This window comes from Pseudodesulfovibrio sp. 5S69 (assembly GCF_037094465.1).
In the GTDB taxonomy this organism is placed as follows: Bacteria; Desulfobacterota; Desulfovibrionia; order Desulfovibrionales; family Desulfovibrionaceae; genus Pseudodesulfovibrio; species Pseudodesulfovibrio methanolicus.
In genome coordinates, this window is the sequence record NZ_CP146609.1 from 2,900,789 (window position 1) to 2,957,144 (window position 56,356).

Here is a 56,356-nt window from a genome sequence, read left to right on the forward strand (position 1 = left end):
GCGCGCCGCCGTCCAGGTGGCCGGACTGCCCCTGGGCGGCCTGGTCGAATTCAAGTGCGTCGCCGTCATCGACTGATCGCCCCGAACGCGTCACAAAACTCTACTTGACAGCCTCGGCGCAAAACAAGTATTTCCATTTCATGCATAGCAACACCGCCCGTTTCTTTTTCTTTTTTAGCTTTATCAGGAACGCCTGCGGTCTTGGTGTGCGCTAGTCTTTAAACAAAGAAAAACCAACCAAGAGGCCGCGGGCATAGTCCGCGGCCTCTTTCTTTTTGGCCGCGCCGCAGCCGCCAGACACAAGGAGCACCGTCATGCATCTCGGAAAAGCCATTCGGATGGAACGCATCATGAACCGCAACAACGGCCGGACCATCGTGGTCCCCCTGGACCACGGCGTGACCGTGGGCCCCATTTACGGCATCGTGGACCTGCGCGATACCGTTGACCAGGTGGCCGAGGGCGGCGCCAACGCCGTGCTCATGCACAAGGGCATCCCCCGCTGTTCCCACCGCGCGGGCGGCAAGGACATCGGCCTGATCATCCACCTGTCCGCGTCCACCTCCCTGTCCCCCTACCCCAATGCCAAGACCATGGTCGGCACGATCACCGACGCCATCAAGCTCGGAGCGGACGCCGTGTCCATCCACGTCAACCTCGGCGACGAGACCGAACCGCAGATGCTCTCCGACCTCGGCGCGCTCTGCTCCGAAGCCAATGAATGGGGCATGCCCGTGCTGGCCATGATGTACGCCCGCGGCCCCAAGATCAAAGACGAGTACGCCCCGGAGGTCGTGGCCCACTGCGCCCGCGTGGGCGTGGAGCTCGGCGCGGACATCGTCAAGGTCAACTACACCGGTGACCCCGAATCCTTCGCGCGCGTGGTCGAGGGCTGCTGTGTGCCCGTGGTCATCGCGGGCGGCCCCAAGCTCGACTCCGACCGCGACCTCGTCCAGATGGTCCACGACTCCATCCAGGCGGGCGGCAGCGGCCTGTCCGTGGGCCGGAACATCTTCCAGCACGCCAGCCCGGCCAAGATCGTGGCCGCCCTGAACAAGGTCGTCCACGAAGACTGGACCGTCGACGCGGCCATGGAGCTGCTCTAAGAAGGCCTCCGGCGGCCGGAGAAGGGGAGAGGGACAACCCTTTGGGAAGGGTTGTCCCTCTCCCCTATCGCTGCTGTTGCCATCTCCAAGGCTTGAAGACTCACCAAGTAGCTGCCGCTCCCCCGGACTCCCCCCCTCCCCCTTCCACAATTTTTTGTACGCTTTACGAGTGTGGGGCGTAATATAGGTTCCAGCCCCTTTACCTCGCGATGCCGAGGTGGAATGATGGCCTGAATGAAACAGGGCCGAGCGTAGACGCACGGCCCTGCGGCAGGCATTCGTAACCGGGGGTCGCTCCGGCGAGGAGGCGTGTATTCTTCTATCCGTCCAATTCGACCCGGACGGTGTCGAGATAGCGGGCCAGGGAGTCCACGTGCTGCTCCAGGGCTTCGGGGTCGCGATTCAGGGCGGCCAGTTCGATCTCGTGGCCGATCCGGCCCATGCCCTTGAACCCGTACCCGCTACCGGTGCCGCGCGCCGTATGGCCCAGGCGGACCAGGGTCTCAAAATCCCGTACGTGCAAGGCATTGCGCATCCGGTCGAGGTCCTGTCGGGAAACGGCAAAAAAACGATCAAGCAATTCTTCCAGATCGGACGGTATCCGCTCGACCTCCGGGTATTCGGGCATGGGTATATCCTTGGTGCAGGCCAGTGCACTTGGTTGAACATGTGAAAATTAGAACGTATGATTCAGGCGGACATTAAGGATCGATAACATGCTGTCAAACAAAATATTCATTACAAAGATATGACACGAACCATCATTCTCCTGATGCTGGCCTGTCTGATGGGCTCCTGTTCTCGGTACGACGCCGTGCGCATCGCCCGTGCGGCGGCCACCGGCAATCCGGCGGCCGCGGCCGAGGCCCTGGCCCGGGACAAGGCCATCGGCTACGCAACCAACCCGGCGGCCATCGGCAATGACCTGAAAAACTTCAAGAAAATTCTGGAAGCATTTGCCAAGGCCGTGACCGGGGTATGGGGCAAGGACGATGCGCGCATGCCCGCGCCCAAGCAGTACGTCAAATACACGGACAACTACCTCTCTCGGGCCAGCGTGGACTTCGACACCGGGATGATCACGGTCGAGACCGTGGCCGAAAAGGAACCGCTGAAGAGCCTGCGCAACGCCATCGTGACCACCCTGCTCACCCCCGGCGACCCGCGCGCCGTGGACCTCTATTCGGCCAAGACCGTCAAGCTCGGGGATACGCCGTTCCTGCTCGGCGAGGTCAAGGACGCGGACGGCCACGACATCCGCTGGGAGTGGCGCGCCGGGCGGTACGCTGACCATCTCCTGACCAACGATCTCAAGACCCGCACGGTCCGAGGCAAGACCGCGCGCTCCGTGACCTTCGAGATGGTCAAGGACCACCTCAACGTGCGCGCGGCCAAGTACCGCGAGCTGGTCCAGGCGACGGCCGAACGGTTCGAGATCAGCCGAAACCTGGTCTACGCCATCATGAAGGTGGAGTCGGACTTCAACCCGTTCGCGGTCAGCGCCGCCTCGGCCGTGGGGCTGATGCAGGTGGTGCCGTCCACGGCGGGCAGCGACGTGTACAGGTTCCTGCACGGCAAGACGGGGCAACCCTCGCGCAAGGACCTGTTCGAGCCGCCGGCCAACATCGCTTACGGGACGGCCTACCTGCACCTGCTCGACTCCCGGTTCCTGCGCGCCATCAAGAACCCGGTTTCCAGGGAGTACTGCGTCATCGCCGGATACAACGGCGGCGCGGGCGGCGTGCTCAAGACATTCGACAACGACAGGGACCGCGCGGCCCGGAAGATCAACACCATGCCGCCCGCCGAGGTCTATGACACGTTGCGCAAGGGACTCCCCTTTGCCGAAACCCGGCGTTATCTTGGCAAGGTTCTTGAAGCCAAGAAGCAGTTCGTCAACTTCTAGTCACCGCGCGCAATGAACCTGCAGGAACTGATCTCGTCCGCCTGGGCCCAATTCGACCGCCTCACCGCCCTCCTCTTCCCCGGGGTCTCCCCGGAGCAACTCAGGACGGCGGGCGCCGTCCTGCTCGGGCTGGCGGCGCTCGTCCTGCTCCTCGTCGGACTCAGGCTGTTGCGCCGCCGCCCCAGGCAGCACAACTCCCGGTCCACGCGCATCGGCATCCCGCGCGTCCTGCAACAGAAGGGTGTGGTGGTGGACGTGCTGGCCGGGCCTGACGACGAGTCCGTGGTCGTTCGTTGCGTGATCACCGCCGCGAAATCCAACAAAATCCAATGCGAGATCATCGAACGGCTGGACGTCATCCGCACCCGGCCCGGCAACGAGCTGGTCTGCGTGTTCGCGCCCATGAAGACGCGCAACGGCCGGGTCAATTCCTTCACGGCCACCCTGGTGGAGTCGGACCGCGACGGGCGCAAGACCGACCGGCTGGTCCTGGCCGGGCCCAACGACTACGCGCTCATCCCGCGCCGCAAGCACCAGCGCAAGCGCGTCGCCGACCAGCAGTTCATCCGGGTCAAGCTGTGGACCGCCTCGCCCAGGACCTCGGAGCTGGCCTTCCAGGACGCGGCCCCGCAGATCGGGGTCAACTCGTTCGCCTCGGACGGCCCGGACCAGAGCGCCAACGCGGTCATCAATATCTCGGGCGGCGGGCTCGGCCTGTCCGTGCTCAACCGGCTCATTCCCGAGAGCTGCAACGTATCCACGCCGGTGGTCATCAACCTGTTCATGTTCAATTTTCGGGAAAAGACCTTCAAACCGTACTGGTACGCGGGCGAAGTGCGCACGCTCGAAGAGGGCCGCCCCGGTTTCACCCGCATGGGCATCGAATTCACGGCCACGGCCAGCACGGACCGGAACTCCGGCCGCCTCCACTGGATCAATCTGTAGACGGGGAAAGACGGGTCAGCCGCCGACGACCTCGTCGCGCACCCAGCGCTCGAACTCGTCGATCTTCTTCGGCAGGCTGAAGGAGGTCCGGCAGGCCGTCAGGCTCGCCTCCTTGAGTTCGTCGAGACGCGCCCGGTCCATGCCCAGCAGCTCGCCCAGAATGTCCCGGACGGCCTCGGCGCCGCTCTCGCCGGGCAGCATCAGCCCGGCCAGGGAGTCGGGCCATATCTCGCGCACGCCGCCGATGTCGCGGGCCACGGGGATGAGCCCGGCGGCCATGGCTTCGAGCAGGGCGTTGGGCATGCCCTCACTGTAGGACGGGAGCAGGAACACGTCGGACTCGGCCAGATGCCCGGCCACGTCCGTGGAAAAGCCGTGCCAGATCAGGTCGCCCCGCTCGGCCATAGCCCGATGCCGCTCCCGCAGGGTCTCCATGTGGTTGCCCGTGCCGACGATGTCGTAACGGAAGGAACCGGCCGGAAAGCTTTCCAGGGCCTCCAGGACGACCTCGTGCCCCTTGTCCAGGTTCACCTGGCTGGTGGAAACCAGCCTGAGCGGACCGGGCCGGACCGGGGTGATGCGCTCGACCGGGCGCTTGGCATTGTGGATGACCTTGATGCGCGTCTCGGGAAAATACGGCATGTAGCGCCGAATGCCCTCGGCCACGCTGTGGCTCGGACAGAGCACCCACGGCCGGATGGTCTTGAGCAGGAAGGCCACGCCCCGGTCGTCCTCCATGTCGCGCGGCATGCCCACCCGCTGGATCACGGGTATGCCCAACAGCTTTGCGGCCATGCCGCCGATATTCATGTCTTTCTTGATGTTGCACACGACCACGTCGGGCCGGTCCTTCCGGAATGCCGCCATGAGGCGGAGGATGGACACGGGATTGAAGTCGAAACCGAACCCCGCCCGGCGGGCGTCCGCCCCCGCTTCCAGCAGCCGTTCGCGGAACACGTCCTGCCGGACATGGGCGCTGACCCGGTGTCCGCGGGCCATGAGCTCCACGGCGTAATCCATGGTCCAGGTCTTGACCCCGCCCCATTTGCGGGTGGAATTGACGAAGGCGATGTGCATGCGGGTGTCCGTTGTCCGTCCTATCTAACGGGGCCCAGGGCTCCGGCGGCCGCAAAAAGGCCAACAGTGCCATCGCCCAAATCCGCTGCGGAGTCAAATGGTTCGTCCGAAAGCGGTCCGACGGCACAAAAAAACCCCGGCTGTACGGCCGGGGCTTTGCTGTCGTCTTTCGGAGAAGATCAGCCCTTCTTGTTGATAAACCGCTCCTTGGCCAGCCGGGGCATGTTTCCCGCCCCGTAGCTGTAGCCGGCGATGCGTCGGTTCTGGCGCTTCATGCTGGTCAGGTCCTGCTTCAGGGACTGCTTGAGCTTCCGGGCTTCACCGGTGATCTCGTCGTGCAGGGATTTCATCTCCACGAGCTTGTCGGCCAGCAGTTTGAGGCTGTCCGGGGACAGGCCGTTCACGGCCTCGTCGAGAATCCGCTCGCGGGATTGGGCCAGCCGTTCGGCCTCGTACACATCCCCGGCCACCAGGAAATCGAGTTCCCGACGGCCAATGGTGATGGCCTCGTCGAGCATGCGGCTGCGCCGGGCCATGTCTATTTCTTCACCTTGCGGATGTCGTCCCGCAGGGATTTGATAACTTTTTTCCATCTTTCCACCGCAGGCAGGAATTCATATTCAAGCAGGTCGGCCAAAAGAATCCAGTCCTCGTTCTCGAGTACGGCGCTCATCTCGGTGAACATGGTGTTCAGCTCCTCGGCGCTCTCCAGATAGGACTGGTGGTCCTTGAGGGAGTATTCGTCGCGCAGGATGCCGATCATGTTCAGGAAGTTGCGGATCACGTCGATAAGGTCCTGGTAGGTCTCCAGGGCCTCGGCGTCATCGGCCTGGCGGAACAGGGCCGCCACACGCTTGCCGCCCTCGCTCATAAGGTTGACGACCTTGTAGAGCTCCAGGGTGATCTCCACGGCCATGTCCTCGGTGGCCATGGTCACGATCTCCACGGACTCGACCTCGGACATGTCTATATCCTCGGCCTGGTGGGGGTAGATCTCGGTGAACGGCTCCTGGTTGATCATGACGTCGGTCACGATGCGGTCCTCCAGGTGGCCGTCCTCGACAACCTTGGTAAAGACCTGCTCCAGGTTTTCAAAATTCTGGGCCCCGATATCATATTGTTTTCCATCGATGATGATCATGCTGACCTTCTCCTCCGTGAGTAGATAAAATTTGCCGAATTTTCCGGTGCAATCCGGATAATTCAAGATTCATGCCGATCAGGCCAGGTCATCCGACAACGCGGTCAGGAGGCCCAGATAACGCTCGGCCACGGACAGCAGCGAGGCGAGGTCTTCGCCCTGACGCTGGCTTTCGAACATCCACAACAATGCTAATATATTCAAATAATTGTTTGAAGACAAGATATTCTGCACACGCTGCCAGGAGGCCAGAAACTTGGCCTTGGCCTGGGGCCGGGGGTTCACGCGCAGAAGCGCGCCCTGCTGGGAGAGCAGGAAGAGCATGTCCCGCGCGCTCGTCAAAGTTTTGGACAATTCCTCCCGCATGGCCGGGCCCAGCCGCGCGCCCAGACCGGTGGGCGCCGCGCCGATGCCGCCGTCCAGGAAGGCGGCGAAGTGCGCTCGCTGCAACGCGATCCACACGGCCCGGTCCGAGCCGTCATGCCCGGACAGGGACTGAAGCTCCATGAATCCGTCCGCCCCGGTCCTGGTCCGCCAGATGCGCGGGCCGGGCACAACTTCGGGATCAACGCCCCGCAACAGGGCGACGGCGCAGGCATACAGGGCCTCCGGGGTCACGGCCCGGCGGCAGGCCTCGTCATGGGGGCAGTTGTTGCCGAAGGCGCACGGGTGGCAGTCCATGTCCGGCTCCAGGCAGATGTTGCCCGCGCGGTACGGCCCGGTGTCCCACGGCTGGGCCGTGGCCAGGAAGACCGCGCACAGGGGCACGTTCAGGCCCGCGGCCAGGTGCATGGTCCCGGTGTCGTTGGTCAGCAGCACCCGGCAGCGGCTGAGTACGGCGGCAAGTTCGGTCAGAGAGGTCTTCCCGATGCAGTCGATGAACGGAAAATCCGCGCCCTCGGCGAATCGCGCGCCCAGCCCGGCCTCGCTCCCGGTCCCGAGCAGGACCGGCACCAGGCCGTCGCGCGCAAAGAGCTTGCGGGCGGTCTCGCGGAAATAGGCCACAGGCCAACGGCGGCGCTCCTCGCTGGCCCCAAGCTGTAAAGCCGCGAAGCCCTTCCCCGCACCGCCCTGTGCGGCCAACAATTCGTCGGCGCGCGCCAAGGCCGCCTCGTCCGGAGCGGCCAGGGCCGGTCCGTTGCCCTCGCGGCCCAGCCCGGCGGCCTTGCGGAAGAGATCGCAGATATTGAACGGGCTGGCCCCCCGGTTGGCCCCGGCCAATTGCAGGAACGCGGCCCAGGTGGAGGTGTCCGCATTGAAGCCGAATTCGTCCACGGTGAAGCCCACGGCCCTCCCGCCCTCCGGGGTCAGCCCGTAGGCCAGGAGCCGGGAGGAGACCGAAGGGGTCAGGTTCACGATCTCATCGGGCAAGAAATCGTCGAACACGGCCTGCCGGAATCCGCTCAGGTCGCGCACGGCCAGCCGCCAGTCCCTGTCCAGGCCGGAGAGCAGTCCCGCGCCGGGAAAGGCAAAGACCCGGTCCACGCCCCTGAGCAGACCGACCGCGGAAGCGAAGTTGGACAGGCAGACCAGCCCCACCCGATGCCCCCGGCTCTTGAAACCGGCGATCACGGGTTGAGTCTGTATGAGGTCGCCGAAGCGGGTCAGATTGATGATCAGGACGTTCACGAACCAAATCCTTATATATGGAAAAATACGCCGTCGGAAAACCGCCGGACCGCAGGATCATTGCAAAAAGGAAGCCGAATCAGAGGCCGGAACCGGCCTGGACCAACCGGACGAGCTTTTCCACCGCGTGGATGGCCGCCTTGAGCCGGAGCCGCTCGCCCTGGTCCAGGGCCGCCGGATTGACGTAGTTGTGGGGCGGCAGCCCGGTGCGGTCGCATTCCAGGCCAATGTCCAGTCGCTTGCGCTGCAGATATTCCCAGCCGTCGAGCAGGGATCGGGCGTGGTGCTCGGAGACGTGCCCGGCCTCGCCCAAGGCGCGGAGGCGGTCGCAGGTGTTGTGCGGATGCACCCCATATTTAAGCGCCAGGATGCGCGCGCTGTTGGTCAGATGGGCCAGGACCGATTTCTTGATGTTCAAAAATCCATGCCACACCCCCTCGCGCTCGGTGACGAACGCCCCGAACAGGGTCAGGGGCAGCCGGTAGTCGGTCAGCTCCCGGACCAACAGGGACAGGGCGATAGGCTTGGTGCGCACATACTCCCACAACCGCTCGCGCATGCGCCGGACCTCGTCCCCGGCCCCGAACACGGCCTGGAAGTCGAGGATCAGCCCGGACTGCCACGGCCCCTTTTCCGCGGGGTTGGACAGCCAGCCGGTCAGCCGGGCCAGCCACGTGTCGAAATCCCCGCGCCACTCCGCGTTGCTGACCATGACCCCGCCCTCGCACAGGGAGAGCCCCGCGCCGTCCAGGGCGATGACGATGGACTGGGTGCAGTCGTCCACCTCATCCTCGTCCACCTTGACCGGGATAAGCAGCCCGTTGTCCTGGTCCGACCCCGGAACCATCTCTTCGCGGCCGCCGGACCCGAACTCCATGAATGTGCACTGCGAGAGCCACGGATACTCCACGGCATGGGCTTCGAGCACGGCGGTGACCACGTCGCGGTTGAACCGGGTCAGCCGCTTGCACGCCCGCTCGGCGGACGCCCCCTGGTCGAGCCACTCCTGGACCAGGTCGAGCCGGGTGCGACGGATGCCCGCCAGCTTGCCCTCGCGGGCCATGACCCGCAATTCGTCCAAAAGGCCGTCCGGGACGCCTGTCATACCGTTCACGGGCCGTTCGCCGTTCAAGTCCATGCCCAACTCCACGTTCCGTGGCCGAAAGTCCAACCGTTGACCGGGGGAAACCGCCCGTTCGCCGCCGAGGCGTCAAGGTCCAAACCCGCGACCGCCCGGCTTCGACCGCTTACCTGAAAACGGATGCTCCCTTTGATTTCCCTACTGTAAAAGGGCTTCAACGGCAAACTTTCAACCGTACTGGGGGTAAAAAATGGACAACATCGAAAGGATTCGCAAACGGCAGCTCAGCATCGCGCTCGGCGTGGGCATTCCCTATTTCGCCTTTGTCATCGGCATCTTCCTGCTCGTCTACCTGGCAGGGGCATGGGTAGCCGGGACCAGCATCCTGGGATTCCCCCTGCACTACTGGCTGGTGGCCATCGCCATCTACCCGATCACTTGGGGACTTTTCATCTGGTACGTGGGCAAGGCCAACGAGATAGAGGATGAAATCGCTGAAACCGCCGAAACCGGCGAAAACCCGGAGCCCATGGACGCCATGGATGCCCGGGAAGGAGCGTAAACATGGAACTCGGATATCAGATACCGGTCACGGCCCTGCTGCTCATCGGGGCCATGCTGACCTTTACCGTGGTCACCACCTTCATGTTCCGCAGCCAGAAAACCTCCGCCGACTATTATCTGGCCGGACGCAAGGTCAACTCCTTCATCAACGCCTCGGCCATCTCCTCGGACTACCTGTCCGCCGCCTCGTTCCTCGGCGTGGCCGGCGTGGCCTTCCTGTTCGGCTTCGACGGCATCATCTACGCCCTGGGGTTCTTCGTGGGCTACATCGCCCTGCTGCTCTTCCTGGCCAGCCCCCTGCGCAAGTTCGGACGCTACACCGTGCCCGACTTCGTCTCGGAACGCTTCCACTCCAAGACGGCGCGCGTCCTCGGCGTGATCGGCGTGCTCTTCATCTCCCTCTTCTACATGGCCCCGCAGATGCTCGGCGCGGGCAAAGTCATGGGGCTGCTGCTCAACCTCGATTATTCCACGTCCATCATCATCATCGCCTGCATCATCACCTTCTACGTCACCGTGGGCGGCATGAAGGCCACCACCGTCAACCAGTTGGTCCAGTTCTGGATCCTGTTCGGCGCCATGTTCCTGCTGGCCTTCATTCCCTTCATGCTCAAGGGGCTGACCTACACCGACGTGGTCAAGTTCCTGTCCGAATTCAAGGGCAGCACGCCCATCACGGGCAAGGAGTTCGACGGGGCCGCCTACACCAGCCCGGCCTACTGGCTGACTAGCCTCAAGGACACCCTGTCCCTGCTGCTCGCGCTCATGTTCGGCACCGCCGGGCTGCCGCACATCCTGGTGCGCTTCTACACCGCCCCGGACGGCAAGGCCGCGCGCAGGACCGTCATCTACGTGCTCTTCCTCATCGGCATGTTCTACATCCTGAGCCCCTACGTGGGTCACGTCATCCGCTACGTCTTCCTGCAGGGAGAATCCCTGGGCGTCTCCCCGCACCTGATGCAGTGGCTGGCCGACAACGGCAAGAACCTGGCCGTGCCCGTGGCGGGCTCCTACTTCGGCGGGCAGATCCTGCTCGGCATCGTGGTGGCCGGGGCCTTCGCCGCCATCCTGTCCACCGTGGCCGGGCTGATCATCGCCTCGGCCGGGGCCATCGGCCACGACCTGGTGGTCAACGTCTTCAACCCGAACATGCCCGAACGCTCCCGCGTCAAGGTCGCCCGCGTGGCCTCCATCGCCGTGGGGCTGCTCGGCATCCCGCTGGGCTTCTGGGCCGAATCGATGCAGATCGCCATCCTCGTGGGCCTGGCCTTCGCCATCGCCGCGTCCACTTTCTTCCCGGTCCTGGTCATGGGCGTGTGGTGGCCCAAGATGACCAAGGGCGGCGCCTGCGCCGGGCTGGTCACCGGCATCGTCGGCTCGTTCTTCATGATCCTGGGTAAGGGCATGCTGCCGCACTTCCTGCAGTATAACAATCCCGGCGGATTCGTGATGATTCTCTCCTTCATCGCCATCTACACGGTGTCCAAGATGGAATACGCCGCCAAGGGCGAAACGGCCCTGCCCCACGACACCATGGAAGTCATGGCCCTGCTCCACGGCCCCGAACAAGCGTAACACCCACACACCCCTCTCCCCATAAAGGGCGGCGCCGTGACTCTCGGCGCCGCCCAGCATTATCGGGGATGCCTCCGGCGGGGCCTCGCCGGCCGGGCGTCTCCGACGGCTTAAGAACCTCTTGAAAGAGGTTCTTAAGAATCTCCAGAACTTTTTGTCGCCGCTTCGCGGGGGCCGTGCGGACGCGATCTGCCGTGCCTCTTTTCTCCCGCATAACCACATCCGCACCAATCACGGTCCAAGGCACGCCTTCCCTCCCCTTCCCCCGGCCGCCGGAGGTGTCCTCACGGCTTTTCTTGACACGACCGAGGGGGATACCTACTTAAGGACGCACCACAACTTTCAAGGAGAGCACCATGAGTTATGATATTAGGCTGGTCAAACTGGTCAGCGGCGAGATGGTTGTCGGCAACTACGTCGGCAGCGACATCGAGGAACCCGCCATCCTGCAGGCCATGCCCACCCAGCAGGGCACCCAGATGGTCCTGCTGCCCTACGGATACCCCTTTGACCAGGAAATGCAGGGCAAGATCGCCCAGAGCCACGTGCTGTTCGAATACAAGAACTGCCCGGAAGAGCTGAAGACCAAATACATCGAAGCCAAGACCAACATCTCTCTGTCCAGCGGCGGGCTCGACCTGTCCGGCATGGGCGGCGGCATGGGCGGCGGCGCAGGCGGCGGCCTGGATCTCGGCTAGCCGTTCCACGCGAAACCTGCTACTTCGGACGGGGCTGGCTCATGCGAGCCAACCCCGTTTTTTCCCGTCCCCCGAACCATTCGAGATCATGAAAGAACTGCTGCCCATTCTCCCCCGTCCCTCGCGCTACATCGGCAGCGAATGGGGCGCCGTGTTCAAGGACCCGTCCACCGTCACCGTGCGGTGCGCCCTGGCCTTCCCCGACATGTACGAGGTGGGCATGTCCTATCTCGGCCAGAAAATATTGTCCGAAGCCCTGAACGCGCACCCGAATTTCTGGGCCGAGCGGGTCTTTACGCCCGACGAGGAGGCCGGCAACATCCTGCGCGAGCACGATGTTCCCCTGGCCACCCTGGAGTCCGACACGCCCCTGGCGGACATGGACGTCGTCGGGTTCAGCCTGACCCACGAGCTGTGCTACACGAACATCCTGTACATGCTTGACCTGGCGGGCATCCCGTTGCGCAGCGCGGACCGGGAGGCATCCCTGCCGCTCATCGTGGCGGGCGGCGGCGCGGCCTTCAACGCCGAGCCCGTGGCCCCGTTCTTCGACGCCATGGTTATCGGCGACGGCGAAGAAGCCATGGTGGAACTCCTGGCCGCCGTGGAGCGGGCCAAGGACGGCGGGCTGTCCAAACGGGAACTGCTGGAGTCCCTGACCGAAATCCCCGGGCTGTACGTCCCGTCGTTCTTTGAGGACGAGGGGCCGGGCAAACCGCTGAAGGCCCTCAAGGACGGCTATGAGATCGTGGAAAAGGCCGTGGTGGACGATCTCGACCGCGCGCCGTTTCCCAAGGGCCAGGTCATCCCCTTCGGGGCCATCCACGACAGGCTGACCATGGAGATCGCCCGTGGCTGCACGCGCGGCTGCCGGTTCTGCCAGGCGGGCATGATCTACCGCCCGGTGCGCGAACGCTCACTCGACGGCCTGGGTTCCATCCTGACCAACGGCCTGGCCGAGACCGGGTACGAGGAGACCTCCATGCTGTCGCTGTCCACCGGCGACTTTTCCGGCCTGGACTCGCTCTTCACCCGCAGCTTCGACCAGTGCGCGGCCGAACAGATTTCCATCTCCCTGCCGTCCCTGCGGGTCGGTTCCCTGTCCGCGCCGATCATGGAGCGCATCTCGTCCATCCGGCGCACGGGCGCGACCATCGCCCCCGAAGCGGGCAGCCAGCGGCTGCGGGACGTGATCAACAAGGGCGTGGACGAGGCCGGGCTCATCGAGCATGTCCGGCTGCTCTTCGAGAACGGCTGGCAGGGCGTGAAACTCTATTTCATGATCGGCCTGCCCACCGAAACGGACGAGGACCTGGACGCCATTCTGGACCTCTGCCTCAAGGTCCGCGACGCGGCCGGCCGGCACATCAAGCGCTTGCAGGTCACGGCCGCGGTCTCGCCCTTCGTGCCCAAGCCGCACACCCCATTCCAGTGGGAGCCGCAGATTCCGCTGGACGAGATCTACCGGCGCATCGACCACCTGCGAGCCATCTTCCGGCCGCACAAGCGCATTTCCATCAAATACCACGAGCCCGAGATGACCTCGCTGGAAGGGGTCTTCTCGCGCGGCGACCGCCGCCTGGCCGAGGTCGTCGAACGGGCCTACGCCAAGGGCGCGCTTTTTTCCAGTTGGAAGGATCACCTGCGCCTTGCGCCGTACCGGGAGGCCATGGACGAGGCCGGGCTCGACTGGGACGAATACACCGGCCGACGCAACCCGGAGGGGCCGCTCCCCTGGGACCACCTGTCAAGCGGTCTGACCAAACGGTTCCTGCTCAAGGAGCGCGAACGCGCCCTGGCCGGAAAGATCACCGACGACTGCCGCTACGGGGCGTGCCGCAACTGCGGCGTCTGCCAGTTCGACGGCCGTACTTCAACACTGAAAGGGCAGGCCGAAGACAAGGACATTCGGCCCAGGCTGGTCTTCCCGCAGCGCGACCAGGAGGGCGAACAGCCACCCTACACCGTGGAGAAGCCGGACCTGACCGGCAAGGCGGCCCACTACCGAGTGTGGTTTGAAAAGACCGGTCCGGCCGCCTTCCTCAGCCAGCTGGAGCTGCAGGCGGTGTTCGAACGCGCCTTCCGCCGGGCCCGGCTGCCCATGGCCTTTTCCGCCGGATTCCACCCCATGCCGAGGCTGTCCTTCGGCAAGGCGTTGCCTGTGGGCGTGGAGAGCCTGAGTGAGTGGATCAACGTCTTCCTGCGCGAGGACTTCGGGCCGGACGAGGTCGTCGAACGGCTCGGCAGGAACATGCCCAAGGGGCTCACCCCTCTCAGGGCCGAACGGTTGTCCATGGGCCGCAAGCAGGCCCAAGCCGTGGAAGAGATCTATGAACTGCGCTTTGCCCGCGACGCCGAGCGCCGCCGGGCGCAGTGGCGGGCGTTCATGGCGTCAGAGAGCCATTTCATCGAAAAAAAGACCAAGAAGGGCAAACTCAGGCAGGTGGACCTGCGGCCCATGATCCGCGAGGCCATCGAGACCGACGACGGCTTGACGCTGGTCCTGGATTGGCGGGAGCAGTATATGAGCCCGCTGGCCCTGTGCACCGCGATCATGGAGGACGCCGGGCTGCTCGACTTCAACCTGACCAAGACCGAACAGCGTTTCGAGCCGGAACCCGGCGGGGATGCTTAGCCGAACCAGCCGCCGCCGGAGGCGATGGTCACGGTGACCTGCCGGTAGGTGGTCGTATCGCCTCCGCCCTCGGGGGCCATCCTGACGAGCACGTCCGTCACACCCTCCTGCAGGGCGGTGAACAGGTAGCGCGCCCTGGGCTCGCCGTCATCGTCATATTCCAGATACCGTTCCATGCGCAGCATCACCGGGTCGAAGGCCGCCCCGGTGATATGGTAGCCCTTTGCCGCGGGCCGAAGCACGTCCAGGGCGAAAACCGCGTTCTTTTCCACCCGCAGGGCGGTGCTGTAGTCCTCATCCAAAACAATTGTTTCAACAGGCGACAGCCCCCCATTGACTGAAGATGTGCCGGAGCATCCGCTGAAAAGCAGAATAAAAAGCGGGCATAGGGCAAAAAGGGCAATTTTTTTGAACAAGATTCGCCTCCACACGTGTGTCGCCAAATTCATTACGCTATTGTTAAAGCCTGACGAAGCGTGTATGAATGTTTCGTTTTCGTCCGATGAAACTACGCTGCCTCGGGGGTTGCGCGCAACCCCCGAACGAGACTGTTTTTCGGACTGCGCCCGAAGGGGTGCACGAGAGGTATGGAACGCGCCCGTGCTGGCGCAATCGGATTAATTTATGGAGGAATAACCTATGAAAGTGTCGACGTTCAAAACCGCCGGCAAATTCTCCCTGCTTGTTCTCTCTCTGCTGGTCGCCGCCCTCATGCTGGTCGGCTGCAGCGGCGAAGAGAAGAAAGAGGCAGCCGAGAAAGCCGCCCCCGCTGCCCCTGAAAAAGTCACCCTCAAGCTCGCCATGGATGCCGACCCGGTGTCCCTCGATCCCCATGTCCAGCTGTCCGGCGGCATGCTGCAGTACTCCCACCTGGTCTTCGACCCGCTGGTTCGCTACGACAAAGACATGAATTTCGTGCCCCGCCTTGCCGAGAGCTGGGAACGCATCGACGACCTGACCATGCGCTTTCACCTGCGCAAGGGCGTCAAGTTCCATTCCGGCAACGATTTCACCGCCAAGGACGTGGTCTTCACCCTGGACCGCCTGAAGAAGTCCGACGACTACAAGGGTCTCTTCGAGCCCTTCACCGGCGCCGTGGCCGTGGATGACTACACCGTGGACCTGGTCACCAAGAAGCCTTACGGCCTGGTGCTGAACATGGCTACCTACATCTTCCCCATGGACTCCAAGTTCTACACCGGCACCGACGACAAGGGCAAACCCAAGGATGCCATCATCAAGACCGATTACTCCTTTGCCAACGAGAACGAGTCCGGCACCGGTCCCTTCGTGGTCACCAGCCGCGAGCAGGGCGTGAAGACCGTCTTCACCCGGTTCAAGGACTACTGGAACAAGGACACCGGCAACGTTCAGGAGATCATCCTCTCCCCGATCAAGAATGACGCTACCCGCACCGCCGCCCTTATGTCCGGCGACGTGGACTTCGTCATGCCCGTGCCTCCGCAGGACCTGGACCGCATCCGTTCCACCGACGGCCTGCAGCTCGTGACCATGTCCGGCTCGCGCATCATCACCTACCAGCTGAACGAAAAGCGCAACCCGGCCCTGGCCGACCCCAAGGTCCGCCTGGCCATGGCCTACGCCTATGACAACCAGGGCGTGGTCGAGAAGATCATGAACGGCTTCGCCACCGCGGCCGGCCAGATGTCCCCGCAGGGCTACGTCGGCCATGTCGATTCCCTGGTGCCCCGCTTCGACCTCGACAAGGCCAAGGCCCTGATGGCCGAATCCGGCTACCCCAACGGTTTCGAGGCGACCATGATCGCCCCCAACAACCGCTACGTGAACGACGAAAAGATCTCCGAGGCCTTCGCCTCCATGATGTCCAAGATCGGCATCAAGATCTCGCTGAAGACCATGCCCAAGGCGCAGTACTGGGATCAGTTCGACGCCCAGGTGGCCGACATTCAGATGATCGGCTGGCACTCCGACACCGAGGACTCCGGCAACTTCTTCGAGTTCCTGTCCATGTGCCGCAACGCCGAAACCGGCTACGGCCAGTACAACTCCGGCAACTACTGCAACGCCAAGGTGGACGAACTGACCCTGGCCGCGCAGACCGAGACCGATCCGGCCAAGCGCGCTGCCGACCTGCAGGAAGTCGAGGAAATCCAGTACAACGAAGCGGGCTTCATCCCGCTGCACTGGCAGAACCTGTCTTGGGCCTCCAAGTCCAACATGAACACCGAAGACATCGTGAACGTCATGAACTTCCCGTACTTCGGCGATCTGGTCATCAATTAGCGTTCCGGCGACTTGCATTAACCGTAAAATAACAATAAAGGGGAACCCCGGCCTCGCCTGGGTTCCCCTTTCATACAAAAGAACGGCCCCGAAGCCGGAACTGTTGCGGTCCTCCCGAGCCCGGCCCACAATCCTGTGGCCGGAGAACATAAACGTTAACGAGCCAACATGTTTGCATTCACCGTAAAGCGAATCCTGCAAGCCGTGATCGTCATGCTGATCATCAGCTTCATCGGATTCGCCATCAAGCACAACTTCGGCGATCCGATCCGCGACCTTGTGGGGCAGCGGGTCACGGCGGCAGAGCGGGCGCAAATCCGCGAACGCCTCGGCCTCAACGATCCGTTTCCGGTGCAGTACGTGCGCTTTTTGCGCGACGCCCTGCACGGCGACCTGGGCCAGAGCTATTTCTTCAAGAAGCCGGCCACCGAGGTCATCGTCAAGAAGGCCCCGGCCACCCTGGAGCTGGTCTTCTGCGCCGCGCTGATCATCGTGGTCCTGTCCATCCCGCTCGGTATCTACTCGGCCATCCGGCCCAAGAGCTTCTTTTCCCGGTTCGTCATGGGCGGGTCCATCGTCGGGGTGTCCATGCCCGTTTTTCTCACGGCCATCCTGCTCATCTACATCTTTTCCGTGGAGCTGCACTGGCTGCCGTCCTACGGACGGGGGCAGACCGTGCTCCTGTTCGGCTGGTGGGACTCCGGCCTGCTCACGGCGGACGGGCTCAAGCACCTGATCATGCCGTCCATCGCCCTGTCCTCCATCATGCTCCCGCTGTTCATCCGGCTCATCCGCTCCGAGATGATGGAGGTCCTGGAGAGCGAATACGTCAAGTTCGCCTGGGCCAAGGGCATCAAGCCCTGGCGCGTCTGGATCGTCCACGCCTTCAAGAACACCCTGCTCCCGGTCATCACCGTGGGCGGCGTGCAGCTCGGCATCATGGTGGCCTTCACCATCCTGACCGAGACCGTCTTCCAGTGGCAGGGCATGGGTTCCATGTTCATCGAGTCCGTGGAGCGGTCCGACACCTCGCTCATGGTCGCCTACCTGGTCTTCGTGGGCATCGTGTTCGTGCTCGTGAACACGCTGGTGGACATCATCTACGGCCTGGTCAACCCCACGGTCCGCGTGGCAGGGAGGCAGTAGCATGAGAACCCGCTGGCAACGTTTCAAAGAATCCTACATGCTCTACAGCTTCCTGCGCGACCCCATGGCCGTGACCTGCTTCGCCATCCTGGCCGTGCTGGTCTTCACAGCCTTTGCCGCGCCGATCATCGCCCCGCACGACCCGTACAACACCAAAACCATCGACATCATGAACGCGCAGGTCCCGCCCGTGTGGGAACACGGCGGCAACGCGAGCTTCCTGCTCGGCACCGACGCCCAGGGGCGAGACATGCTCTCGACCATGCTCTACGGCATGCGCGTGTCCATCATCATCGGCATCGGCGCGGTCTGTCTCCAGGCCTTCATCGGTATCGTGGTCGGCCTGCTCTCCGGGTACATCAAGCGGCTGGACAACATCCTCATGCGCATCGCCGACGTCCAGCTATCGTTTTCGACCTACATGGTGGCCATCTTCATCGGCGCCATCGTCCAGGCCGCCTTCGGCGTGGCCGGATATGACGAGGTGGCCGTGCCGCTGATCATCGTCATCATCGGCCTGGCCGAATGGCCGCAATACGCCCGCACCGTGCGCGCCTCGGTGATGGCCGAACGCAAGAAGGAATACGTGGAGGCGGCCCGGGTCATAGGCCTGTCCAAGACCCGGATCATGTGGCGGCACATCCTGCCCAACACCCTCTCCCCGGTCCTCGTCATTTCCACGGTCCAGGTGGCCAACGCGATCATGAGCGAGGCGGCCCTGTCCTTCCTGGGACTGGGCATGCCCGTGACCAAGCCCTCGCTGGGATCCCTGATCACCGCCGGTTTCGAGTACATCTTCTCCGGCTCCTGGTGGATCACCATCTTCCCCGGCATCCTGCTGGTCACCCTGATCCTGGTCATCAATCTCCTGGGCGACTGGGTCCGGGACTTCCTCAACCCCAAACTCTACAAGGGGTAAGGCGTGGAAAAACTCATAGACATCAAGAACCTGCGCGTGGACTTCGAGCTGCGCTCCGGCAGGGTCCGGGCCGTGCGCGACGTCAGCCTGGTCATAAACAAAGGCGAACGCCTCGGCATTGTCGGCGAGTCCGGCGCGGGCAAATCCGTGCTCGGCTTCTCGCTCATCAACCTCATCTCCAAACCCGGCAGGATCACCGGCGGCCAGATACTCTTCGACGGCCGGGACCTGACCAAGCTCAACGACGACCAGATGCGCCACATCCGAGGCAACGAGATCTCGATGATCTTCCAGGACCCCATGATGACGCTGAACCCGGTGCTGACCATCGGCACCCAGATGAAGGAGACCATCCTGGCGCACATGAAGGTCTCGGACAGGGAAGCCGAGGCCATCTGCCTGGACAAGCTGCGCAAGGTCTACATCCCTTCCCCGGAAAAACGGCTCAAGCAGTACCCGCACGAGTTCTCGGGCGGCATGCGCCAGCGCATCGTCATCGCCATCTCGCTGTTGACCAACCCCAAGCTGATCATCGCGGACGAGCCCACCACGGCGCTCGACGTGACCATCCAGGCCGAGATCATGGACCTCCTCCTGGAACTGTGCGAGAAGGAAAACATGGGGCTCATCCTGATCACCCACGACCTGGCCGTGGTCTCCGAGGTCACCCAGCGCATCGCCGTGCTCTACGCGGGCAAGGTGGTCGAGCTCGGTGCAGCCGACCAGCTCATCAGCAACCCGCAGCACCCCTACACCAAGGGGCTCATCCAGGCCCTCCCGCAGATGGCGGGCGGCGAGCGGAGGCTCAACCAGATTCCCGGCATGATGCCCTCCCTGCTGAACATGCCCAAGGGCTGCCCCTTCGAGCCGCGCTGCACGGTCTGCATGGACCGCTGCAAGACGGAAATCCCCAAACTCCATGAACTCGAGAACGGGACGCAGGTTGCCTGTTTCATGTCCGAAGGAGGCGAATAACCATGAGTGCCATCCTCGAAGTCAAGGACATCGACAAACACTTCGACATCTCCGGCTCGGTCATCGACCAACTCCGGTTCACCGGCGGCAAGATCAGCCGCAAGAAGACCGTGGTCAAGGCGGTCAACAGCGTCTCGCTGGACGTCGAGGCGGGCGAGACCCTGAGCGTGGTCGGCGAGTCCGGCTGCGGCAAGTCCACCCTGGCCCGCACGGTCATGGGCTTGTACCGCCCCAACAAGGGCGAGATCCACTACCGGGGCGCGCGCATCGACAACCTCAGTTCCGGCAAGATGCTCCCCTACCGGACCAAGATGCAGATGGTCTTCCAGGACCCGTACGCCTCCCTGAACCCGCGCATGACCGTGCGCCAGATCCTGGAGGAGCCTGTCCGCTTCCACAACCCGGACATGAACCGCGACGAGGTCCGTGACCGCGTGGCCGAAGTCATGTGCCAGGTGGGCGTGGACCCGGTCTGGGCCACCAACTTCCCGCACGAATTCTCCGGCGGCCAGCGCCAGCGCATCTCCATCGCCCGCGCCCTGGTCCTCGACCCGGAATTCATCGCGGCCGACGAGCCCATCGCCGCGCTGGACGTGTCCATCCAGGCCCAGATCCTCAACCTGCTCATGGATGCCCAGGAGCAGCGCGGACTGACCTACCTGTTCATCAGCCACGACCTGAGCGTGGTCGAACACATCTCCAGCCGCGTGCTGGTCATGTACCTCGGCTGCGTCTGCGAGCTGGCCACGGCCAGGGAGCTGTTCACCAGCCCGAAGCATCCCTATACTCAGGCTCTGCTGTCCGCCATTCCCCGGCTCGGCGGCAAGGCCGGGGGACACGTCAAACTGTCCGGCGATGTGCCCACGCCCATCAACCTGCCCACCGGCTGCGTCTTCCATGGCCGGTGTCCGCACGCCAACGAGCGCTGCTCCCGGGAAATCCCCAAGCAGCGAACCCTCGACAACGGCACCGTGGTCGCCTGCCACGGCGTCGAGGAAGGCCGTATATAGGCCTCTGGCGGCCGGGGGAAGGGGAGAGGGAAACACTTTAAAAAGGGTTGTCCCTCTCCCCTTCCCCGGCCCCCGGCCCTCCATCCCTCTCTCTTCCCAAACTTTTTGTGGCCTCTTCGCGGGGTGGGCCAGCGATTTGTCGTTGAATAAAAACACGGCGCACTCTTTGGAAGTGCGCCGTTTTGGTTTCGCTATGTTCCGGCGGGCTAGATGATGAAGTGCTCTTTGAGCTCGCTGACCACCTTGTCCCGATCCAGGGGCTTGACGATGTAGATGGACGCCCTGGTGTTGAAGAACGCCTTGTCCACACTGGTGTCGTCGACCACACAGGTGATCATGGCCAGCTTGAAGCTGTCGGACTCGGACACGCCGTCCTTCTTCTCGCGCGCACGCATCAATTCCGCCGCCTGGTGCCCGTCCATGCCGGGCATCAGGACATCCATGAGGACAACGTCGTAGGGGCACCCCTCGTCCCGTGCCCTCGAAAACATCTCCACCGCGCACTCGCCGGTCGCAGCCGTGACGCACTCCCCGTAGGGGGCCAGGATGACCTGCAGAAAGAGATATATGCTCTCGTCGTCGTCGACGATCAGGAACCGCACGCCGCTTCCAGCGCTTGTGTCGTTCTTAGAGATCGATGCCGTACTTTTTGAGGGCCGCCATGCCGCCGTGAATATTGGTCACATCCTTGTAGCCCTTCGCATCGAGCATGATCTGCGCCTCGTAGGAGCGTGCCCCGGTGTTGCAGACCAGCACGATGGGCCGGTCCTCGGGGATTTCGTCCAGACGGTCGTAAATTTCGCCCTGCGGGACGTTGTGCCAGAATTCCGGGTTGCGTTCCACAAACGGGTCGGCGTCGCCCTTTTCCCGGCAGTCCAGGAAGAAACAGGCGTCCTTGTCGCGATTGTCCCACAATTCCTTGAATCCGGCCGGACCCACGCCGCGGTTGATGCCCGCGAGGGCATTGTCCGCCAGGTTGGCCAGGCTGTTCAGGATGTCCATGGCCGCGGCAAACGGCGGGGAATAGGCCAACTCCATATTGGACACGTCGTCGATGGTCGGGGAAGACTTCAGGATGGCGGCCACCGCGTTGATGCGGCCCACCATGGCATCGCCCGAGGAGCCGAAGCCCTGCACGCCGAGTACGCGTCGGGTGGGCTTGTCCACAACCATCTCCAGCGTCATGAGCTGCTTGGTCGGGTAGAAATGCGCCCGGTCCAGTTGGATGAGCAACACGGACATGGCGTCGAAACCGGCCGCCTTGGCCGAATCCAGGCTCAACCCCGTGCCCGCCATGGAGGTCTCGAACAGCTTGACCACGAACGAGCCGACCACGCCGTCGAACTTGGCCGATCCGCCCGCCAGGTTGGAGCCGATGATGCGGCCCTGGCGGTTGGCCATGGAACCCAGCGGCAGGAAGGCGTCCTTGCCGGTGACCAGGTTCGGAACGATGCAGCAGTCGCCGCCCGCATAGATGTCCGGGTCGTTGGTGCGCATGAACTCGTCCACATATACACCGCCGCGCTCGTGCACGGCCAGTCCGGCTTCCTTGGCGATGTCCGAGTTGGGGACAACGCCCGCCGAGATGATCACGGCGTCCGCATCGAGCACTCGCTCGCTGGTGATCACGCGCTTGACCACGCCGTCCTCGCCCTCGATGGCCTTGACGGTCTCGCCGAAATAAAAGGATACCCCGTTTTCCTCCATGTGCTTGCGGCCCATGGTGGCCAGAGTCGGGCTGACCAGGCGGGGCATGATCTGATCCATGATCTCCACCACCGAGGTCTCCACGCCCCACATGTCGGCGAACGCCTCGGCCATTTCCAGGCCGATGAAGCCCGCGCCGATGATCACGGCGTTGCCTACCTCGCCCTTGGAGATGGCCTCGCGGATGCGCGTGGCGTCGCCGGGGTTGGCCACGTAGTTGACGCCCTTGAGATCCTCGCCGGGCAGCCCCAGCCTGCGCGGGGAGGCGCCGGTAGCGATGACCAGCTTGTCATAGGAAATGGTTTCTTTCTCGCCGGTCTGGACGTTCTCGACCTCCACGCACTTGTTCTCGCGGTCGATGCGCGTGGCCTTGGTCAGGATGCGGACATCAACCCCCTTGACTTCCTTGAAGAATTTGGGGTCGCGGACCATATGAAAGCTGGTGGTGCACAACTCGGAGGCGTCCGACACGTCGCCGGACACGTAATAGGGAATGCCGCAACCGCCATAGGAGATCATGGCGGTCTGGTCGATCATGGTAACCGTGGATTCGGGTTCCAGCCGCTTGAAACGGCAGGCAGCCTTGGGCCCGAGGGCCACGCCGCCGATGACAACAATGTGCTGAGACATAAAACTCATCCTTGGTATCTTGAGCCGCGGGCGTCCCTCGCGCCCGCCGCGTTACTTCAGGAACGAAGCGATGGACTTGCCGAGCCGCTTGATGCCCTCTTCGATCCGAGCCTCGTCCGAATTGGAAAAGTTCAGGCGCAGGGTGTTCTCGCCCGAGCCGTCCACATAAAACGGCCTGCCGGGCACGAAGGCCACCTTGTCCCGAATGGCCATGTCCAGAAGCTCCATGCTCGAACAACCCTCGGGCATGGTCGCCCACAGAAACATGCCGCCCTCCGGCCTGGTGATGACCACGCCCTCCGGGAAATACCGGCCGATCATCTCGACCATGCATTCCCGCTGGCGGCCGTAGCGGTCCTTGATCAGGGCCACGTGGGACTCGATGTCGTTGGTCTCCAGGTATCGGCGCATGATCGCCTGGGCCACGGTGGAGGTATGCAGGTCGGCCGCCTGCTTGGCGATGACCAGCTTGTCGTAGATATCCTTCTCCGGAGCGACTACCCAACCGATGCGGAAACCCGGCGCGGCGATCTTGGAGAACGAGCCGCATAGCAGCCCCTTCTTTTCGCAGAAGGAGAAAACGCTCGGCAGGTCCTCGCCCAAAAAGCGCAGTTCGCCGTAGGGGTCGTCCTCCACGAAAAGCACGCCGTACCGGTCGGCCAGGGCCGCCACGCCCTTGCGCTTCTCCAGGGAGTAGCTCACGCCCGACGGGTTCTGGAAGTTGGGCACCGCGTAGAAGCACTTGGCCCCGTCCTGGAAGGCCGCCTCCAGTTCAACGAGGTTCGGCCCGTCGTCCTCCAGGGAGATGGGGACGAATTCGGGCTCGAACAGCGAGAACGCCTGGATGGCCCCGAGGTAGCCGGGCCGCTCGATGACCACCTTGCTGCCCCGGTCCATGAAGACTTTGCCGCAGATATCGAGAATCTGCTGGGAACCGGTGGTCACCAGGACGGTGTCCGGGTCCACGGTCAGGCCGCGCTTCTCGTACCGCTCGGCGATGATGGCACGGAGCCCCGCATCGCCCTCGGTGGTCGAATACTGCAGGGCGTTCGCCCCGATGTCCGTAAAGACCTCGTGGGCGGCCGCATCCATGGCGGCGACGGGGAAGAGTTCGGGGTTGGGCAGGCCGCCCGCAAAGGAAATGATTTCCGGGTCGGCCGTGACTTTCAGAATTTCCCGGATGAACGAGCGGTGAACGGTACTCATCCTCCGGGCGAAATGTTGGGACATGATTTTCTCCTTCAAGCCATTTGGGATACTCTGAAAGCGGCCCCCTTGCAAGGGGATGCGCCTGTCACAGACGGGAAAATCCACGCAACGGCGAAGGGTTCCGGCGCACAAAAAAAGAGGACCGGGGATCAATCCGGTCCTCAGGGGCAAGAAGAGGAGAATATGCATGTACCATGCGGTCCGGCCGTCACGTGCCCGGACAGGAAACGCTCCGCCCGGCAGCAACGGCAATTGCAAATTAAAAATAACTATTATCGGAAAAGAGTCAAGCCCAATATATAGAAAGCCCCGGCGAAGAGGCGGACGGCATGGACGCGAAACGGCGGCAATGCAGCGCGGGCCACGTTCAGGCCCTGCGCCGGCCCGACATCGACGAGGCGGACCTGTTCGCGTCCACTGAACTCGGGGCGGCGGACCATCTGGCGGGCCCGGGGTTGCGAGCGGAGGACTTCACCGTCTATTCCCCTTCGACGATGAGTCTCGGTACTTCGCCTTCAGCCGCGATACCGACGACCGCCTGATCCACCGGTTCAACAGAACGCAACAAAAGATCAGGGCCACCGGACCGCAAGGCCTGAGCCGTTTCGACAGTATGTTCGCCGACTAGGCGTGAAGGACGATTCCGCGGGAAGAGACGAGGAAAGAGTCAGCTAGGCCTGACGGATACGAAACAATGGAGAAAGGGGCCACGGGGCCCCTTTTGCATTATTCCTTATCCGGAGACCAATTCGGGTCGCGATATTTGTCGGGATTGTAGAGACGCCAGTCGGAACCGTCATCATACTTTTCGTCCGCACCGGGATACGGAGTGTAGATGTTGTCGTTCTTGCTGGCTTCTTCGTGGTTTTCCACGTTCTCAAAGTATGCATGTTCCATGATAAACCTCTGGTATCCTGGACTAAAACCTCCCCGATGCGGTGTGCTTATCGGGGCGGGGCGCCCTGCGTCCCGCCCCCTTCGTGAATCAATTACCCGACCGTGTCAAGCCTCGGTTTGACGTATAATTCGCCGCCGTGGCAGTCGTTGATGACCAGCAGCGGGAAATCCTTGACTTTCATTTTGCGCACAGCCTCGGGGCCCAGTTCCTCGAAGGCAATGACCGTGGATTCCACGATGGAGTTGGACAACAACGCGCCCGCCCCGCCCGTGGCCCCGAAATAGACGCCCTTGTATTCCTTCATGGCCGCCTTGACCTCATCGGAGCGTTTGCCCTTGCCGATGGACGCCTTCATGCCGAGCGAATGCAGCCTCGGGGCGTAGGTGTCCATGCGGTAGGAAGTGGTCGGTCCGGCCGAGCCGATGGGCCGGCCGGGAGGAGCCGGGCTCGGCCCCACGTAATAGATGGCCGAGCCTTCCAGCTCGAAGGGCAACTCCTTGCCCGCGTCCAGCAGCTCCACCAGCTTCTTGTGGGCCGCGTCGCGCGCAGAATAGATGGTCCCGGACAGGAAAACCACGTCCCCGGCTTTGAGCTGCTCAATGTCCTCGTCCGTCAGCGGCGTGTTCAGCTTGTATTCGGCCATTACAGTACGACCTCCTCGTGCCGCTGGGAGTGACACTGGACATTGACCGCCAGCGGCAGGCTGGCCAGGTGGCACGGTTCCAGGGTGATCTTCACGCCGAGCACGGTGGTCTTGCCGCCCAGGCCCATGGGGCCGATGCCCAGCGCGTTGAGTGCCTCTTCCAGTTCCTTTTCCATGGCCGCGATCTTGGGGTCGGGATGGACGTCGTCCAGCTTGCGCAGCAGGCCGCGCTTGGCGATCTTGGCCGCGTGCTCGAAGGTCCCGCCGATGCCCACGCCGATGATGGTCGGCGGACACGGGTTCGGACCGGCCTCGGCCACCCGCTCGATCACGAACCTCTTGATGCCCTCCCAGCCCTGGGCCGGAGCGAGCATGGTCACGCGGGACATGTTCTCGGCCCCGCCGCCCTTGGCCATGTAGGCGATCTTGAGCTTGTCGCCCGGGACCATGTCGAAATGGATTATCGCCGGGATGCCGTCACCGGTGTTGGCCCGGGTCAGCGGGTCGCAAGCCGACTTGCGCAGATACCCGTCCGCGTACCCCTTGCGTACGCCCTCGTTGATCAGGTCGCGCAGGTTGCCCCCGACCACCTTGCAGTCGTCGCCGACCTCCACAAACAGTACGGCCAGGCCGCAGTCCTGGCACAGCGGCAACTTGGTGTCGCTCGCCAGGTCCGCGTTCTCCAGCAACTGGCGCAGGACCTCCACTGCCGAGGGGGAATCCTCCGCGGCCATGGCCTGCTCCAGCTTCCGGCGCACGTCCGCGGGCAACACCGTGTTGCCCCGCATGCACATCCCGGCCACGGCCTCGATGACATCCTTTCCTTGAATCTCTCTCATTCGGTTAGCCTCCGATTGATGCCTCCGGCGGCCAGAGGGGAAACTTTTGAAAAAGTTTCCCCTCTGGACTCCCCTTCAAAACTTTTTATCGCTCGCTTCGCTCGAAGCCGTGCGAACGCATTGATAGGAACCTCACCCTTTACCTATTGAAAAGCCCCGCACAACGACCCGACCTCCCGTCCCCCTCCACCGCGAAGCGGCACCAAAAAGTTTAGGAAAATGAGGGGATGGGGGTCCGAGGGAAGGGGAGGAAAGAACCCTTTTCAAAGGGTTTTTCCTCCCTTTCCCCCGGCCGCCGGAGGCATACTACTTACTAAACAAACGCTTTATGGAAGTAATGCCCATTTTGCGTCGCAGGAAGCCGAGCTGGTTTTGCAGCGGCAGGTGTTTGGGGCAGACGTCTTCGCAGGCCAGCAGGCCCATGCAGCCGAAGATACCCATATCATTGCCGATGATCTCGTAGTAGTCGCGGTCGGTCCGCTGGTCGCGCGGGTCGATGAGGAACCGGGCCACGCGGTTGAGCGCGGCCGCGCCCATGAAGTCCTCACGCAATCGGGCGGTGCCGCAGGCGGAGATGCAGCAGCCGCACTCCACGCACCGTTCCAGTTCGTAGATGGCCACGGCGTCCTTGTTGTCCATGCGCTCTTCGAGCGCGGTGGGATCGAACGCCTTGTTGGTGTGGATCCACGATTCGGTCTTGGTGTACATCTCGCGGAACCATGTGCCGGTATCCACGGACAGATCGCCGACCAGCTTGAAGATCGGCAGGGGCAGGAGCGTGATTTCGCCCGGCAGGTCTCGGGTCTTGGTGTGGCAAGCCAGGCCCGGACGGCCGTTGATGACCATGCCGCAGGAGCCGCAGATGCCCGCCCGGCAGCAGAAGTCGAACTGCAGGGAGGGGTCCTGCTCCTCGCGGATGCGGTTGAGCGCGATGAACAGGGTCATGGAGTCGGTCTCTTCCAGGACGAACTCCTGCATGTGCGGCGCGGACTGCTCGTCTTCGGGATTGTACCGAAAGATGTTCAGTTTGAGTAATCTGGACATGGTCTATTCCTTCTTGTCGTCGGCGCTGATGATTTTCGCATGGCCGTAGCCGCGGTCGCCCGGCGGAATCTCCACCACGGTGGAGGCCGGCTCGTATTCGAGGGTCGGCAGGGTATCCTCGGGCTTCTTCCAGTAGGCCAGAGTCCGGGTCAGCCAGTCGCGGTCGTTGCGCGCAGGATAGTCCTCGCGGTTGTGCGACCCGCGCGATTCGGTGCGCATGAGCGCGCCGTAGGCGACCATCAGAGCGAGCTTGACCTGGCCTTCGAGCTTGAGCGCGGCGGCCAACTCGGGGTTGACCCCCTTGCCGTTGGAGCGCAGCCCGATCTTCTTGGCCCGGATCAGCACCTCCTGCAGGTCGGCCACACACTTTTCGAGGCCCTCCTGGGTGCGGAAGATGTTCGCGCCCTTGTGCAGGGCGTCCTGCATGGCAGAGCGGACCTTGTAGACGTTCTCGGAACCGTCGCGGCCTTCGATCAGCGCGTCGATGCGGGACCGCTGCTTCTTGACTTCGTCGTTGATCAGCCCGGTCTTGAACTCGGCCTCGCTGCCTTCAAGATATTCGGCGATCTTGCGTCCGATGATCCCGCCCGCGACCACGGTCTCGGCCAGGGAGTTGCCGCCCAGCCGGTTGAAGCCGTGCATGTCCCAGCAGGCGGCCTCGCCCGCGGCGAAAAGTCCCTTGAGGCCGTAGGCCGCGCCGTCCTTGTTGGTGCGCACGCCGCCCATGGAATAGTGCTGGGTCGGACGCACCGGGATGAGCTGGTGGATGGGGTCCACGCCGAGGAAGGAGGTGCAGATCTCGTAGACCTCGCGCAGCTTGCCGGTGATGTGCTCCTTGCCGAGGTGGCGGATGTCGAGCCAGAGATGCTCGCCGTAGGGCGACTTCACGCCGTGGCCCTCGCGCATGTGGTGGGTCATCCAGCGGGAGACCACGTCGCGGGAGGCCAGTTCGGCCTTTTCCGGCTCATAGATGTTCATGAACCGTTTCTCGTCCACGTCGAGCAGGGTGCCGCCGTCGCCCCGGCACCCTTCGGTGACCAGGATGTCGGTGGGCACGATGCCGGTGGGATGGAACTGGACCGCCTCCATGTTGCCCATGGGCACCAGTCCGGTGGCCACGCACATGGTGTGCGCCCCGCCGTCGCAGATGACCGCGTTGGTGGTGTTCGGATAGATGCGCCCGAAGCCGCCCGCCGCGATCATGGTCGCCTTGGACAGGTAGACGCGCAGCTCGCCCGTACGCAGGCAACGGGCGACCACGCCGAAGCAGGTCTCGCCATCCTGGAGCAGGGCGATGGCCTCGGTCTTGTCGTGGACCTCCACGCCCTTCTCGGCGCAGCGGTTGTCCATGGTGCACATGACCGCGTGGCCCGTGCCGTCCGAGGTGTAGCAGGTCCGCCACTTGGCCGTGCCGCCGAAGGAGCGGGCCATGATCAGCCCTTCCTTTTCCTCGGCCTCGACCTTCTCGAACTGCTTGCCGCCCTTGTAGTAGATGGACTTGCCCGGAACCACGCGGTTCCACGGCACGCCCCAATGGGCCAGGCGGCGCATCTCGATGGGCGCGGTATCCGCGAACAGGCGGGCGACCTCCTGGTCGCAGCCCCAGTCGGAGCCCTTGACCGTGTCCGCGAAATGGACATCCGGGCCGTCGCCCTCGCCCATGACGGAATTGCCCAGGGACGCCTGCATGCCGCCTTGGGCGGCGGAGGAATGGGACCGGCGAGCCGGCACCAGGCTCAGGCAGATGGCGGAGAATCCGGCTTCGGCCGTTTCCACGGCCGCGCGCTCGCCCGCCAGACCCGCTCCGACAACAAGAAAATCGGTGTAGATAGTCTGCATGGCAAATTCTCCGTTAGTTGATGCTCAAAAACAGGAAGCGGATCAGGGTGATCAGCCCGATGGCGATGAACATGCCGGTCAGCATGTTCTCCCCGCGCTTGAACTTGCCCCGCTCCCGGTCCGTGATGAATCCCCACTTGACCCCGATGCGGTAGAAGCCGATGCCCACGTGCAACTCGGCCAGGGGGAGCAGGAAGAAATAGAACACGGCCCAGAATCCGCTCTGGACGCGGGCGGCGGACTTGGCCGCCGTGATGGGCAGGTCGGTCAGGACCACCCACATGTGGATGGACCCCATGACCAGGATAAGCATGGCGGAAACGATCTGGACCACCCACAGCCAGGTGTCCCCGTGATGCATCATCCGGGCGTGCTGCCAGATGGTCTTCTGGCCCTCGGCGCGGAAGGGAATCTTCCGAGCGGCCAGGACGAAATGGAGCAGAAAGCCGAGAAAGATGAGCGGACCGCCCACCTGGGCCATATACGTCGCCTCGAAGAACCCGGCGATGGCGTTCATCAGCCGAGGGCTGATGACGACGCTGGAAACCAGCAGCATGTGACACCACATGAACAAAATCAGGCTGGCGCCGGTCAGCATTTGCAGCCAATCCAACGCGCCGTCCCACTTGCCGGATTTGCCAGCCGGTGCGTAACTTATGGACATTCATTCCTCCGTTTGGTTGTACCCAGAAGCACCCTAGACAATCGTTTGCCAACGTAGTCTTGAAAAAAGAAATTTGTCAATATCTCCAACCCCATCTCAACGGCTCTTCCCCCCCGTCGCAGCCCGCCCATCCGGGAAAAAAGGCTTTGATTGCACGGTCAAATAGCCGCTTCGGCCATGGACGCCTTTTTTCGCACCGGCTCGAAAAAAAACACTTCCGGAAGCCTAAGGCCGCCCCGGTCCCGACCGGGCGCATTTCCGGTTCCCATTTCGGCCCTCCTCGGTTAGGATGTTTGACTGCTCAGGCCATGAAACCCCGGTCCCGCTTGCCAGCCCGGCAATCGGACTTATCTTGTTTATCGCACCGAAAATCATTTTGATGTTGAAAAGAGAGAGAAAGACCAATTTATGGAGTTCTATCCATGTTCCGAAAACTGTTATTGCTTGCGGGGCTTATGCTGGCCCTTGCGGGCTGCAAAACTGCATCCATGAATAATCGCACCGAAACCGTCCCGACACCGGCCCCGGCCCCGACGATCGCCAAGGCGGCGTCCCTTCCTTCCCTGGACGGCTCCGACCAGGCGGCCACGCACATCGTCAAGCTCAAGAACGGGCTGACTGTGCTCATCAAGGAGGACGACCGCTTCCCGCTGGTCAACGTCCGCCTGTACGTGCACGCGGGCAGCGCCTATGAGACGCCCGACATCGCGGGCATCAGCCACCTGCTTGAGCACATGGTCTTCAAGGGCACGGACAAACGCGGCCCCGGCGAGACCGCCCGGCAGATCGAGTCCGTGGGCGGCAGCCTGAACGCGGCCACCAGCTTCGACTACACCGTCTATTACGTTGAGGTCCCCGAGGCCCGGTGGAAGCTCGGCATGGACGTGGTCACGGACATGGCCTTCCACCAGACCATCGATCCCAAAGAACTGGAAAGCGAAAAGAAGGTCGTACTCGAAGAACTCGAACGCGGCGAGGACACGCCCACCAGCAAACTCTTCAAGACCCTGCAATCCATGGTCTGGAAGGACACCAGCTACGAGTGGCCGATCATCGGCTCCCGCGAGACCGTGTCCGGCATCACCCGGCCGCAGATCAAGCAGTACATCGCAGACCATTATCAGCCGCAGTCCATGCTCCTGGCCGTGGTCGGCAAGGTCGATCCCGACAAGATTCTGGCCGAGGCCAACCAATTGGTCGGCTCCCTGGTCAACACCCGCTCCTTCACGCCTCCCACTCCCCTGCCCGTTCCCGAGGCGGGCGACGGCCCCCGCGTGGTCAAGCTGACCGGCAAGTGGAACAAGGTCTACATGGGCGCGGCCTTTCCCATCCCCTATGGTACCTCGGCCGAGATCCCCGGCCTGGAGATGCTCTGCCAACTGCTCGGCGGGGACGACACCTCGCGCCTGTACCGGACCTTCAAGTACGACAAGCAGTTGGTCGACGACATCTCGGTCTCGCCCCTCTCCCTGGAGCGCGGCGGTATGCTCTACGTCCACGCCGTGCTCGACGCGGACAAGGTGGACGAGTTCTGGACCGAGTTGAACAAGGAGATGGCCACCTTCAATCCGGCGGACTTCACGGACCGCGAGATCGAACGCGCCCGCCTGAACCTCCAGAATTCCTTGTTCCTGGCCAAGGAAACCCTGTCCGGCCTGGCCGGAAAGCTCGGCTACTTCCAGTTCCTGGACAATGGCGAGCAGGCCGAGAAGAACTACCTCTTCTCCCTGAGCCAGGTGAACCGCGACGAGTTGAAGCGGCTCTTCGACGAGTACATCCGGCCCGACCGGCTGACCCTGGCCGTGCTCACGCCGGAAAACGCACCCGTCTCGGCCGACGGCCTGACCGGCATCACCAAGGCCAACTGGCCCTCCAAGAAGGCGGCCAAGGCCAAGCAGGCCGCCAAACAGGCCACGGGACCGGCCGAGGTCGCTCTGCCCGGCGGCTCCAAGCTGATCCTTCTGCCTGACGAGACCCTGCCCTATACGGCCATGTCCATGTATTGGACCGGCGGCGACGGCGAACTCGATCCCTCCCAGCAGGGGCTGGCCGCCTTGACGGCCGCCGCCCTGACGCGCGGGACCCTGAAGATGTCCGCCACCGAAATGCAGGACTTCCTGTCCGACCACGCGGCCAGCCTGGGCTCCACCGCCGGGCGCAACGTCTTCGCCGTGGAGGCCAAGTTCCCCACCCGGTTCACGGACCAGGTCCTGCCGGTCCTGGCCGAGACCCTGACCGGACCGGCCTTCAACCAGACCGAGGTGGAACGTGCCAAACAGGATCAGATCGCGGGCATCAAGCAGAGCGAGGACCGGCCGCTCGGCCTGGCCTTCCGCCACCTCTTCCCGTTCCTGTACAAGACCGGCCCCTATGCCCTGCTCCACATGGGCACCCCCGAGGGCGTGGAAAAATTCACGACGGCCGACATCATCCGCTTCTGGAGCCGCCAGTCCATGCACCCGTTCACCCTGGCCGTGTGCGGTGATTTCGACCAGGCAGCCATGGAGCAATTCGCGACGAACATCGCCAAGACCCTGACCGCGCCCACCGGCGCGTACGCCTTCACCACCCCCGAGTGGGGCCAGGCCATGGAGGACGACCTCCATCTGCCCGACCGCAACCAGGCGCACATCCTGATGGTCTTCCCCACGCCGGGCAAGACCGACCAGGAGGCGTCCGCCAAGCTCGAACTGCTGCGCGCGGCCCTGGCGGGTCAGTCCGGCCTGCTCTTCCGCGACCTGCGCGACAAGCAGGGGCTGGCCTATACGGTCACCGCCATGCTCTGGCAGAGCCGCAACACCGGGTTCATGGCGCTGTACATCGGCACCGGCCCGGACAAGGTCGACCAGTCCATTGCGGGCTTCAAAAAGGTGCTGGCCAACCTGGCCGCCACTCCCCTGCCCCAGGACGAAATCGACCGCGCCCGAAACATCCTGACCGGCGACTATTACCAGGAGCACCAGTCCCTGCTCTCCCGCAGCCGCGAGGCCGCCAGCCTGCAGGTGCGCGGATTCAACCTCGACTACGAACAAAAGCTCATCGACCGGGCCCAGACCGTCACCCCGGCCGAAATCCAGGATATGGTCCAAAAATACCTGACCCCGGACAAGGCCTACCTCATGAAGGTTACCCCGTAGATCGCCATTACTCGACAAAAAAGCGGGCCGGTTGCACCGGCCCGCTTTTTTGTGCCTCCCCTACCCCCGCCCCCCCATCCCCTCTTTTTCCCAAACTTTCTATAGCCGCTTCGCGGGGTAGGAGCACAAGCATTCGGTTCCCAGTATCTATTGACGTCTTACCGCGTTCGGACGCCCCTGCCGAAGGCACACAAAAAGTTTGGAAGGGGGAGCCCTGAGGGGGAAACTTTTCCCAAAAGTTTCCCCCTCTGGCCGCCGGAGGCATTCCCTTCCGGGGGCTTGCCCCCGCCCCTGTGGTGCGCTACAAATCCTGAGCAACAACTTTCAGTTACTCACATCGAGGGGAGACGCATGGCGCTCATATTCGGTTCGCCCAGGAAACAGTCCACGGACAAGGACGAAGTCGGCACCGATCACCGGCTGACCCTGGCCAAGGACATCTACATGGCCGGGAAGATGAAGATCGTCACCACCGAGACGGTTCCGGGCCGGGAGATCCAGTCCGCCTTCGGGCTCATCGTCTGCCGCAGCTACGTCTTCGACAACGCCTTCTACGGGCTCATGGCCCAGGCCGTGGACGTCAACGCGGACGCCATTGTCGGCTACCGCGAAACCGTGGCCTTCCATCCCGAGGGCGACAAGTACTACTCCTGCTACGGCACGGCCGTGCGCCTGAAAAAGCTCAAGTAGCTTATGAAAAACGAATCCGCCCTGTCCCGCCGGTTCCCTCACCTGCTTGCCGCCGCGTTCGCGATCTTCTGGACGATCATGGCCGTGAACCCGGTCATGCGCGACGTATGGTGGGCCGAGAACATCCCGATCATGGCGGTCTTCCTGCTGCTGGTGGCCACCTACCGGCTTTTCCGCTTCTCCAACCTGGCCTACGTGCTCATGGCCTGCTGGCTGGTCCTGCACACCATCGGCGGCCACTACACCTTCGCCAACGTGCCCTTCGACTTCGTCACCGACCTGTTCGGCTTCGAACGCAACCACTTCGACCGGGTCGGGCACTACTCCATCGGCTTCTACGCCTTCCCCATCGCCGAGTACCTGACGCGCAAAAACCTGGCCCGCCCGGTGGTGGCCTATCTCTTCGGCCTGTTCGCGATCATGGCCCTGGCCGCCGGGTACGAGATCGTCGAATGGTGGTACGCCGTGACCGCGGGCGGCGAGGCGGGCATCGAATTCCTCGGCTCCCAGGGCGATATCTGGGACGCCCAGTCCGACATGCTCTGCGACACGCTCGGCGCGGTCACCGCCCTGGTGCTGTTCTTCTTTTCCGGGATCAAGCCCGAGCGCCGGGTTGGGTTGGGAAATCAATAGTTGAAGGCCGCTTCGCGGCGATGGACGGGTGACTTCGCCGCCGGCGGCCAAGGGGCTATGCCCCCTTGGAACCCCTTTGACGCCTTCGGCGTGGCTTGTTTACTGCTACGCAGCTTGACGTATTATCTTATGCACCCAATACAAAGGGCCGACACACTTTCGTGCGCCGGCCCTTTCGTTCCATAATGGCGTTTGACGGCTAATCGCGCACGCCCAGCCGCCTGTCGAGCAGGAGCAGGTCCGCGATGGTCAGAGCCATCATGGCCTTGAGCACCGGGTTGATGCGCGGGATGGCGCTGATGTCGTGGCGGCCGCCGACCATGATGAAAGTCGGCTCGCCCGTGGCCGTGATGGTCTGCTGTTCCTGAAGGATGGACGCGATGGGCTTGACGTAGGCGCGGGCCACGACGTCCTGCCCGGACGAGATGCCGCCGAGGATGCCGCCCGCGTTGTTGGACAGAAAGCCGTCCGGGCCGATGGGGTCGTTGTTCTCGCTGCCCAGGGAGCGCGCCGCCCCCATGCCCGAGCCGATCTCCACGCCCTTGACCGCGCCCACGGACATGAATGCCGCCGCGATGCGCGCGTCGAACTTGCCGAAGACCGGCTCGCCAAGCCCGGCGGGCAAGCCGGTAGCCCGAACCTCGACCACCCCGCCCAGGGTATCTTCGTCGTCGCGAACCTTGATGACGCGCTCGTCCCAGGTCTCGACGATATCCGGGTCCGGGCTGAAATAGGACCGGTCCTGGGCCCCCTCGATATCCTTGACCTCGGCCTTGATGCCGCCGAACTCCACGGTGTAGGCGTAGATGGAGATGCCCTCCAACCGCAGCAACTCCTGGGCGATGGCCCCGCCCGCCACGCGGGACACGGTCTCGCGGCCGGACGAACGCCCGCCGCCCCGGTAGTCGCGGAACCCGTACTTGGCGTTATAGGTGAAGTCGGCGTGACCGGGCCGAAACACGTCCTTGATCTTGGAGTAGTCGTGGGAGCGCTGGTTGGTGTTCTCCACGAAAAAGCCGATGGGCGTGCCCGTGGTTTTACCCTCGAACACACCGGACAGGATCTTGACCTGGTCCGGCTCATTGCGGGTGGTGGAGGCCAGCCCGCCCTGGCCGGGCCTGCGTCGGTCCAGCTCGGACTGGATGATGGACTCGTCCAGGGGGATGCCCGGAGGGCAACCGTCCACCACGCCGCCCAGGCCCACACCGTGAGACTCGCCGAAGGTGGTCAGCCGGAATATCTGCCCGAAGGTGTTGCCGCTCATGTTCGCTCCTGTTCCCTAAAATTTGTCGACCCGCATGATGTCCTCGGTCCGTCCGAGGAGGACCAGGACGTCCCCGGTCCTGAGCGCCCTGTCCGCCTGGGGCACGAAATGGAACTCCGAATCCCCGGCCAGCCGGAAGGCGATGACCTGCACCTGGTACTTATTGGTCAGGTCGAGATCGCGCAAGGTCTTTCCGATCCAGTTCTCCACGATGATTTCGCGCACGGCCACATCCTTGCCCAGGCCGAAGTATTCCTGCAATCCCGGCGCGGTCAGCCGGTTGGCCATCTGGGCGGCCACAAAGGCCTCGGGGAAGACCACGAACGGCACGCCGAGTTTGTAGAGCACCCGCTCGTGGGCCTCGCTGATGGCCTTGACCCAGATGTTCTTGACCCCAACGGCCTGGAGGTTCAGGACCACCAGGATGCTCGCCTCCATGGAGTCGCCCGTGGACACGATGACCCGGTCCAGCTCTTTGATGCCGATCTGGCCGAGCATCTTCTCGTCCGTGGCGTCCGCCTGGTAGGCCTGGGCGATGATGTCCTGGGCCCGGCGCACGTACTCGGGGTTGATGTCCACCCCGACCACGGAATGGCCGAGCTCGGTCAGGGCCTTGGCCAGGGCGTACCCGAACTTGCCCAGCCCGATGACGGCGATTTCCTTTTTTGCAGGCATTGAAAAATTCTCCTTGTCGATCTAGCCGAAGGGCAGCGTCGCGGTCGGCACCCTGAAGCGCCGCTCGGACTGCCAGCTTTGCAGTGCCGAGAGCATCCAGATGGGCCCCAGACGCCCCACGAACATGAGCACGATGAGCGTGACCCGCTCGAAATTGTCGAGCAGCGGGGTCATGCCCGTGGACAACCCCACGGTGGCAAAGGCGGAAATGGATTCGAACATGTCGGCGATGAATTCGCCGCGCGCCATGAGATACGAGCTGTCCCCGCTCTCCATGGAGGTCAGGATCATGGTCCCCACGCCCACCAGCAGCAGGCTCATGGTCACCAGGGAAACGACCTTGTTCATGGCCTTCTGGTCCAGGGCGAAACGCCCGATGCGGACCTGTTCCCACCCCCGGAATTCGGCCCAGACAAAGCCGACCAGGGCACGAAAGGTGGTCGTCTTGATGCCGCCCGCGCAGGAACCCGGCGAGCCGCCGATGAACATCAAGACCATCATGAAGGCCAGGGACACGTTGGTCATGCCGCCGATGTCCACGGTGTTGAACCCGGCGGTGCGGCAGGTCACGGACTGGAACAGGGCGTTCCAGAAATGCTCGAACACGTTGTCCGGCGCATTGCCCGCCGCCCCCTCGGCCACAAAGATGACCACGGTCCCGGCCACCACCAGGGCCAGGGTGGTCTTGAGCACGATGGCCGTGTGCCAGCTCATCTGCGGTTTGCCCCGCCTGCGCCGGTTGCGGTTGAACAGCGCGTTCCAGATCAAGGTGCCGCACTCGTTGAGCACATAGAAACCCAGGCCGCCCGCGGTGATGAGCACGATAAAGACCATGTTGACCCCGCCGTTGCCGGACCATCGGGTCAGGGAATCGGGGTACAGGGAGAACCCGGCGTTGCAGAAGGCCGACACCGAATGGAAGACCGCCGAGTAGGGGTTGAAGCCCACAGGGTCCAGGAGCCACAGGCTCAGCGCGCCGGCCGCTTCGAAGGAAAAGGCCCAGAGGACCACCCGCATGAGGAACCGGGGCAGGCTGAACGACGGGTCGTGCAGCAGGGATTGCCCCACGGCCAGCCGGTCCGTCAGCGATACGTGCCGCCCGAGCAGGTGGATAATCAGGGTAGTGAAGGTCATGATCCCCAGGCCGCCGAGCTGGATGAGCACCAGGATGACGTCCAGGCCCAGGGTCGAGAAGTAGGAGCCGGTGTCCACCACGGCCAGGCCGGTGACGCACATGGCCGAGGTCGCCGTGAACAGGGCGTCCACAAAGGACAACGGGCCACCGGGGTGGCTCACGTCCATATGAAGTATGAGTGCGCCGATCAGTATGGCCCCGGCAAAGAACCAGACCGGCATCCAATACGGCGAAAAGACTTTAGTGCGCATGGTTCTCCACGCTTATATGCCTGACGGCCCAACCTGTCAAAAACGCTCGGAAAAGGTTTTCACCGCTTCGAGCGCGCGCTCCACGGTGCCGTCCAGGTCCTGGCCCTCGATGACCCGGTCGGCGCACCCCTCGTACAGATGGGCGCGCGCGTCCAGAACCTCGCGGACCTCGTCGGCCACGGACTTGCCGGTCAGGGACGGCCGCTGAGCCGCGATCGGATCGGCCATGAGCCGCCGGGCCAGTTCCTCGGCCCCGGCCTTGAGGTAAAGGACGATGCCCCGGGCCAGCACGGCCCGGTTCTCCTCGCGCAGGACAATGCCCCCGCCGCAGCCGATGACCCGGCCGCCGGGCGCGGCCTCGCGCGCAAGCGTTGCGGCCTCCCCGTCGCGGAAAGCCTCCCAGCCGTTGGCCTCGACAAAGGATGCGATATCCGTGCCCACGGCCTCGGCAAAGGCGTGGTCCGTGTCCACGAACTCCAGGCCCAGCCTTGCGGCCAGGGCCCGACCCACGCTTGTCTTGCCGCAGGCGCGCGGCCCGATGAGAAAGATGTTCCCCGTCTTGTGCATGACAGGCACCGTAAGGGAAAACCGCTCCACGTTCAATGGTTTGCCGCCCCGCGATACCGGTTCGCCGCTCCGCTCTTTCTTTGCATTCCCCCGGATACCTGATACCTTCCGCCAAGCCCTTGTCGGGCGTAGCGTTTCTCACCCCGTTCCAGCGAAGGAGAAAGACATGAAAACCGCCATCTTCGGCTTCTCCGGCTCAGGCAAGACCGATCTCTTCGCCGCACTGGCGGGCCCCGAAGCGGCCGCCGCAGGCAATCGGGCCATGGTCAAGGTCCCGGACGCCCGGCTCGACCCGCTCATCGAACTCTTCCAGCCCAAGAAGGTCACCTACAGCGAGATCGAGTACCTGGACATCCCCGGCGGAGGGGGCAAGGGCGCGGGCCTGGGCGAGCGCGTGCTGAACGAGGTCCGGCCCTACGACTGCTTCATCGGCGTGCTCGACGGCTTCTCGGGCATGAACGACCCCGAAAAGCAGTGGCAGGCCATGGAGGCGGACACGATGGTCTCGGACATGGCGGTCATCGAAAAACGCCTCGAAAAGCTGGCCGCGGACGGCAAGAAGAACAAGGCACTGGTGGACCCCAAGGAGGAGGCCGCCCTGAAGCGGGCGCTCGCCCTGCTCGAAGAGGAACGCCCCCTGCGCACGGACGCCGAAGTCAGCACTCTGCCCGAACTCAAAGGCTACAAATTTCTCTCGGCCCGCCCCATCCTCTACGCCTGGAACTGCCCAGAGGGTGAGGAGGCGGACCGCGCGCTCCCCGAGGACACGTCGGGCATGGCCCACATTGCCGTGGCCGCCAAGCTCGAACGCGAACTGGCCGAGATCGACGATCCCGAGGAAAAGGCCGAATTCCTGAACGACCTGGGCATTACCGAGTCCGCCCTGGACAAGGTCATCGCCAAGACCTATCAGCTCCTCGGCCTGATCTCCTTCCTCACGGCGGGCGAGGACGAATGCCGCACCTGGCCCCTGCGGGCGGGCTCCACCGCACCCCAGGCCGCGGGCGTCATCCACACGGACTTCGAAAAGGGATTCATCCGCGCCGAGGTCATCGGCTTTGACGACTTCCTGGCCTACGGCGACTTCAAGAAGGTCAAGGAGGCGGGCAAGGCGCGCCTGGAGGGCAAGGAATACATCGTCCACGACGGCGATATCATCGAGTTCCGCTTTAACGTCTAGGAATGCCTCCGGCGGCCAGGGGAAGGGGAGAGGGAAACCCTATGGAAAGGGCTTTCCCTCTCCCCTTCCCCTGGCCGCCCATCCCCTCTCCCTTCGTAAACTTTTTGTGCCGCTTCGCGGGATGTGTGCGAGCGCGAACCGCCGTGCCGCTCTTCCGATTTTGCCGATCATCACTTCGAGCATGAAAGACGATAGCGATAATACTTGCCAACAACACCAGTAGTAACTATTATCAAATCATGAGTGATACCAATACCTGTACCAAGCATCGTGAAGTGGCCATCGAGTTGGGAGACTGCCGCTCCTGCCAGGGGTGCATCGACCTCAACCCGGACGTATTTCAGTGGGACGATGCCCTGGACATGCCCTATGTGAGCAGGTCCGAGGTCACCGAGGAAGAGGTTCGCGACATCATGAACACCTGCCCGGAAGGTTGCATCGTCTTCGTGGATTGATCCCTTTCCCCCTCCCCTTAGAAAAAGAGAAAGCCGGGCCTATGCCCGGCTTTCCCGCGTCCGATCGACTTCCCGTTGCCAACGCTCGCGCAGGGCGGCGGCAAGCCGTTCGCTGGGCCACGAGGTCCGTGCGTCGGAGGCCAGGTTGATCGGCAGTCCCCGGCCGAAATACTTGCGTAGCATCCGATGGGAGAACTTGTCGAAATAAACGTTGTCCGGATCCTTCAGGTCGATCGAACAGACCTTGACGGTCGTTGTGCCGAAGCGGGTCCGAACCTCGTTTTGCCGCGCGGAAATATCCCCAACATTCTCCCAGGGGATGTAGCAGTGCAGGCCGGTACCGACAAAGATGCCCTCCTCGCTCGTCTCCAGATACGGCTTTCCCGAGGCCAGTGAACGCACCGTCCAGACCGCCCAGACCAGGCCGAGCACGCCGAGCCCGATGAACGCCTCGGGATTTTGGCGCGGCACTTGGTGGTCCAGGGTTCCCCATCCGAACGCAATCATGGCGCCGCTTATCAGGCAGACGAAAACGCAAAGGGCGATCAGAGGTGCGCGCATGGTATATTTGACGATGACCTCTTCAGGCACTCGGCTACCCTACTTTTTCAGCGGAAAGGACGGCATGGGCGGCAGCGAGCATTCGCAGTGGTCGCCGCAGACGAAGCCGCAGTAGGTGTGGAACACGCGGGTCTGCTTTTCGCGTTGCTCGGCGGTCAGCGGCTTGATCTCGACCGCGTCGACCATCTCCATGAGGCGGGCGTAGTCGGGCACGGCGTTCATGCCCCGTGCCAGTTCCTCGCCGGTGCGCACGTCAAGCAGCGTGGCGTCCATGGTGTCGGTGACCAGGGCATACGGGACCGGACCTCCTTCAAGGAGCCGAGCCGCGCACACGGTCTCGCGCTCGAAGGTGGCCACGTCGCCCGCGCAGAACATGACCAGGAACACGGGCCTGCCCTGCTCGTCGTAGAGCACGAAGTCAATGATCCGCTCAAACTCCTCGCCCTCCACGCAGTAGGCCAGCGGGACCTTGGCCTTGATCCGGTCCTTGGGGTAGCCCTTCTCCTCCACCAGGAGGCGGGCCAGCAACTGGCGGAATTCCTCGAAGGTGGTCTCGTCGATCTCCTCGCCGGAGAGATAGTCGCGGAGCGTGCCGCCCAGACTGGTTTCATGCATGGAATGCCTCCCGTTCCCCATATAATAAATCCCCGACCGGCCCGGCGCAACCGGCCCGCACAATCTGCGGGACGTGCCGGGCCGCGGAGATATTGCGATCCGTTCAGCCTAGAAGAAGTACGTGGGTTCCTTGCGCTCGGCGCAATTCTCGTTCAGCCACTTGGCGAATCCCTCCACCGGGCAGCCGGGCTTGGCGCTGCGGGCGTGCTCGGGGCAGACCTTGATGCAGGCGCAGCACATGATGCACTTGTCCGGGTCCGTGTGCTTCAGGTCCTTTTCGTCGATGGCTCCGACCGGACACTGCTCGGCGCAGATGCCGCACAGGACGCACCCGTCGTCGACCTGGATGAAGTCCACCGGCCCACGCGGCTTGCGCTCCTTGTAGGGCCGGTCTCCAGGGATGTCCGGCCTGGGGGCGTCGTCGATGGAGTCCAGCGCGTCCACGGCCTCGCGCACCTGGCGCCCGAAGTCCTCGGCGCTACGCAGGTCGTCCGCGTCGGGCCGGTCCACGGCCACAGGATATTCCTCGCTCGAAAAGGAGTGCTCCCCGACAAAGGCCGCGCCGCCCAGGACCGTTCCGCCCCGCTCGGTGACGATGTCGGACAGCTCGATCAGGGCGTCCTCAAAGGCGCGGTTGCCGTACACGACCACGCAGACCACGGGCGTCCCGTCCAGTTCCAGGGTGCGCAGCCACGGCTCGAGGAGAAAGGGAATGCGCCCGCCGTAGACCGGCACGGCGACCAACAGCAGGTCCTCGGCCGATGCCTGCAACGGCTCCTGCCGCTCCTCGGGCATGGTGATGTCCACGTCCTCGACCACATCGTAGTCCAGCCCTTTTGCCATGGCTTCGACAACCGCCGCAGTGGTCCCGGTGGGAGAAAAATAGGCCAGTTTCAGAGTTCGGATGTTCATGAATCGTCTTCCTGTGTTTGAAATGATCGTATCGATGCTCCAACGCCAAGCAGGCCGCGCTCCCTCCACACGTTCCTATGCAGCATCCGCCATTTTGCAGGCTGCCCGATTTTTCTAAACCGCCCTCTCTCCCGGGTCAAATACCTCACACAAAAAACTCCCCCAACAACGCCCCCCTACTTCACCGCGAAGCGCCCCAAAAAGTTTAGGAAGGGAGATGGGGATAGGGTTCGGGGAAGGGGAAGAGGGAACCCTTTTCTCAAAGGGTTCCCTCTTCCCTTCCCCGCGCCAGAGGCGAAAAGGGCGGAAGCATCGCTTCCGCCCTTTTCATCGGTTTATGCAGCCCGTTCTAGTGTCCGGCGCCCGCGAAGGTGACGGTGATGCCATAGAGGGTCTTGCCCGCATTGATGGCGAAGTTGAACAGGGGTGCCGGGACCATGCCGATGAGCAGCACGGCGGCGGCAAGCATGCCCGCCCCTGCGGAGGCAAACCAGCCGTTGTCCGGCGGTGCCGCCTGGCTCGGCGCGGACTCTTCGGTGAAGGCATGCCGGAACAGAGACAGGTAGTAGTAGATGGCGATGGCCGAGTTGACCACCAGGGTGATGACCAGCCAGTTGTAGCCGTGATCCCAGGCCGAGGTGATCAGGAAGAACTTGCCCATGAAGCCCATGGTCGGCGGCAGGCCGACCAGAGCAAAGGCGCCGGCGGCCAGCGAAAACGCCAGGGCCGGGGCCTTCTTGTACAGGCCGTTCAGATCATTCAGCTTGAGGTTGCGGCCGTCGGAGGCCACGCGGCTGACGATCCAGAACACGAGCAGGTTCATGACCAGATAGGCCATGCCGTAGAACGCGGCCGCGCCGATGCCCTCGGGCGTACCCGAGACCAGGCCGACCATGATGTAGCCCGCATGGGCCACGGACGAGAAACCGAGCAGTCGCTTGATGTCCGTCTGGGCCAGGGCCGACAGGTTGCCGAAGGTCATGGACAGCGCGCCGAGCACTGCCAGGATGGTGGTGATCTCCAGGCCGGGCTTAAGCAGCACGGCCAGGCGGCACAGGACCACGATGGCGCCCATCTTGGGCATGGTCGCCACGAACGCGGCGGTCTCGTTGCTGGCGCCCTGGTAGACGTCCGGGCACCAGAAGTGGAACGGGAACAGGGCCAGCTTGAAGAACATGCCGCCCAGGAAGAGCGACAGGCCGACAACGGCCATGGGCTGGTCGGCGAACGACCAGGACTTGTTCATGAGCTCGGCGATGTAGGTCGTGTGCTGGGTGGCCATAATGTACGACAAGCCGTACAGGGCCAGGGCCGTGGCGACCGCGCCGAACATGATGTACTTGATGCCCGCTTCGGCCGCGCCCTTGTCCTTGGCGCGCAGCGGGATGACCGCATACATGGAGTAGGAGGCCAGTTCCAGGGCCAGGTAGATGGTGATCAGCTCCACGGAGGAGGCGAGCATCATCAGTCCCAGTGTGGAGAAACCGAGCAGCATGTAATAGTCGGCCCGCTTGCCCTCTTCCAGCGTCGGCTGGCGCGAGGCGTTGAGCACGACGATGTAGAAGCCGAAGGTGATGACAATCTTGAAGAACTGGGACATGAGGTCCACTTTGTAGACATCCCAGAACATGGTTCCATGCAGATGGAAACCGGTGATGGTCACGAAGAACGCGGCGCAGGCGCCGAACGGCAGCCATTTCTCAACCGGCGGTTTCCACTCCCTGCTGCCCAGCGACTGGACCATGAGGGCCAGTACCATACAGAGGAAGAACAGTTCCGGGACAAGCGCAGTGATGTTGAAGTTCACGTCGTAAGCCCCCTATTCCTTTTCCGCCAGCAGGCCCGAGAGGGCTGCGGCGGCTGTTTGCATCGGCTGCTCGGTTTCCACGGCAGCGACCTTGCGCTGGTCGAAGTTGTTGAGCAGCTTGTTGACGGACGGATCGATGAGCTTGAAGAACGGCGTGGGCGCCAGGCCGATCCAGAGCACGAACACGGCCGGAATGGTCAGGTAGATCCACTCGCGGGCGTTGAGGTCGCGCCAGGTCGAAGCGCTGCTGGGCTTGCCCCAGGCCATCTTCAGGGACACGCGGAACATGTAGGCCGCGGCCAGGAGCGCACCGGGCACGATGAGCGCCCCGACGATCAGGGACTGCTTGAACGCGCCGATGAAGACCAGAATTTCACCCACGAACCCGTTGGTCCCGGGGAAGCCGAACGAGGCCAGGGCCATGAATCCCCAGAAGAACATGAAGCCGGGCATGTACTTGCCGAGTCCCATGTTCTTCGAGATCTCGCGGCTGTGGCTGCGCTCGTAGACCGCGCCGATCATCATGAACAGCGCGCCGGTGACGATGCCGTGGTTGAGCATCTGGAAGAGCGCGCCTTCCACGCCGCGCTGGTTGAACAGGAAGATGCCCAGCGTCACGAAGCCCATGTGGCCCACAGAGGAGTACGCGACCAGCTTCTTGATGTCGGACTGCCCGAGGGCGATGGCTCCGCCGTACAGGATGGACACGATGGAGATCGCGATCATCATGGGGGCGAAGTAGTGGCTGGCCGCCGGGGTCAGCGGCAGGCAGAAGCGCAGGAACCCGTAGGTACCCATCTTCAGCAGCACGGCCGCCAGGATGACGGAACCGGCCGAGGGCGCCTGCACGTGGGCTGCGGGCAGCCAGGTGTGGAACGGGAACATGGGCACCTTGATGGCGAAGGCGAGCGCCATGGCCAGGAAGGCCCAGAACTGGAAGCGGAAGCTGAAGTTCATCTGCATCAGGTCCGGAATGGAGAAGGTTCCGCCCGTGATCCGGAAGGCCACGATGGCCGCCAGGAGCAGGGTGGACCCCGCCAGGGTGTATAGGAAGAACTTGAGCGACGCGTACTTGCGGTCGTCGCCGCCCCAGACCGCGATGAGCAGGTACATGGGGATGAGCATGGCCTCCCAGAACACGTAGAACAGGACCAGGTCCAGCGCGCAGAACACGCCGAGCACGGCGGATGTCATGAACAGCAGGCAGAAGTGGAATTCCTTCTCCCGCTTGCCGATGTAGGTCCAGGAGCACATGACGCACAGCGGCAGGACCGCGATGGTCAGAAGGACCATGAGTATGCTGATTCCGTCTACGCCGAGGTAGTACTGCAGGCCCCACTGGTGGACCCAGTCCAGCTTTTCGACGAACTGGAAGTCAGCGTTGAGTTTGAAGCCCATGAGCGGCACTGCAAGCAGACACTCGATGAGGGACACCGCCATGGTGTAATACCTCACCACCTGCGGAGCCCGCAGGAAGAAGAGTCCGCATGCCGCGATGAGCGGGAATGCGATCAATATTGTGAGTACCGGATATCCGAAGTCCAAAATGAGCTCTCCTTAGATTGTCCGGCTTAGCCGAAGTACCATATCAGGGCGAAGATGCCCAAGCCGAGAACGGCGGCCAGCGCCAGGTAGTCCTGCAGGTTGGCCGTCTGGACCTTGGCCCCCGCCCTGCCGATGTTCCTGACGGTGTAGGCGCTGCCGTCCACCACCGTGTCGATGCCCTTCTTGTCGAACCAGGAAGTGCCTTTCCCCATGCCGATGAGCCCGCGCAGGCCGACGGTCCGGTAGACCTCGGTCCAGACGTCGTCAACCTTGGCCGAGGGCCAGCAGATGGCCCGCATGGTCACCTTGCCGATCAGGCGGTAGAACCAGTCGAAGTCCAGGTTGAGCGCCTTGTGCGGCGTGATGATGTACCGTGTCAGGTAGAAGGCCAGGCCGGAGAAGCCGAGCAGCAGGCAGGCGTTGATGACCTTGTCCACGGTCCAGGGGTCGAAGGCGTGCCCTTCCACCGCCATGGGCAGGTACCGGTAGAGCATGTGGGGATAGACGCCCTGGGCGATGCACAGCAGGCCGCCCAAGGCCATGCCCACGTACATGTTCATGGGCAGGGGCTTGACCTCGCCCGTGAACTCTTTCTTGCGCCCCCAGAACGCGAAGTATGGGAGCTTGATGCCCACCGAGATGAACGTACCGACCGCCGCGACCTCCATGCCGAGGGCTAGGAGCGTGCGGTGGTGCTCGGCGGCGCCCGCAATGGTCATGGTCTTCGAGATGAAGCCGTTGAACAACGGCATGCCGGAGATGGACAGGGCCGCGACCATATACCAGACCATGACCCAGGGCAGCTTGGTGACCAGGCCGCCGAGTTCGTCCAGTTTGGCCGTGCCGACCGAGTACAGGATCGCGCCGGCGCCCATGAAGAGCAGCCCCTTGTACAGGATGTGGGCATAGGCGTGGGCCACGGCGCCGTTGATGGTCATGGCCGTGCCGATGCCGATGCCTGCGACCATGTATCCCACCTGGGAGACGATGTGGTACGACAGGATGCGCCGGGCGTTGTTTTCAATGCACGCGTAAAGGACTCCGTAGACCGCCATGAAGGTACCGGCGATGGCCAGGACCTCCCAGCCGGCGAAGCCCCGGCAGAGCACGTAGACCGCGGTCTTGGTGGTGAAGGCGCACATGTACACCGCACCGGCCACGGACGCGCGGGGGTAGGCGTCCGGCAGCCAGGCGTGCAGGGGCACGACGGCGGCGTTGACGCAGAAACCGGTCAGGATCAGCCAATCGTAGAGATGGGCCTCGGCCGGGTTGACGAGGTCAAAGGCGAAGCCGCCTGTGGCCTTGTATTTCAGCAGCAGGCCGCCGAGCAGGAACAGGCCGCCCACCGTGTGGTACAGGAAGTAGCGGAAACCGGCGTGCACGGATTCCTGGGTCCTGGCCTGCCAGATGAGGAAGGTCGAGCCGATGGACATCAACTCCCAGAACAGGAAGACCGTCAGCAGGTCGCCCGCGAACACGCAGCCGAATCCGCCTGCCACGTAGAGCGAGGCGCAGACGTAGTGCCCCTTGTCTTCCACGTGCATGCCGTAGATGCAGCCGATAAAGGAGATGATGGCAAAGACCTGGGCGAAGACGATGGACAATTTGTCCACGCGCCCGAAGATCAGGGCCTGGTCAAGGTAGTGCACCACCCCGTAGGAGCCCGGCTCCACCGTGAAGATGGAATACAGGGCGATGAGCGGCGGAATGATCGCCAGCCCACCCCGGAGGGCCTTGTTCTTCCACAAGCTCGCCGGCATCAACGGCACCAGCAGGGCCAGCAGGAGGAAGCCCGCGGCGGGGTGGATGAAGATATCAGTCCCCATAGTAGTCCTCCTTGCGGGCAATGAACGGCTGGATGATCTTCTTCATGATGATGACCATGGCCAGCCCGACGACGAGGCCGAATCCGGCGAAGAACCCGGGGTACCTGTCGAGACCGAAGTGCGGATGATGCGTGACGAACGGGATGTTGAGCAGCACGAGCACGCCCAACACGACGAAGAAGATGGTCCTCCACGTCTTCCAGTTGTCTCTCCATTTGGCGAGAAGCTCGCCCAATCCATTTTGTTGACTCATATATACCCCCCTAGAACTTGCCGAGAACGTTGACGAAGTTCAGGAATGTCTGCGGATACAGACCCAAGAACACCGAGATGAAGGCCGTGATGCACAGCGGGATGACCATGGTCATGGACGGCTCGTTGTACTGGCCGATGTTGGCTTCGGGCTTGGGCTTCTTGAAGAAGGCCCTGTAGGTGATGGGCACGAAGTAGCCAGCGTTGAGCGCCGTCGAAAGGAGCAACGCGCAAAGCAGCGGCCACTGGTGCGCATCGAGCGTGCCGTTGACCAGGTACCATTTGGAGACGAACCCGCAGACCGGCGGCATGCCGATCATGGACAGGGAGGCGATACCAAAGGCACCGAAGGTCAGCGGCATGCGCCGACCGAGCCCGTCCATGAGGCTGATCTTCTTCAGGTGGCAGGCGACGTAGATGGCACCTGCGGCCATGAAGAGCGTGATCTTGGAGAAGGCGTGGTGGGCGATGTGCATGACGCCGCCCTGCACGCCCGAGTCCACGAGCGTGGTCACGCCGAGGACGATGTAGGACAACTGGGCCACGGTCGAGTAGGCCAGCCGCGCCTTGATGTCGTCCTTGGTCAGGGCGATGAACGAGGCCACCGTCAGGGTGAAGGCCGCGATGTACGCGGTGCCCATGCCGATGGACAGGTCGCCGAGCCAGGAGCCGGGCGAGCCGATGAAGACCTGGCTCATGGTCAGGGCCGCCGCGGTCTTGGTCCCGAAGGCCGAGAGCACGATGCGGCTGACGCAGAACACGCCGGCCTTGACGACCGCCACCGCGTGCAGCAAGGCCGAGACCGGGGTGGGCGCGACCATGGCCGAGGGCAGCCAGTTGTGGAACGGCATGAGCGCCGCCTTGCCGATGCCGAGGATGAACAACCAGTAGGTCAGGGCCACCAGTCTGGGGTGGGCCGCGACGACCTGGGCGGTGAACATGCCGTGCTGGATGTCGGACAGATTGAAGTCGAGGTTGCCGACCAGCACGTAGGTCAGGACCATGGCGGGCAGGAGGAAGAGCTTGGAGGTACCCATCAAGTAGACGATGTACTTGCGGGCGCCGACCTTGGCCTCCTCGTCCTCATGGTGGTAGACCAGCGGGTACGTGAACACGGTGATAACCTCGTAGAAGAGGTAGAGCGTGAACACGTTGGCCGACAAGGCCACGCCGATGGCGCCGAAGATGGCCACCGCGAAGCAGACGTAATAGCGGGTCTGCGCGTGCTCGTTCAGCCCGCGCATGTAGCCGATGTTGTAGCTGGTCACGAAGAACCAGAGGAACGGGGCGATCAGGGCGAAGACCATGGACAGCCCGTCCGCGGCAAAGGCGATGCTGATGCCCGGCAGGATGGTGGTTACGTGGTAGTAGAGGACCTGTCCGGCGAGGACTTTCGGCGCCATCCAGAGCACCGAGGTGAAGGTCAGAAACGCACCGATGAAGCTGATCGCCTCCCGCCGGTTCTCCTCCCCTCTACAGAGGTAGATGAAGAGCGGCGTGAGGAGCGTGAACACCACCGGCAGAAGAATGGGACTATATGTCGTTACACCTTCCATAATAGTTATTCCTTCAGAGTAGTGATGTCACTGGATTTGGCGGATTTGAAACGCCTTGCAACCACCACGATCATGGCCAGGACCAACGTGGCTTCGGCTGCGGCCAGGCCCATGACGAACAGGGTGCCGAGCTGTCCGAGGACCGCGCTGAAATCGGTCAGCTGCGCGGCCGCCACCATGGACAGGCCCGCGCCGTTGAGCATCAGCTCCACCGAGATCAGCATGCCCACGAGGCTCCTGCGCTGGGTCAGGCCGAACAGGCCGGCGCACAGGAGGATCAGGGCGACGATTTGATAAAGGGTCAACGCGCTCATTTACTTATCCCCCCCGTTCTTATGGCCCCGCTTTTCCCAGACCAGCAGGACGGCGCCGGTCATGGCGACCATCAGGATGACCGAGATCAGTTCGAAGGGCAGGAAGTAGGAACCGAGGAGCCCGTCGCCGAGTTGCTTGATGGTCACTTCCACGGGCACGGCCACGGACGCGGCGGGCCGGGTCAGGACCAGCCAGCCCAGCAGGGCCGCCGGGGCCATGGTGGCCGCCAATCCATACAGGTAGCGCTTCATGGGCGCCTTGCCGGATTCGTCGCCGCCCTTCTCCGCCCGGGTCAGCATGACCGCGAAGAAGATCAGGACGCTGACCGCGCCGATATAGATGAGCAATTGCATGAAGGCCATGAAGGGCGTCGCCAGGAGCAGGTACATCCCGGCCACGCCGACGAGCGTGGTGATCAGGCCGATCAGGGCACGCACCAGGCTGCTGCTCGACACGGCGAGGACGGCCCCGCCCAAAATGACGAGCGTGTACACGCCGAATGCTATTTTTGCCAAGACTTCCATATTAGGCCTCCTTCTCCGCCGCGGCCGGAACGGCCTCGGTCTTGTGGGCAGGCGCGGAAAGTTCCGTGGCCTGCGCCTTGAGCCGGGCGAGAAGATCGAGTTTCATCTCTTTCCTGGAAGTCGCCACCCAATAGATGTCATTGGAGAATCTCAGCGACTTGGCCGGACAGTTTTCAATGCAGGTGCCGCACAGCGAGCACAGGGTGTAGTCGTAGATGAACTTGGCCGGGTTCTTGGGGGCCTTGGGCTTCTTGACCTTTTCCCCCGCTTCCTCGGCCGCCTTCATGGCCGCTTCCTCCGCGGCGGTGGGCTTGGGAGGCTTGGACTTGACCACGGTGAGGCATTTGCTCGGGCAGTTGGTCACGCACATCATGCAGGAAATGCATTTGGGCGTGGCCGGATCCTTGGGCTTGCCGATGAGTTCGACGTGCCCGCCGTATGTTGACAGATTCTCGTCGTCGATGACCTCGCGCGGATAGTGGACCGTGATCAGGGGCTTGCAGAAGTACTTGCCCGTGATCTTCAGGCCCACGATCAGGGACCAGCAGTCGAGAATCGGCTGAATGACGTTTTTCTTGAATTTACCCATGTCTACACCCCTACAGCTTCACGATCAGCGCGATGGCCAACAGGTTGAAGGTGGCCAGCGGCAGCAACCATTTCCAGTTGATGTTCAGGAGCTGGTCGAACCGGACGCGGGGGTAGGTCCAGCGGGCCCAGACCATGAGCGACAACAGGGCGTAGGTCTTGATGAGCATCCACCACCATCCGTCGACGCCGGGGAAGGGGCCGTGGTAGCCGCCCAGGAACAGGACGGAGCAGACGGAACACATGACGACCATGTAGCCGTATTCCGCCATGAAGAAGAGGCCGAAGCCCATGGAGGAATACTCGGTATGGAACCCGGCGGTCAGTTCGGACTCGGCCTCGGCCAAGTCAAACGGGGCGCGGTTGGTCTCGCCGAACATGGCGATGATGAAGACGAAGAAGGCCAGGAACGTGAACGGGTTCCTGAAGATGAACCAGTTCCAGATGTAGCCGTCCTGCATGGCCGTGATCTCGGTCAGACTCAGGGTGCCGGTCATGAACGAAATGGCCAGCACGGTCAGCAGCAACGGAATCTCGTAGGCCACGGTCTGGGACACGGCACGGGCCGCGCCGAGCACGCCCCACTTGTTGTTGGAGGCCCAGCCCGCCAGGATGACGGCCAGCCCGTTGAAGCTGGAGAAGGCCAGGATGAGCAGCAGGCCGAGGTTGACGTCCATGCCGGTCAGCACCGGGCCGTACGGGATGGGCAGGAAGAGCAGCAGCACCGGCAGCATGGACAGGATCGGGGCGAGCCAATACAGGGCCGCGTCCGCGTTGTCCGGGGTCAAGAGCTGTTTGCCCATAAGCTTCAGCCCGTCGATGAGCGGCTGGAGCGCTCCGTGGGGGCCGACCTCGAAGGGGCCGGGACGGCGCTGGATGTGGCCCGCGAACTTGCGCTCGCAGTAGACCCACACCAGGGCGTTTATCCCCAGCCAGACCATGGCGGCGACCGCCGCGATGATCAGGACTATCAGGTTTGTTAAGAATGCGTTCATTGATTCCCCCTACCGGTCGATTTCAGGAATGATCAGGTCCAGGCTGCCCAGGATGGCGACGGCGTCCGCCAGGAGCGTCCCGGTGGCGGCCTCGGCGAACGCGCTCAGATTGGAGAAGCCCGGCGCGCGCAGCTTGACGCGGTACGGCACCTTGCTGCCGTCGGACACGACGTAGACACCGATCTTGCCGCGGCCTCCTTCCACGTTGAAGTAGGCCTCGCCCACGGGCGGCTTCATGGCCGGCTTGGGAGCCTTGTCCACGATGTGCCCGCCCTCCGCTGACGGGAGCTGCTCCAGGGCCTGCTCGATGATGCGCATGCTCTGCTCCATCTCGGCCAGGCGGACGTGGTAGCGTCCGGCGGAACAGCAGGAATCCTGCGTGGGAATCTCGAAATCGAAACGGTCGTAGACCGAGTACGGCTCGTTCTTGCGCACGTCGTAGGGAACGCCGGCGCCACGGACCACGGGACCGGTGCAGCCGTAGCGGCGACACATGTCCTGGTCGATGACCCCGATGCCCTCGATGCGGCGGCGCAGGATGAGGTTCTCGGTGACGAGATCGTGATACATGGGCAGTCTCTCGCGGAAGTGCGGGATGAACGCCTTGATCAACTCGACGCACTTGTCGTCGATGTCCATCTGCACGCCGCCGACGCGGAAGTTGCTGTAGGTCAGCCTGGAGGCCGACGGCCTCTGCAGGATGTCCAGGAGCATTTCGCGATCGTCGAAGGCGTACATGATGGGCGTGAATGCACCGAGGTCGAGGATGTAGGCGCCCCACCACAACAGGTGGGAGGCCAGGCGGTTGAGCTCGGTCATGATGACCCGCAGGTACTCCGCCCTTTCCGGCACCTCGATGCCCATCAGTTTTTCCACGGCGCCCACATAGGCCCAGTTCCAGGCCATGGCGTGGCCGTAGTCGACGCGGCCCATGTTGGGGATGAATCCGCCCCAGGTTTGGGTCTCGCCCATTTTTTCATGCATGCGGTGCAGGTAGCCCAGCACGGGCTCGGCACGGACGATGTACTCGCCGTCCACCTCGATCACGATCCGCAAAACGCCGTGCGTCGACGGGTGTTGCGGACCCATATTGATGATCAGGGTGCCGTCCTGCTTCCCGGCCTCGAACTTCTGGGTGTAGAAATCACCCTTCATTTGTTCTGTATTCTGGTAAGCCGACATACACTCTCAGTCCGGTGTTTGATACCGACCGGTCGCCCCGGCCTACGCGTCGGAGGCCTCCCCGGCCTCCGCTTCCGCAAACAATGCTTCCACTTCCGCGGAGCAGGACACGACTTCCCCCAGGGAGAGCAGGTCCTTGATGGACTTGCGCGTCTTGTCGGTCTTGCACAGCGGACAGAGGTCCTTGTCCTCCACCGGCATGAGCAGCGGCACGAGGTTGGGATTGCCTTCGAACTCGACGCCGTGGAAGTCGCGGGTCTCCCGCTCATGCCACTCGGCGCCGTCGAAGACGGACGTGATGGACGGGACCACGGGGTTGTCCTTGCCGACGAGGATGCGGAGGACGACCCGTTCGTTCAGGGTCCATCGGTTGAAATGATACTGCACCAAAAACCCCTCATCCACGTCCAGGGCGAAGATGTCCTCAAGGGAATATTCGGCCTCGAACAGCTTCCTGGCGGCCCTGACTATCTGGCCCGGCGCCAAAAAGACCGACCAAGCGTGCCCCGTGGCCGCCGGATCCTGTTTGGCGACGCACTGGGTCGCGATTCCTTCCAAAGCCTGCAACATGGCTACCCCTCCACCTTGGCGGCGACGGGCCACCAGCGTTTGCCGGTGATCAGACGCTGCAGCTCGAAGAACCCCTCAAGCAGCCCCTCGGGCCTGGGCGGGCAGCCCGGCACATAGACGTCCACGGGGATGAGCGTGTCCACCCCCTCGATCACGTTGTAGTTGTCCTTGATCTTGAAGGGGCCGCCGGAGATGGCGCAGTTGCCCATGGCGATGACCCACTTGGGCCCGGGCATCTGTTCATAGAGCCGAACCACGGACGGCGCCATCTTCTTGGTCACGGTGCCGGCCACGATCATGACGTCGGACTGACGTGGCGAAGGCCGGAAGACCTCCGCCCCGAACCGGGCCATGTCGAACCGGGCCATGCCGGTGGCCATCATCTCGATGGCGCAGCAGGCCAGACCAAAGGTCATGGGCCACAGGGACATGGAACGACAGACGTCGAAGAGGTCCTGGGCCAGTTTCATGTTGACGATGGGCGGATCCATGCGATGGTTGCCCGCCGTCAGGAACTCCTGTTGCACTACTGAATCCTGCGCGGCCATGTGAACACCCCTTTCGCCCAAAAATAGATGACGGAGAGAATAAGGAAGAACAGGAAGATGAAGACCTTCACGAAGGGCACCCAGCCTTCGGCGTCTGCATACGCCGTGGAGACCGGGAACAGGTAAAGGACGTCAACGTCGAAGGCCAGGAAGATCAGGGCGTATACGTAGTAGGATACGCCCCACCGGGCCCACGAACTGCCGTAGGGGATCATGCCGCACTCGTACGGCATGCCGATATCCCCTCCCCTCGCTTTGGGGGCGAGCAGCCCAGCCAGAATCAACGGCCCGATGGCAAACAGCAGGCCAGCGAGCAGAAACAAGACAATTGCAAAATGCAGCCAATTGAAAATCATACCCCATCCTTTGGCAGTAAATTTGCGGGAATCTTGAACCAATAAAATTTTCAAGAATTAACGAGTTCCATGCCCCGAAAAAAGCCCCAAGTCAAGCACCTTGCGCTTTTTTTCGTAAAGAACCTACCGCCTAAGTATGTAATTTTCTTAACTCTGCTTAGCCCCCGTCCCGCCTTGGTTCCCGCCCTGGCCCCATACCCCTCCGCAGGACGGAAAACAGGTCCCTCCGGGGGATGAAAAAGGGCGTTTCGACCACGCGAAACGCCCTCTGAAAAAACCGATCATGACGATCCGCCGCCCTACCCCGGCGAATCATATTCTGCGAAGGTGCCGTAATCGGCCCGGCCCTTTTTCTTGGCCCCGTACATGGCTGCGTCCGCCCGGCTGATAAGGGTCACGGTGTCCTTCCCGTCGTCGGGATAGAAGCTGATGCCGATGGTCGCCCCGATGACCAGTTTCAGGCCGCCCACGTCATAGGGCTGCCGGACCACTTCGAGAAGGTTCCGGGTGAAGCTCAAGGTCCCGGTCTGGTCGTCGATGCCGGGCAGGAGGATGCCGAACTCGTCCCCGCCCAGCCGGGCCAGGGTATCGGACTCGCGGGTGCGCTGCTGCAACCGCTCCGCGACTTGGCGCAGGAGTTCGTCCCCGGTCTGGTGGCCGTGGGTGTCGTTGACGCGCTTGAAGTCGTCGAGATCGACGAAGAGCACCGCCACCTTGGTCCCGTAGCGCTTGGCCACGGCCAGGGCGTGCTCCAGCCGGTCAAAGAAGCGGTGCCGGTTGGCGATGCCGGTCAGGCTGTCCTGGGTGGCCAGCCGCTTGAGCTCGAACTCGACGTTCTTGCGCTCGGAGATATCTTCAAGGACGCCCTCGATGAAATCGTCCCCGTTGCCCGGACGGACCACCCTGGAGGACTCCGAGCACCAGACGACCTCCCCGTTGCGGCGCTGCAGGCGGAACTCGAATCCGGTCACGACCCCGTTGCGCATCATGAGCTCGCGGTACATCTGCCGCTCGTTCTCTTCGGGCATGAACCGGTCCCGGAAAGCCGGCCTGCCGACCACGTCCTCCATGCGGTCATAGCCGAGGATGCGCAGCATGGCCGGGTTGGCCTCCATGAACTCCCCTTCCGGGGTGCATTGGAAAATTCCCTCGATGGCCCGCTCGAAGATGGAACGGTACTTCTCCTCGGCCTCGCGCAGGGCGGCCTCGGTGCGACGGCGCTGTTCCACTTCCTGTTCGAGCAGGACCTTCTGCCGGTTCATCTGCAGAAACGCCTTGACCTTGCTGATCAGGATGTCCACGTCCACGGGCCGGAAGAGGTAGTCCACGGCCCCGGTCTCGTAGCCCTGGCGCACGTTCTCCTCGTCCTGGAAGATGGCGGTGATGAAAATGATCGGCACGTTGCGGCTGCGCTCGTGCTCCTTGATCTTCGAAGCGGCCTCGTAGCCGTTCATGCCGGGCATCTGGATGTCCAGAAGAATCAGCGCGAAATCGTCGTTCCGGGCCATGTCCACGGCCTCCAGGCCGCTGTCCGCCTGGACCACCCTGCACTCCACGTCGCGGAGCATGTGGTTGAGCAGGGCCAGGTTGGTCCGGGAATCATCGACGATGAGAATCTTCTGCAACTGGTCGTTCATGCTTCCCCCCTCAGGCGGTCTCCCGTGCGGGCACATCCACCCTTTCGAGCCTCACCCCGCCCTCCACCGGTTCACCCTTGAGGATGAAATCGAAGCGGTCGAGATCCATGCACAGGTCGAAATCCTCCTCCGGGCAATCCTCGCGGGCGTCGTCGAAAAACTTGGCCGCCGTGTCCACATCGTGGAGGAATTTCTTCAGGGTCTTGAAGCTGTTGGGATATCCCTCGATCTCATTCTTGATGTACATGGCGCACATCATGTCCTCCTGGGCGCGCATGACCCCGCCGGTGCCCATGGCCACCAGAGTGACCACCTCGGGCTGTTTGGCCAGGACATAGTCGACCACGGCCCGGGCATTGACGAAGGAGCCCATGACAACCTCGTCCGCGTTCTCGCAGACCATCAGCCCGCGCGTGCCCGCGTTGGTCACGTGGA

General features: G+C 63.1%; 57 protein-coding genes (2 of these 57 cut by a window edge). 19 read left to right on the top strand and 38 right to left on the bottom strand.

The window, feature by feature from the left end; all coding sequences use genetic code 11:
• Together V8V93_RS13875 and V8V93_RS13880 are read left to right on the top strand one after the other, a co-directional pair.
• Positions 1-76, top strand: the final stretch of a protein-coding gene (locus V8V93_RS13875) for a RidA family protein (protein ID WP_338667183.1). It extends 308 nt beyond the left edge of the window; the window shows 76 of its 384 coding nt (coding positions 309-384); its start codon lies beyond the left edge, outside the window; it ends in the stop codon at positions 74-76.
• A gap of 238 nt (positions 77-314) precedes the next feature.
• Positions 315-1,106, top strand: coding sequence for a 2-amino-3,7-dideoxy-D-threo-hept-6-ulosonate synthase (locus V8V93_RS13880; RefSeq protein WP_338667184.1), 792 nt, complete (start codon positions 315-317; stop codon positions 1,104-1,106).
• Between the two features lie 319 nt (positions 1,107-1,425).
• On the opposite strand, the gene V8V93_RS13885 is transcribed toward V8V93_RS13880, so the two are convergent.
• Entirely contained in the window at positions 1,426-1,734 is a 309-nt protein-coding gene (locus V8V93_RS13885; RefSeq protein WP_338667185.1) for an Hpt domain-containing protein, read from the bottom strand.
• A gap of 120 nt (positions 1,735-1,854) precedes the next feature.
• Here V8V93_RS13885 and mltC point away from each other — a divergent pair, with 120 nt between their 5' ends.
• Both mltC and V8V93_RS13895 read left to right on the top strand, forming a co-directional pair.
• Complete coding sequence (gene mltC / locus V8V93_RS13890; RefSeq protein ID WP_338667186.1) at positions 1,855-3,012, top strand: membrane-bound lytic murein transglycosylase MltC; 1,158 nt, start codon at positions 1,855-1,857, stop codon at positions 3,010-3,012.
• 12 nt (positions 3,013-3,024) lie between these two features.
• Positions 3,025-3,957 (top strand): hypothetical protein, encoded by a 933-nt coding sequence (locus tag V8V93_RS13895; RefSeq protein WP_338667187.1) that lies wholly within the window; start codon positions 3,025-3,027, stop codon positions 3,955-3,957.
• A 15-nt stretch (positions 3,958-3,972) separates the two neighbouring features.
• On the opposite strand, the gene V8V93_RS13900 is transcribed toward V8V93_RS13895, so the two are convergent.
• The 5 genes from V8V93_RS13900 to V8V93_RS13920 form a co-directional block, all read right to left on the bottom strand.
• On the bottom strand, positions 3,973-5,034 hold the full coding sequence (locus V8V93_RS13900; RefSeq protein ID WP_338667188.1) for a glycosyltransferase: 1,062 nt from the start codon (positions 5,032-5,034) through the stop codon (positions 3,973-3,975).
• 179 nt (positions 5,035-5,213) lie between these two features.
• A complete protein-coding gene (locus V8V93_RS13905; RefSeq protein WP_338667189.1) occupies positions 5,214-5,570 on the bottom strand; it encodes a hypothetical protein in 357 nt (118 codons plus the stop codon).
• A 2-nt stretch (positions 5,571-5,572) separates the two neighbouring features.
• Positions 5,573-6,175 (bottom strand): hypothetical protein, encoded by a 603-nt coding sequence (locus V8V93_RS13910; RefSeq protein ID WP_338667190.1) that lies wholly within the window; start codon positions 6,173-6,175, stop codon positions 5,573-5,575.
• 78 nt (positions 6,176-6,253) lie between these two features.
• The gene (locus tag V8V93_RS13915) at positions 6,254-7,804 is read right to left on the bottom strand and encodes a glycosyltransferase family 9 protein (protein WP_338667191.1); all 1,551 of its coding nucleotides are present in this window, start codon (positions 7,802-7,804) and stop codon (positions 6,254-6,256) included.
• Positions 7,805-7,883: 79 nt separating this feature from the next.
• Positions 7,884-8,942 (bottom strand): putative nucleotidyltransferase substrate binding domain-containing protein, encoded by a 1,059-nt coding sequence (locus tag V8V93_RS13920; protein ID WP_338667192.1) that lies wholly within the window; start codon positions 8,940-8,942, stop codon positions 7,884-7,886.
• A 193-nt stretch (positions 8,943-9,135) separates the two neighbouring features.
• Here V8V93_RS13920 and V8V93_RS13925 point away from each other — a divergent pair, with 193 nt between their 5' ends.
• The 4 genes from V8V93_RS13925 to V8V93_RS13940 all read left to right on the top strand — a co-directional run bounded on the left by V8V93_RS13925 (position 9,136) and on the right by V8V93_RS13940 (position 14,357).
• A complete protein-coding gene (locus V8V93_RS13925) occupies positions 9,136-9,447 on the top strand; it encodes a hypothetical protein (protein WP_338667194.1) in 312 nt (103 codons plus the stop codon).
• A 2-nt stretch (positions 9,448-9,449) separates the two neighbouring features.
• Entirely contained in the window at positions 9,450-11,024 is a 1,575-nt protein-coding gene (locus tag V8V93_RS13930) for a cation acetate symporter (RefSeq protein WP_338667195.1), read from the top strand.
• A gap of 356 nt (positions 11,025-11,380) precedes the next feature.
• Positions 11,381-11,722 (top strand): hypothetical protein, encoded by a 342-nt coding sequence (locus V8V93_RS13935; RefSeq protein WP_338667196.1) that lies wholly within the window; start codon positions 11,381-11,383, stop codon positions 11,720-11,722.
• A gap of 88 nt (positions 11,723-11,810) precedes the next feature.
• On the top strand, positions 11,811-14,357 hold the full coding sequence (locus tag V8V93_RS13940) for a TIGR03960 family B12-binding radical SAM protein (RefSeq protein ID WP_338667197.1): 2,547 nt from the start codon (positions 11,811-11,813) through the stop codon (positions 14,355-14,357).
• On the opposite strand, the gene V8V93_RS13945 is transcribed toward V8V93_RS13940, so the two are convergent.
• Positions 14,354-14,659 carry a hypothetical protein gene (locus V8V93_RS13945; protein ID WP_338667199.1) on the bottom strand — a complete coding sequence of 102 codons (306 nt, stop codon included), beginning with the start codon at positions 14,657-14,659 and terminating at the stop codon, positions 14,354-14,356. The genes V8V93_RS13940 and V8V93_RS13945 overlap by 4 nt on opposite strands.
• A 337-nt stretch (positions 14,660-14,996) precedes the next feature.
• Here V8V93_RS13945 and V8V93_RS13950 point away from each other — a divergent pair, with 337 nt between their 5' ends.
• The 5 genes from V8V93_RS13950 (at position 14,997) to V8V93_RS13970 (ending at position 20,672) form a co-directional block, all read left to right on the top strand.
• Positions 14,997-16,622 carry an ABC transporter substrate-binding protein gene (locus V8V93_RS13950; protein ID WP_338667200.1) on the top strand — a complete coding sequence of 542 codons (1,626 nt, stop codon included), beginning with the start codon at positions 14,997-14,999 and terminating at the stop codon, positions 16,620-16,622.
• 168 nt (positions 16,623-16,790) lie between these two features.
• Positions 16,791-17,768 carry an ABC transporter permease gene (locus tag V8V93_RS13955; RefSeq protein ID WP_338667201.1) on the top strand — a complete coding sequence of 326 codons (978 nt, stop codon included), beginning with the start codon at positions 16,791-16,793 and terminating at the stop codon, positions 17,766-17,768.
• A gap of 1 nt (position 17,769) precedes the next feature.
• Positions 17,770-18,687, top strand: coding sequence for an ABC transporter permease (locus V8V93_RS13960; protein WP_338667202.1), 918 nt, complete (start codon positions 17,770-17,772; stop codon positions 18,685-18,687).
• Positions 18,688-18,690: 3 nt separating this feature from the next.
• Complete coding sequence (locus tag V8V93_RS13965; RefSeq protein WP_338667203.1) at positions 18,691-19,662, top strand: ABC transporter ATP-binding protein; 972 nt, start codon at positions 18,691-18,693, stop codon at positions 19,660-19,662.
• Between the two features lie 2 nt (positions 19,663-19,664).
• Positions 19,665-20,672, top strand: a complete 1,008-nt coding sequence (locus tag V8V93_RS13970) for an ABC transporter ATP-binding protein (RefSeq protein ID WP_338667204.1) — start codon at positions 19,665-19,667, stop codon at positions 20,670-20,672.
• 206 nt (positions 20,673-20,878) lie between these two features.
• Here the strand turns inward: V8V93_RS13970 and V8V93_RS13975 are convergent, their stop codons facing one another.
• The 3 genes from V8V93_RS13975 to V8V93_RS13985 are packed head-to-tail and all read right to left on the bottom strand — an operon-like array spanning position 20,879 to position 24,239.
• Positions 20,879-21,274 (bottom strand): response regulator, encoded by a 396-nt coding sequence (locus V8V93_RS13975; RefSeq protein WP_338667205.1) that lies wholly within the window; start codon positions 21,272-21,274, stop codon positions 20,879-20,881.
• A gap of 25 nt (positions 21,275-21,299) precedes the next feature.
• Entirely contained in the window at positions 21,300-23,009 is a 1,710-nt protein-coding gene (locus tag V8V93_RS13980) for an FAD-dependent oxidoreductase (protein ID WP_338667206.1), read from the bottom strand.
• 51 nt (positions 23,010-23,060) lie between these two features.
• The gene (locus tag V8V93_RS13985; protein WP_338667207.1) at positions 23,061-24,239 is read right to left on the bottom strand and encodes a PLP-dependent aminotransferase family protein; all 1,179 of its coding nucleotides are present in this window, start codon (positions 24,237-24,239) and stop codon (positions 23,061-23,063) included.
• 308 nt (positions 24,240-24,547) lie between these two features.
• Between V8V93_RS13985 and V8V93_RS13990 the strand changes: the two genes are divergently transcribed.
• On the top strand, positions 24,548-24,760 hold the full coding sequence (locus V8V93_RS13990; RefSeq protein WP_338667208.1) for a hypothetical protein: 213 nt from the start codon (positions 24,548-24,550) through the stop codon (positions 24,758-24,760).
• A gap of 184 nt (positions 24,761-24,944) precedes the next feature.
• Here the strand turns inward: V8V93_RS13990 and V8V93_RS13995 are convergent, their stop codons facing one another.
• The 6 genes from V8V93_RS13995 to V8V93_RS14020 form a co-directional block, all read right to left on the bottom strand.
• Positions 24,945-25,115 carry a hypothetical protein gene (locus tag V8V93_RS13995; protein WP_338667209.1) on the bottom strand — a complete coding sequence of 57 codons (171 nt, stop codon included), beginning with the start codon at positions 25,113-25,115 and terminating at the stop codon, positions 24,945-24,947.
• 92 nt (positions 25,116-25,207) lie between these two features.
• The gene (locus V8V93_RS14000) at positions 25,208-25,759 is read right to left on the bottom strand and encodes a Fe-S-containing hydro-lyase (protein WP_338667210.1); all 552 of its coding nucleotides are present in this window, start codon (positions 25,757-25,759) and stop codon (positions 25,208-25,210) included.
• Positions 25,759-26,598, bottom strand: coding sequence for a fumarate hydratase (locus V8V93_RS14005; protein WP_338667211.1), 840 nt, complete (start codon positions 26,596-26,598; stop codon positions 25,759-25,761). Before V8V93_RS14005 ends, V8V93_RS14000 begins: the two co-directional genes overlap by 1 nt.
• 306 nt (positions 26,599-26,904) lie before the next feature.
• Positions 26,905-27,642, bottom strand: a complete 738-nt coding sequence (locus tag V8V93_RS14010) for a fumarate reductase iron-sulfur subunit (RefSeq protein WP_338667212.1) — start codon at positions 27,640-27,642, stop codon at positions 26,905-26,907.
• Between the two features lie 3 nt (positions 27,643-27,645).
• Positions 27,646-29,481, bottom strand: a complete 1,836-nt coding sequence (locus tag V8V93_RS14015) for a fumarate reductase flavoprotein subunit (RefSeq protein ID WP_338667213.1) — start codon at positions 29,479-29,481, stop codon at positions 27,646-27,648.
• A 13-nt stretch (positions 29,482-29,494) separates the two neighbouring features.
• Complete coding sequence (locus tag V8V93_RS14020; protein ID WP_338667214.1) at positions 29,495-30,145, bottom strand: succinate dehydrogenase/fumarate reductase cytochrome b subunit; 651 nt, start codon at positions 30,143-30,145, stop codon at positions 29,495-29,497.
• Between the two features lie 422 nt (positions 30,146-30,567).
• Between V8V93_RS14020 and V8V93_RS14025 the strand changes: the two genes are divergently transcribed.
• From V8V93_RS14025 to V8V93_RS14035, 3 genes are all read left to right on the top strand, one after another.
• The gene (locus tag V8V93_RS14025; protein ID WP_422394370.1) at positions 30,568-33,282 is read left to right on the top strand and encodes a M16 family metallopeptidase; all 2,715 of its coding nucleotides are present in this window, start codon (positions 30,568-30,570) and stop codon (positions 33,280-33,282) included.
• Positions 33,283-33,633: 351 nt separating this feature from the next.
• Positions 33,634-33,972: a hypothetical protein gene (locus V8V93_RS14030; protein ID WP_338667216.1), complete on the top strand. Its 339-nt coding sequence runs from the start codon at positions 33,634-33,636 to the stop codon at positions 33,970-33,972.
• A gap of 3 nt (positions 33,973-33,975) precedes the next feature.
• Positions 33,976-34,605 (top strand): DUF2238 domain-containing protein, encoded by a 630-nt coding sequence (locus V8V93_RS14035; RefSeq protein ID WP_338667217.1) that lies wholly within the window; start codon positions 33,976-33,978, stop codon positions 34,603-34,605.
• Between the two features lie 199 nt (positions 34,606-34,804).
• Here V8V93_RS14035 and aroC read toward each other — a convergent pair whose 3' ends face one another.
• From aroC to aroL, 4 genes are read right to left on the bottom strand one after another with little or no spacing between them, the layout of a single operon-like run.
• On the bottom strand, positions 34,805-35,869 hold the full coding sequence (gene aroC, locus V8V93_RS14040) for a chorismate synthase (RefSeq protein ID WP_338667218.1): 1,065 nt from the start codon (positions 35,867-35,869) through the stop codon (positions 34,805-34,807).
• Between the two features lie 15 nt (positions 35,870-35,884).
• Positions 35,885-36,544, bottom strand: coding sequence for a potassium channel family protein (locus tag V8V93_RS14045; protein ID WP_338667219.1), 660 nt, complete (start codon positions 36,542-36,544; stop codon positions 35,885-35,887).
• Positions 36,545-36,565: 21 nt separating this feature from the next.
• Positions 36,566-37,930, bottom strand: a complete 1,365-nt coding sequence (locus tag V8V93_RS14050) for a TrkH family potassium uptake protein (RefSeq protein ID WP_338667220.1) — start codon at positions 37,928-37,930, stop codon at positions 36,566-36,568.
• A gap of 36 nt (positions 37,931-37,966) precedes the next feature.
• A complete protein-coding gene (aroL, locus tag V8V93_RS14055; RefSeq protein ID WP_338667221.1) occupies positions 37,967-38,497 on the bottom strand; it encodes a shikimate kinase AroL in 531 nt (176 codons plus the stop codon).
• A 166-nt stretch (positions 38,498-38,663) separates the two neighbouring features.
• On the opposite strand from aroL, the gene V8V93_RS14060 reads away from it, so the two are divergent.
• Together V8V93_RS14060 and V8V93_RS14065 are read left to right on the top strand one after the other, a co-directional pair.
• The gene (locus V8V93_RS14060) at positions 38,664-39,677 is read left to right on the top strand and encodes a DUF933 domain-containing protein (protein ID WP_338667222.1); all 1,014 of its coding nucleotides are present in this window, start codon (positions 38,664-38,666) and stop codon (positions 39,675-39,677) included.
• 239 nt (positions 39,678-39,916) lie between these two features.
• Positions 39,917-40,132 (top strand): ferredoxin, encoded by a 216-nt coding sequence (locus V8V93_RS14065; protein WP_338667223.1) that lies wholly within the window; start codon positions 39,917-39,919, stop codon positions 40,130-40,132.
• Positions 40,133-40,171: 39 nt separating this feature from the next.
• On the opposite strand, the gene V8V93_RS14070 is transcribed toward V8V93_RS14065, so the two are convergent.
• From V8V93_RS14070 to V8V93_RS14155, 18 genes are all read right to left on the bottom strand, one after another.
• On the bottom strand, positions 40,172-40,723 hold the full coding sequence (locus tag V8V93_RS14070) for a hypothetical protein (protein ID WP_338667224.1): 552 nt from the start codon (positions 40,721-40,723) through the stop codon (positions 40,172-40,174).
• A gap of 9 nt (positions 40,724-40,732) precedes the next feature.
• Positions 40,733-41,308, bottom strand: a complete 576-nt coding sequence (locus V8V93_RS14075; protein ID WP_338667225.1) for a type I restriction enzyme HsdR N-terminal domain-containing protein — start codon at positions 41,306-41,308, stop codon at positions 40,733-40,735.
• Positions 41,309-41,416: 108 nt separating this feature from the next.
• On the bottom strand, positions 41,417-42,220 hold the full coding sequence (locus V8V93_RS14080) for a 4Fe-4S binding protein (RefSeq protein ID WP_338667226.1): 804 nt from the start codon (positions 42,218-42,220) through the stop codon (positions 41,417-41,419).
• A 349-nt stretch (positions 42,221-42,569) separates the two neighbouring features.
• Entirely contained in the window at positions 42,570-44,027 is a 1,458-nt protein-coding gene (locus V8V93_RS14085) for an NADH-quinone oxidoreductase subunit N (protein WP_338667227.1), read from the bottom strand.
• A 12-nt stretch (positions 44,028-44,039) separates the two neighbouring features.
• Positions 44,040-45,575, bottom strand: coding sequence for a complex I subunit 4 family protein (locus V8V93_RS14090; RefSeq protein WP_338670194.1), 1,536 nt, complete (start codon positions 45,573-45,575; stop codon positions 44,040-44,042).
• A gap of 23 nt (positions 45,576-45,598) precedes the next feature.
• The gene (locus V8V93_RS14095) at positions 45,599-47,398 is read right to left on the bottom strand and encodes a Na(+)/H(+) antiporter subunit D (RefSeq protein WP_338667228.1); all 1,800 of its coding nucleotides are present in this window, start codon (positions 47,396-47,398) and stop codon (positions 45,599-45,601) included.
• Positions 47,388-47,651 carry a hypothetical protein gene (locus tag V8V93_RS14100; RefSeq protein ID WP_338667229.1) on the bottom strand — a complete coding sequence of 88 codons (264 nt, stop codon included), beginning with the start codon at positions 47,649-47,651 and terminating at the stop codon, positions 47,388-47,390. Before V8V93_RS14100 ends, V8V93_RS14095 begins: the two co-directional genes overlap by 11 nt.
• A gap of 10 nt (positions 47,652-47,661) precedes the next feature.
• Complete coding sequence (locus V8V93_RS14105; protein ID WP_338667230.1) at positions 47,662-49,206, bottom strand: monovalent cation/H+ antiporter subunit D family protein; 1,545 nt, start codon at positions 49,204-49,206, stop codon at positions 47,662-47,664.
• A gap of 5 nt (positions 49,207-49,211) precedes the next feature.
• Entirely contained in the window at positions 49,212-49,520 is a 309-nt protein-coding gene (gene nuoK, locus V8V93_RS14110) for an NADH-quinone oxidoreductase subunit NuoK (RefSeq protein ID WP_338667231.1), read from the bottom strand.
• Positions 49,521-50,045, bottom strand: a complete 525-nt coding sequence (locus V8V93_RS14115; RefSeq protein ID WP_338667232.1) for an NADH-quinone oxidoreductase subunit J — start codon at positions 50,043-50,045, stop codon at positions 49,521-49,523.
• A gap of 1 nt (position 50,046) precedes the next feature.
• Positions 50,047-50,634: a 4Fe-4S binding protein gene (locus V8V93_RS14120; protein ID WP_338667233.1), complete on the bottom strand. Its 588-nt coding sequence runs from the start codon at positions 50,632-50,634 to the stop codon at positions 50,047-50,049.
• A 10-nt stretch (positions 50,635-50,644) separates the two neighbouring features.
• The gene (gene nuoH, locus V8V93_RS14125) at positions 50,645-51,628 is read right to left on the bottom strand and encodes an NADH-quinone oxidoreductase subunit NuoH (protein WP_338667234.1); all 984 of its coding nucleotides are present in this window, start codon (positions 51,626-51,628) and stop codon (positions 50,645-50,647) included.
• Between the two features lie 9 nt (positions 51,629-51,637).
• Positions 51,638-52,810: an NADH-quinone oxidoreductase subunit D gene (locus tag V8V93_RS14130; protein ID WP_338667235.1), complete on the bottom strand. Its 1,173-nt coding sequence runs from the start codon at positions 52,808-52,810 to the stop codon at positions 51,638-51,640.
• A gap of 42 nt (positions 52,811-52,852) precedes the next feature.
• Complete coding sequence (locus V8V93_RS14135) at positions 52,853-53,380, bottom strand: NADH-quinone oxidoreductase subunit C (protein ID WP_338667236.1); 528 nt, start codon at positions 53,378-53,380, stop codon at positions 52,853-52,855.
• A gap of 2 nt (positions 53,381-53,382) precedes the next feature.
• The gene (locus tag V8V93_RS14140) at positions 53,383-53,871 is read right to left on the bottom strand and encodes an NADH-quinone oxidoreductase subunit B (protein WP_338670195.1); all 489 of its coding nucleotides are present in this window, start codon (positions 53,869-53,871) and stop codon (positions 53,383-53,385) included.
• Between the two features lie 35 nt (positions 53,872-53,906).
• Positions 53,907-54,284: an NADH-quinone oxidoreductase subunit A gene (locus V8V93_RS14145; RefSeq protein WP_338667237.1), complete on the bottom strand. Its 378-nt coding sequence runs from the start codon at positions 54,282-54,284 to the stop codon at positions 53,907-53,909.
• A gap of 299 nt (positions 54,285-54,583) precedes the next feature.
• Complete coding sequence (locus V8V93_RS14150) at positions 54,584-55,921, bottom strand: diguanylate cyclase domain-containing protein (RefSeq protein WP_338667238.1); 1,338 nt, start codon at positions 55,919-55,921, stop codon at positions 54,584-54,586.
• Between the two features lie 10 nt (positions 55,922-55,931).
• On the bottom strand, positions 55,932-56,356 hold the 3' portion of the coding sequence (locus V8V93_RS14155; protein ID WP_338667239.1) for a 2-phosphosulfolactate phosphatase. It continues 280 nt past the right edge of the window; the window shows 425 of its 705 coding nt (coding positions 281-705); its start codon lies beyond the right edge, outside the window; its stop codon occupies positions 55,932-55,934.

Bases quoted from the DNA above. Each gene is read 5' to 3' on its own strand.
- V8V93_RS14060 (WP_338667222.1), top strand. From the start codon at position 38,664: ATGAAAACCGCCATCTTCGGCTTCTCCGGCTCAGGCAAGACCGATCTC.
- V8V93_RS14000 (WP_338667210.1), bottom strand. From the start codon at position 25,759: ATGGCCGAATACAAGCTGAACACGCCGCTGACGGACGAGGACATTGAG.
- V8V93_RS13895 (WP_338667187.1), top strand. From the start codon at position 3,025: ATGAACCTGCAGGAACTGATCTCGTCCGCCTGGGCCCAATTCGACCGC.
- V8V93_RS13905 (WP_338667189.1), bottom strand. From the start codon at position 5,570: ATGGCCCGGCGCAGCCGCATGCTCGACGAGGCCATCACCATTGGCCGT.
- V8V93_RS13885 (WP_338667185.1), bottom strand. From the start codon at position 1,734: ATGCCCGAATACCCGGAGGTCGAGCGGATACCGTCCGATCTGGAAGAA.
- V8V93_RS14140 (WP_338670195.1), bottom strand. From the start codon at position 53,871: ATGGATCCGCCCATCGTCAACATGAAACTGGCCCAGGACCTCTTCGAC.
- V8V93_RS13920 (WP_338667192.1), bottom strand. From the start codon at position 8,942: ATGGACTTGAACGGCGAACGGCCCGTGAACGGTATGACAGGCGTCCCG.
- V8V93_RS14020 (WP_338667214.1), bottom strand. From the start codon at position 30,145: ATGTCCATAAGTTACGCACCGGCTGGCAAATCCGGCAAGTGGGACGGC.
- V8V93_RS13990 (WP_338667208.1), top strand. From the start codon at position 24,548: ATGGACGCGAAACGGCGGCAATGCAGCGCGGGCCACGTTCAGGCCCTG.
- V8V93_RS13930 (WP_338667195.1), top strand. From the start codon at position 9,450: ATGGAACTCGGATATCAGATACCGGTCACGGCCCTGCTGCTCATCGGG.
- V8V93_RS14120 (WP_338667233.1), bottom strand. From the start codon at position 50,634: ATGGGTAAATTCAAGAAAAACGTCATTCAGCCGATTCTCGACTGCTGG.
- V8V93_RS13900 (WP_338667188.1), bottom strand. From the start codon at position 5,034: ATGCACATCGCCTTCGTCAATTCCACCCGCAAATGGGGCGGGGTCAAG.
- V8V93_RS13960 (WP_338667202.1), top strand. From the start codon at position 17,770: ATGAGAACCCGCTGGCAACGTTTCAAAGAATCCTACATGCTCTACAGC.
- V8V93_RS14015 (WP_338667213.1), bottom strand. From the start codon at position 29,481: ATGCAGACTATCTACACCGATTTTCTTGTTGTCGGAGCGGGTCTGGCG.
- mltC (WP_338667186.1), top strand. From the start codon at position 1,855: ATGACACGAACCATCATTCTCCTGATGCTGGCCTGTCTGATGGGCTCC.
- V8V93_RS14105 (WP_338667230.1), bottom strand. From the start codon at position 49,206: ATGGAAGGTGTAACGACATATAGTCCCATTCTTCTGCCGGTGGTGTTC.
- V8V93_RS14025 (WP_422394370.1), top strand. From the start codon at position 30,568: ATGTTCCGAAAACTGTTATTGCTTGCGGGGCTTATGCTGGCCCTTGCG.
- V8V93_RS14030 (WP_338667216.1), top strand. From the start codon at position 33,634: ATGGCGCTCATATTCGGTTCGCCCAGGAAACAGTCCACGGACAAGGAC.
- V8V93_RS14065 (WP_338667223.1), top strand. From the start codon at position 39,917: ATGAGTGATACCAATACCTGTACCAAGCATCGTGAAGTGGCCATCGAG.
- V8V93_RS14135 (WP_338667236.1), bottom strand. From the start codon at position 53,380: ATGTTGCAGGCTTTGGAAGGAATCGCGACCCAGTGCGTCGCCAAACAG.
- V8V93_RS13995 (WP_338667209.1), bottom strand. From the start codon at position 25,115: ATGGAACATGCATACTTTGAGAACGTGGAAAACCACGAAGAAGCCAGC.
- V8V93_RS14075 (WP_338667225.1), bottom strand. From the start codon at position 41,308: ATGCATGAAACCAGTCTGGGCGGCACGCTCCGCGACTATCTCTCCGGC.
- nuoH (WP_338667234.1), bottom strand. From the start codon at position 51,628: ATGAACGCATTCTTAACAAACCTGATAGTCCTGATCATCGCGGCGGTC.
- V8V93_RS14045 (WP_338667219.1), bottom strand. From the start codon at position 36,544: ATGCCTGCAAAAAAGGAAATCGCCGTCATCGGGCTGGGCAAGTTCGGG.
- V8V93_RS13940 (WP_338667197.1), top strand. From the start codon at position 11,811: ATGAAAGAACTGCTGCCCATTCTCCCCCGTCCCTCGCGCTACATCGGC.
- aroC (WP_338667218.1), bottom strand. From the start codon at position 35,869: ATGAGCGGCAACACCTTCGGGCAGATATTCCGGCTGACCACCTTCGGC.
- aroL (WP_338667221.1), bottom strand. From the start codon at position 38,497: ATGCACAAGACGGGGAACATCTTTCTCATCGGGCCGCGCGCCTGCGGC.
- V8V93_RS13925 (WP_338667194.1), top strand. From the start codon at position 9,136: ATGGACAACATCGAAAGGATTCGCAAACGGCAGCTCAGCATCGCGCTC.
- V8V93_RS13955 (WP_338667201.1), top strand. From the start codon at position 16,791: ATGTTTGCATTCACCGTAAAGCGAATCCTGCAAGCCGTGATCGTCATG.
- V8V93_RS14145 (WP_338667237.1), bottom strand. From the start codon at position 54,284: ATGATTTTCAATTGGCTGCATTTTGCAATTGTCTTGTTTCTGCTCGCT.
- V8V93_RS13950 (WP_338667200.1), top strand. From the start codon at position 14,997: ATGAAAGTGTCGACGTTCAAAACCGCCGGCAAATTCTCCCTGCTTGTT.
- V8V93_RS14115 (WP_338667232.1), bottom strand. From the start codon at position 50,045: ATGGAAGTCTTGGCAAAAATAGCATTCGGCGTGTACACGCTCGTCATT.
- V8V93_RS14095 (WP_338667228.1), bottom strand. From the start codon at position 47,398: ATGGGGACTGATATCTTCATCCACCCCGCCGCGGGCTTCCTCCTGCTG.
- V8V93_RS13910 (WP_338667190.1), bottom strand. From the start codon at position 6,175: ATGATCATCATCGATGGAAAACAATATGATATCGGGGCCCAGAATTTT.
- V8V93_RS13980 (WP_338667206.1), bottom strand. From the start codon at position 23,009: ATGTCTCAGCACATTGTTGTCATCGGCGGCGTGGCCCTCGGGCCCAAG.
- V8V93_RS14010 (WP_338667212.1), bottom strand. From the start codon at position 27,642: ATGTCCAGATTACTCAAACTGAACATCTTTCGGTACAATCCCGAAGAC.
- V8V93_RS14035 (WP_338667217.1), top strand. From the start codon at position 33,976: ATGAAAAACGAATCCGCCCTGTCCCGCCGGTTCCCTCACCTGCTTGCC.
- V8V93_RS14080 (WP_338667226.1), bottom strand. From the start codon at position 42,220: ATGAACATCCGAACTCTGAAACTGGCCTATTTTTCTCCCACCGGGACC.
- V8V93_RS14130 (WP_338667235.1), bottom strand. From the start codon at position 52,810: ATGTCGGCTTACCAGAATACAGAACAAATGAAGGGTGATTTCTACACC.
- nuoK (WP_338667231.1), bottom strand. From the start codon at position 49,520: ATGAGCGCGTTGACCCTTTATCAAATCGTCGCCCTGATCCTCCTGTGC.
- V8V93_RS13985 (WP_338667207.1), bottom strand. From the start codon at position 24,239: ATGTCCCAACATTTCGCCCGGAGGATGAGTACCGTTCACCGCTCGTTC.
- V8V93_RS13970 (WP_338667204.1), top strand. From the start codon at position 19,665: ATGAGTGCCATCCTCGAAGTCAAGGACATCGACAAACACTTCGACATC.
- V8V93_RS14100 (WP_338667229.1), bottom strand. From the start codon at position 47,651: ATGAGTCAACAAAATGGATTGGGCGAGCTTCTCGCCAAATGGAGAGAC.
- V8V93_RS14005 (WP_338667211.1), bottom strand. From the start codon at position 26,598: ATGAGAGAGATTCAAGGAAAGGATGTCATCGAGGCCGTGGCCGGGATG.
- V8V93_RS13935 (WP_338667196.1), top strand. From the start codon at position 11,381: ATGAGTTATGATATTAGGCTGGTCAAACTGGTCAGCGGCGAGATGGTT.
- V8V93_RS14050 (WP_338667220.1), bottom strand. From the start codon at position 37,930: ATGCGCACTAAAGTCTTTTCGCCGTATTGGATGCCGGTCTGGTTCTTT.
- V8V93_RS14150 (WP_338667238.1), bottom strand. From the start codon at position 55,921: ATGAACGACCAGTTGCAGAAGATTCTCATCGTCGATGATTCCCGGACC.
- V8V93_RS13880 (WP_338667184.1), top strand. From the start codon at position 315: ATGCATCTCGGAAAAGCCATTCGGATGGAACGCATCATGAACCGCAAC.